This is a genomic window from Streptomyces sp. NPDC093111 (assembly GCF_040683955.1).
GTDB lineage: Bacteria > Actinomycetota > Actinomycetes > Streptomycetales > Streptomycetaceae > Streptomyces.
In genome coordinates this window covers 1-55,002 of sequence record NZ_JBFBNW010000032.1, presented here as the reverse complement: position 1 = coordinate 55,002, position 55,002 = coordinate 1, and the positions used below count along the sequence as shown (strand labels likewise).

Annotated in this window: 54 protein-coding genes and 13 pseudogenes (1 of these 67 only partly in view); 33 read left to right on the top strand and 34 right to left on the bottom strand. The window is 68.8% G+C overall.

Annotation, left to right across the window (positions count from 1 at the left end; translation table 11 throughout):
- Both AB0Q96_RS36670 and AB0Q96_RS36665 read right to left on the bottom strand, forming a co-directional pair.
- On the bottom strand, positions 1–199 hold the start of the coding sequence (locus tag AB0Q96_RS36670; RefSeq protein ID WP_365333244.1) for a GNAT family N-acetyltransferase. Its footprint begins 473 nt before the window's first position; the window shows 199 of its 672 coding nt (coding positions 1–199); its start codon is at positions 197–199; the stop codon falls past the left edge of the window.
- A 270-nt stretch (positions 200–469) separates the two neighbouring features.
- Positions 470–613 carry an HNH endonuclease gene (locus tag AB0Q96_RS36665; protein WP_365333238.1) on the bottom strand — a complete coding sequence of 48 codons (144 nt, stop codon included), beginning with the start codon at positions 611–613 and terminating at the stop codon, positions 470–472.
- Positions 614–835: 222 nt separating this feature from the next.
- On the opposite strand from AB0Q96_RS36665, the pseudogene AB0Q96_RS36660 reads away from it, so the two are divergent.
- Positions 836–955 (top strand): annotated as a pseudogene (locus AB0Q96_RS36660) (IS110 family transposase); the annotation flags it as partial.
- A gap of 194 nt (positions 956–1,149) precedes the next feature.
- Here AB0Q96_RS36660 and AB0Q96_RS36655 read toward each other — a convergent pair.
- A complete protein-coding gene (locus tag AB0Q96_RS36655; RefSeq protein ID WP_365333236.1) occupies positions 1,150–2,079 on the bottom strand; it encodes an AraC family transcriptional regulator in 930 nt (309 codons plus the stop codon).
- Between the two features lie 168 nt (positions 2,080–2,247).
- On the opposite strand from AB0Q96_RS36655, the gene AB0Q96_RS36650 reads away from it, so the two are divergent.
- From AB0Q96_RS36650 to AB0Q96_RS36640, 3 genes are all read left to right on the top strand, one after another.
- Complete coding sequence (locus AB0Q96_RS36650) at positions 2,248–2,826, top strand: non-oxidative hydroxyarylic acid decarboxylases subunit B (RefSeq protein ID WP_365333242.1); 579 nt, start codon at positions 2,248–2,250, stop codon at positions 2,824–2,826.
- A 68-nt stretch (positions 2,827–2,894) separates the two neighbouring features.
- The gene (locus AB0Q96_RS36645; protein WP_365333233.1) at positions 2,895–4,379 is read left to right on the top strand and encodes a UbiD family decarboxylase; all 1,485 of its coding nucleotides are present in this window, start codon (positions 2,895–2,897) and stop codon (positions 4,377–4,379) included.
- Positions 4,380–4,392: 13 nt separating this feature from the next.
- Complete coding sequence (locus AB0Q96_RS36640; RefSeq protein WP_365333231.1) at positions 4,393–5,070, top strand: SAM-dependent methyltransferase; 678 nt, start codon at positions 4,393–4,395, stop codon at positions 5,068–5,070.
- Here AB0Q96_RS36640 and AB0Q96_RS36635 read toward each other — a convergent pair.
- Together AB0Q96_RS36635 and AB0Q96_RS36630 are read right to left on the bottom strand one after the other, a co-directional pair.
- Positions 4,958–5,329 (bottom strand): annotated as a pseudogene (locus AB0Q96_RS36635) (TrmO family methyltransferase); the annotation flags it as partial. The gene AB0Q96_RS36640 and the pseudogene AB0Q96_RS36635 overlap by 113 nt on opposite strands.
- Positions 5,330–5,429: 100 nt before the next feature.
- Complete coding sequence (locus AB0Q96_RS36630; protein ID WP_365333229.1) at positions 5,430–5,915, bottom strand: hypothetical protein; 486 nt, start codon at positions 5,913–5,915, stop codon at positions 5,430–5,432.
- Positions 5,916–6,077: 162 nt separating this feature from the next.
- Here AB0Q96_RS36630 and AB0Q96_RS36625 point away from each other — a divergent pair, with 162 nt between their 5' ends.
- The 7 genes and pseudogenes from AB0Q96_RS36625 to AB0Q96_RS36595 all read left to right on the top strand — a co-directional run.
- Positions 6,078–7,229, top strand: coding sequence for a HEAT repeat domain-containing protein (locus AB0Q96_RS36625; protein ID WP_365333228.1), 1,152 nt, complete (start codon positions 6,078–6,080; stop codon positions 7,227–7,229).
- 251 nt (positions 7,230–7,480) lie between these two features.
- A complete protein-coding gene (locus AB0Q96_RS36620; protein WP_365333227.1) occupies positions 7,481–7,948 on the top strand; it encodes an SUKH-3 domain-containing protein in 468 nt (155 codons plus the stop codon).
- Between the two features lie 159 nt (positions 7,949–8,107).
- Positions 8,108–8,980, top strand: a complete 873-nt coding sequence (locus tag AB0Q96_RS36615) for a barstar family protein (RefSeq protein ID WP_365333225.1) — start codon at positions 8,108–8,110, stop codon at positions 8,978–8,980.
- A gap of 465 nt (positions 8,981–9,445) precedes the next feature.
- A complete protein-coding gene (locus tag AB0Q96_RS36610) occupies positions 9,446–9,979 on the top strand; it encodes a DUF4240 domain-containing protein (RefSeq protein ID WP_365333223.1) in 534 nt (177 codons plus the stop codon).
- A gap of 89 nt (positions 9,980–10,068) precedes the next feature.
- Positions 10,069–10,473: a hypothetical protein gene (locus tag AB0Q96_RS36605; RefSeq protein ID WP_365333222.1), complete on the top strand. Its 405-nt coding sequence runs from the start codon at positions 10,069–10,071 to the stop codon at positions 10,471–10,473.
- 202 nt (positions 10,474–10,675) lie between these two features.
- Complete coding sequence (locus AB0Q96_RS36600) at positions 10,676–11,215, top strand: hypothetical protein (RefSeq protein ID WP_365333220.1); 540 nt, start codon at positions 10,676–10,678, stop codon at positions 11,213–11,215.
- 118 nt (positions 11,216–11,333) lie between these two features.
- Positions 11,334–12,084, top strand: a pseudogene (locus AB0Q96_RS36595) (IS30 family transposase); the annotation flags it as partial.
- Here the strand turns inward: AB0Q96_RS36595 and AB0Q96_RS36590 are convergent.
- The 4 genes from AB0Q96_RS36590 to AB0Q96_RS36575 all read right to left on the bottom strand — a co-directional run bounded on the left by AB0Q96_RS36590 (position 12,059) and on the right by AB0Q96_RS36575 (position 15,443).
- On the bottom strand, positions 12,059–12,646 hold the full coding sequence (locus tag AB0Q96_RS36590; protein WP_365333218.1) for a hypothetical protein: 588 nt from the start codon (positions 12,644–12,646) through the stop codon (positions 12,059–12,061). The pseudogene AB0Q96_RS36595 and the gene AB0Q96_RS36590 overlap by 26 nt on opposite strands.
- Before the next feature lie 96 nt (positions 12,647–12,742).
- A complete protein-coding gene (locus AB0Q96_RS36585; RefSeq protein ID WP_365333216.1) occupies positions 12,743–13,879 on the bottom strand; it encodes a barstar family protein in 1,137 nt (378 codons plus the stop codon).
- Between the two features lie 175 nt (positions 13,880–14,054).
- Positions 14,055–14,450: a tyrosine protein phosphatase gene (locus AB0Q96_RS36580; protein ID WP_365333214.1), complete on the bottom strand. Its 396-nt coding sequence runs from the start codon at positions 14,448–14,450 to the stop codon at positions 14,055–14,057.
- A gap of 285 nt (positions 14,451–14,735) precedes the next feature.
- The gene (locus AB0Q96_RS36575; protein WP_365333212.1) at positions 14,736–15,443 is read right to left on the bottom strand and encodes a hypothetical protein; all 708 of its coding nucleotides are present in this window, start codon (positions 15,441–15,443) and stop codon (positions 14,736–14,738) included.
- A gap of 849 nt (positions 15,444–16,292) precedes the next feature.
- On the opposite strand from AB0Q96_RS36575, the gene AB0Q96_RS36570 reads away from it, so the two are divergent.
- On the top strand, positions 16,293–16,478 hold the full coding sequence (locus tag AB0Q96_RS36570) for a hypothetical protein (protein WP_365333210.1): 186 nt from the start codon (positions 16,293–16,295) through the stop codon (positions 16,476–16,478).
- Positions 16,478–17,473: an MvdC/MvdD family ATP grasp protein gene (locus AB0Q96_RS36565; protein ID WP_365333208.1), complete on the top strand. Its 996-nt coding sequence runs from the start codon at positions 16,478–16,480 to the stop codon at positions 17,471–17,473. Before AB0Q96_RS36570 ends, AB0Q96_RS36565 begins: the two co-directional genes overlap by 1 nt.
- Here the strand turns inward: AB0Q96_RS36565 and AB0Q96_RS36560 are convergent.
- The 4 genes and pseudogenes from AB0Q96_RS36560 to AB0Q96_RS36545 all read right to left on the bottom strand — a co-directional run bounded on the left by AB0Q96_RS36560 (position 17,454) and on the right by AB0Q96_RS36545 (position 20,605).
- Positions 17,454–17,834, bottom strand: coding sequence for an ATP-binding cassette domain-containing protein (locus AB0Q96_RS36560; protein WP_365333206.1), 381 nt, complete (start codon positions 17,832–17,834; stop codon positions 17,454–17,456). The two genes, AB0Q96_RS36565 and AB0Q96_RS36560, sit on opposite strands and share 20 nt — an antisense overlap.
- Before the next feature lie 89 nt (positions 17,835–17,923).
- A pseudogene (locus tag AB0Q96_RS36555) lies at positions 17,924–18,313 on the bottom strand (ATP-binding cassette domain-containing protein); the annotation flags it as partial.
- Between the two features lie 1,233 nt (positions 18,314–19,546).
- Positions 19,547–19,648, bottom strand: a pseudogene (locus AB0Q96_RS36550) (IS5/IS1182 family transposase); the annotation flags it as partial.
- 159 nt (positions 19,649–19,807) lie between these two features.
- Entirely contained in the window at positions 19,808–20,605 is a 798-nt protein-coding gene (locus AB0Q96_RS36545; protein ID WP_365333204.1) for a hypothetical protein, read from the bottom strand.
- A gap of 1,516 nt (positions 20,606–22,121) precedes the next feature.
- On the opposite strand from AB0Q96_RS36545, the gene AB0Q96_RS36540 reads away from it, so the two are divergent.
- Positions 22,122–23,267: a hypothetical protein gene (locus AB0Q96_RS36540; RefSeq protein WP_365333202.1), complete on the top strand. Its 1,146-nt coding sequence runs from the start codon at positions 22,122–22,124 to the stop codon at positions 23,265–23,267.
- Between the two features lie 178 nt (positions 23,268–23,445).
- Here AB0Q96_RS36540 and AB0Q96_RS36535 read toward each other — a convergent pair.
- From AB0Q96_RS36535 to AB0Q96_RS36525, 3 genes and pseudogenes are all read right to left on the bottom strand, one after another.
- Positions 23,446–23,703 (bottom strand): annotated as a pseudogene (locus AB0Q96_RS36535) (peptide-binding protein); the annotation flags it as partial.
- 185 nt (positions 23,704–23,888) lie between these two features.
- Positions 23,889–24,107 (bottom strand): hypothetical protein, encoded by a 219-nt coding sequence (locus tag AB0Q96_RS36530; RefSeq protein WP_365333200.1) that lies wholly within the window; start codon positions 24,105–24,107, stop codon positions 23,889–23,891.
- Between the two features lie 111 nt (positions 24,108–24,218).
- Positions 24,219–24,389 (bottom strand): annotated as a pseudogene (locus tag AB0Q96_RS36525) (ATP-binding protein); the annotation flags it as partial.
- A gap of 510 nt (positions 24,390–24,899) precedes the next feature.
- Here AB0Q96_RS36525 and AB0Q96_RS36520 point away from each other — a divergent pair.
- A pseudogene (locus tag AB0Q96_RS36520) lies at positions 24,900–26,687 on the top strand (reverse transcriptase domain-containing protein).
- A gap of 315 nt (positions 26,688–27,002) precedes the next feature.
- Here AB0Q96_RS36520 and AB0Q96_RS36515 read toward each other — a convergent pair.
- Positions 27,003–27,248, bottom strand: coding sequence for a hypothetical protein (locus AB0Q96_RS36515; RefSeq protein WP_365333199.1), 246 nt, complete (start codon positions 27,246–27,248; stop codon positions 27,003–27,005).
- A gap of 62 nt (positions 27,249–27,310) precedes the next feature.
- Here AB0Q96_RS36515 and AB0Q96_RS36510 point away from each other — a divergent pair, with 62 nt between their 5' ends.
- The 7 genes from AB0Q96_RS36510 (at position 27,311) to AB0Q96_RS36480 (ending at position 33,794) form a co-directional block, all read left to right on the top strand.
- The gene (locus tag AB0Q96_RS36510; protein WP_365333197.1) at positions 27,311–27,556 is read left to right on the top strand and encodes a hypothetical protein; all 246 of its coding nucleotides are present in this window, start codon (positions 27,311–27,313) and stop codon (positions 27,554–27,556) included.
- The gene (locus AB0Q96_RS36505; RefSeq protein ID WP_365333195.1) at positions 27,553–28,524 is read left to right on the top strand and encodes a class I SAM-dependent methyltransferase; all 972 of its coding nucleotides are present in this window, start codon (positions 27,553–27,555) and stop codon (positions 28,522–28,524) included. Before AB0Q96_RS36510 ends, AB0Q96_RS36505 begins: the two co-directional genes overlap by 4 nt.
- A 56-nt stretch (positions 28,525–28,580) precedes the next feature.
- Positions 28,581–29,498 (top strand): UTP--glucose-1-phosphate uridylyltransferase, encoded by a 918-nt coding sequence (locus tag AB0Q96_RS36500; protein ID WP_365333193.1) that lies wholly within the window; start codon positions 28,581–28,583, stop codon positions 29,496–29,498.
- A gap of 219 nt (positions 29,499–29,717) precedes the next feature.
- Complete coding sequence (locus AB0Q96_RS36495; protein ID WP_365333190.1) at positions 29,718–30,692, top strand: hypothetical protein; 975 nt, start codon at positions 29,718–29,720, stop codon at positions 30,690–30,692.
- 43 nt (positions 30,693–30,735) lie between these two features.
- Positions 30,736–32,319: a glycosyltransferase gene (locus AB0Q96_RS36490; RefSeq protein WP_365333188.1), complete on the top strand. Its 1,584-nt coding sequence runs from the start codon at positions 30,736–30,738 to the stop codon at positions 32,317–32,319.
- A gap of 28 nt (positions 32,320–32,347) precedes the next feature.
- Positions 32,348–32,965 (top strand): HAD-IA family hydrolase, encoded by a 618-nt coding sequence (locus AB0Q96_RS36485; RefSeq protein ID WP_365333186.1) that lies wholly within the window; start codon positions 32,348–32,350, stop codon positions 32,963–32,965.
- A 655-nt stretch (positions 32,966–33,620) separates the two neighbouring features.
- The gene (locus tag AB0Q96_RS36480; RefSeq protein WP_365333184.1) at positions 33,621–33,794 is read left to right on the top strand and encodes a hypothetical protein; all 174 of its coding nucleotides are present in this window, start codon (positions 33,621–33,623) and stop codon (positions 33,792–33,794) included.
- A gap of 829 nt (positions 33,795–34,623) precedes the next feature.
- Here AB0Q96_RS36480 and AB0Q96_RS36475 read toward each other — a convergent pair.
- Entirely contained in the window at positions 34,624–34,935 is a 312-nt protein-coding gene (locus AB0Q96_RS36475) for a hypothetical protein (RefSeq protein WP_365333182.1), read from the bottom strand.
- 50 nt (positions 34,936–34,985) lie between these two features.
- Here AB0Q96_RS36475 and AB0Q96_RS36470 point away from each other — a divergent pair, with 50 nt between their 5' ends.
- Together AB0Q96_RS36470 and AB0Q96_RS36465 are read left to right on the top strand one after the other, a co-directional pair.
- Complete coding sequence (locus AB0Q96_RS36470; RefSeq protein WP_365333179.1) at positions 34,986–35,597, top strand: hypothetical protein; 612 nt, start codon at positions 34,986–34,988, stop codon at positions 35,595–35,597.
- 181 nt (positions 35,598–35,778) lie between these two features.
- Positions 35,779–35,988 (top strand): hypothetical protein, encoded by a 210-nt coding sequence (locus AB0Q96_RS36465; protein ID WP_365333177.1) that lies wholly within the window; start codon positions 35,779–35,781, stop codon positions 35,986–35,988.
- Between the two features lie 74 nt (positions 35,989–36,062).
- Here AB0Q96_RS36465 and AB0Q96_RS36460 read toward each other — a convergent pair whose 3' ends face one another.
- Positions 36,063–36,353 (bottom strand): hypothetical protein, encoded by a 291-nt coding sequence (locus AB0Q96_RS36460; RefSeq protein ID WP_365333175.1) that lies wholly within the window; start codon positions 36,351–36,353, stop codon positions 36,063–36,065.
- 229 nt (positions 36,354–36,582) lie between these two features.
- On the opposite strand from AB0Q96_RS36460, the gene AB0Q96_RS36455 reads away from it, so the two are divergent.
- A complete protein-coding gene (locus AB0Q96_RS36455; protein ID WP_365333173.1) occupies positions 36,583–37,083 on the top strand; it encodes an SMI1/KNR4 family protein in 501 nt (166 codons plus the stop codon).
- Between the two features lie 12 nt (positions 37,084–37,095).
- On the opposite strand, the gene AB0Q96_RS36450 is transcribed toward AB0Q96_RS36455, so the two are convergent.
- Positions 37,096–37,404, bottom strand: a complete 309-nt coding sequence (locus tag AB0Q96_RS36450; RefSeq protein ID WP_365333171.1) for a hypothetical protein — start codon at positions 37,402–37,404, stop codon at positions 37,096–37,098.
- Between the two features lie 349 nt (positions 37,405–37,753).
- Here AB0Q96_RS36450 and AB0Q96_RS36445 point away from each other — a divergent pair, with 349 nt between their 5' ends.
- Complete coding sequence (locus tag AB0Q96_RS36445; protein ID WP_365333169.1) at positions 37,754–38,377, top strand: XRE family transcriptional regulator; 624 nt, start codon at positions 37,754–37,756, stop codon at positions 38,375–38,377.
- Positions 38,378–38,417: 40 nt separating this feature from the next.
- On the opposite strand, the pseudogene AB0Q96_RS36440 reads toward AB0Q96_RS36445, so the two are convergent.
- Positions 38,418–38,761 (bottom strand): annotated as a pseudogene (locus tag AB0Q96_RS36440) (transposase); the annotation flags it as partial.
- A gap of 505 nt (positions 38,762–39,266) precedes the next feature.
- Here AB0Q96_RS36440 and AB0Q96_RS36435 point away from each other — a divergent pair.
- Positions 39,267–39,896: a hypothetical protein gene (locus tag AB0Q96_RS36435; protein ID WP_365333166.1), complete on the top strand. Its 630-nt coding sequence runs from the start codon at positions 39,267–39,269 to the stop codon at positions 39,894–39,896.
- A 483-nt stretch (positions 39,897–40,379) separates the two neighbouring features.
- Here the strand turns inward: AB0Q96_RS36435 and AB0Q96_RS36430 are convergent, their stop codons facing one another.
- A complete protein-coding gene (locus AB0Q96_RS36430; protein WP_365333164.1) occupies positions 40,380–40,604 on the bottom strand; it encodes a hypothetical protein in 225 nt (74 codons plus the stop codon).
- Between the two features lie 426 nt (positions 40,605–41,030).
- Here AB0Q96_RS36430 and AB0Q96_RS36425 point away from each other — a divergent pair, with 426 nt between their 5' ends.
- The 4 genes from AB0Q96_RS36425 to AB0Q96_RS36410 all read left to right on the top strand — a co-directional run bounded on the left by AB0Q96_RS36425 (position 41,031) and on the right by AB0Q96_RS36410 (position 44,539).
- Positions 41,031–41,525, top strand: a complete 495-nt coding sequence (locus AB0Q96_RS36425; protein WP_365333162.1) for a hypothetical protein — start codon at positions 41,031–41,033, stop codon at positions 41,523–41,525.
- A 663-nt stretch (positions 41,526–42,188) separates the two neighbouring features.
- Positions 42,189–42,536 (top strand): hypothetical protein, encoded by a 348-nt coding sequence (locus AB0Q96_RS36420; RefSeq protein WP_365333246.1) that lies wholly within the window; start codon positions 42,189–42,191, stop codon positions 42,534–42,536.
- On the top strand, positions 42,443–43,231 hold the full coding sequence (locus AB0Q96_RS36415; RefSeq protein ID WP_365333161.1) for an IS5 family transposase: 789 nt from the start codon (positions 42,443–42,445) through the stop codon (positions 43,229–43,231). Before AB0Q96_RS36420 ends, AB0Q96_RS36415 begins: the two co-directional genes overlap by 94 nt.
- Before the next feature lie 459 nt (positions 43,232–43,690).
- The gene (locus AB0Q96_RS36410; RefSeq protein WP_365333159.1) at positions 43,691–44,539 is read left to right on the top strand and encodes a hypothetical protein; all 849 of its coding nucleotides are present in this window, start codon (positions 43,691–43,693) and stop codon (positions 44,537–44,539) included.
- 48 nt (positions 44,540–44,587) lie between these two features.
- On the opposite strand, the gene AB0Q96_RS36405 is transcribed toward AB0Q96_RS36410, so the two are convergent.
- The 8 genes and pseudogenes from AB0Q96_RS36405 to AB0Q96_RS36370 all read right to left on the bottom strand — a co-directional run bounded on the left by AB0Q96_RS36405 (position 44,588) and on the right by AB0Q96_RS36370 (position 50,872).
- Entirely contained in the window at positions 44,588–44,800 is a 213-nt protein-coding gene (locus tag AB0Q96_RS36405) for a hypothetical protein (protein ID WP_365333157.1), read from the bottom strand.
- Between the two features lie 155 nt (positions 44,801–44,955).
- On the bottom strand, positions 44,956–45,342 hold the full coding sequence (locus AB0Q96_RS36400; protein ID WP_365333155.1) for a hypothetical protein: 387 nt from the start codon (positions 45,340–45,342) through the stop codon (positions 44,956–44,958).
- A 58-nt stretch (positions 45,343–45,400) separates the two neighbouring features.
- Positions 45,401–46,174 (bottom strand): IS21-like element helper ATPase IstB, encoded by a 774-nt coding sequence (gene istB / locus AB0Q96_RS36395; RefSeq protein WP_365333153.1) that lies wholly within the window; start codon positions 46,172–46,174, stop codon positions 45,401–45,403.
- Positions 46,171–47,589, bottom strand: a pseudogene (gene istA / locus AB0Q96_RS36390) (IS21 family transposase). The gene istB and the pseudogene istA overlap by 4 nt, the downstream one beginning before the upstream one ends.
- Positions 47,590–47,824: 235 nt before the next feature.
- A complete protein-coding gene (locus AB0Q96_RS36385; RefSeq protein WP_365333151.1) occupies positions 47,825–48,808 on the bottom strand; it encodes a hypothetical protein in 984 nt (327 codons plus the stop codon).
- 583 nt (positions 48,809–49,391) lie between these two features.
- Positions 49,392–49,775, bottom strand: a pseudogene (locus AB0Q96_RS36380) (transposase family protein); the annotation flags it as partial.
- An 18-nt stretch (positions 49,776–49,793) separates the two neighbouring features.
- Positions 49,794–50,318: a hypothetical protein gene (locus AB0Q96_RS36375; RefSeq protein WP_365333149.1), complete on the bottom strand. Its 525-nt coding sequence runs from the start codon at positions 50,316–50,318 to the stop codon at positions 49,794–49,796.
- Complete coding sequence (locus tag AB0Q96_RS36370; RefSeq protein ID WP_365333147.1) at positions 50,318–50,872, bottom strand: matrixin family metalloprotease; 555 nt, start codon at positions 50,870–50,872, stop codon at positions 50,318–50,320. The genes AB0Q96_RS36375 and AB0Q96_RS36370 overlap by 1 nt, the downstream gene beginning before the upstream one ends.
- A 532-nt stretch (positions 50,873–51,404) precedes the next feature.
- On the opposite strand from AB0Q96_RS36370, the gene AB0Q96_RS36365 reads away from it, so the two are divergent.
- Together AB0Q96_RS36365 and AB0Q96_RS36360 are read left to right on the top strand one after the other, a co-directional pair.
- Positions 51,405–52,190, top strand: a complete 786-nt coding sequence (locus tag AB0Q96_RS36365) for a thioredoxin domain-containing protein (RefSeq protein WP_365333145.1) — start codon at positions 51,405–51,407, stop codon at positions 52,188–52,190.
- Positions 52,191–52,253: 63 nt separating this feature from the next.
- The gene (locus AB0Q96_RS36360) at positions 52,254–52,775 is read left to right on the top strand and encodes a hypothetical protein (protein WP_365333143.1); all 522 of its coding nucleotides are present in this window, start codon (positions 52,254–52,256) and stop codon (positions 52,773–52,775) included.
- A gap of 110 nt (positions 52,776–52,885) precedes the next feature.
- On the opposite strand, the pseudogene AB0Q96_RS36355 reads toward AB0Q96_RS36360, so the two are convergent.
- The 4 genes and pseudogenes from AB0Q96_RS36355 to AB0Q96_RS36340 form a co-directional block, all read right to left on the bottom strand.
- Positions 52,886–53,005 (bottom strand): annotated as a pseudogene (locus tag AB0Q96_RS36355) (hypothetical protein); the annotation flags it as partial.
- 156 nt (positions 53,006–53,161) lie between these two features.
- Positions 53,162–53,935 (bottom strand): glycosyltransferase family A protein, encoded by a 774-nt coding sequence (locus tag AB0Q96_RS36350; RefSeq protein ID WP_365333141.1) that lies wholly within the window; start codon positions 53,933–53,935, stop codon positions 53,162–53,164.
- 193 nt (positions 53,936–54,128) lie between these two features.
- Positions 54,129–54,764 (bottom strand): hypothetical protein, encoded by a 636-nt coding sequence (locus AB0Q96_RS36345; protein WP_365333139.1) that lies wholly within the window; start codon positions 54,762–54,764, stop codon positions 54,129–54,131.
- Positions 54,764–55,002 (bottom strand): annotated as a pseudogene (locus AB0Q96_RS36340) (hypothetical protein); the annotation flags it as partial. The pseudogene AB0Q96_RS36340 and the gene AB0Q96_RS36345, both read right to left, overlap by 1 nt.

The window sequence follows — 55,002 nt, the reverse complement described above, 5'->3', positions numbered from 1 at the left end:
CGTGAACGAACTCGGCTCTCCATCCAAGCCACCGCTGCGCCTCCGCGTCCGATGAGACCGCCAGGCCTATGTTCATGTCCAGCACATCCCGTGGCGTGCGCAGGAGCAGGCGCCCGGTACGCAGGACATGGTGGCCGCCGCCGCACGCGTCAGGCACGGCAGGCGGGCCACTCGCGCCACTGCGCCACAGCGTCCCCATCCCCATGACCAGGGACTCTACTGCCCTCCCCCGTGCGGGGCAGATTCAGGGGAGCGCCTGCGGTCGTGAGCTGCCTGTGCTTCAGCGGGCGGACCAGAGGAAAATGCCCGCGATGAGGAGACCGGCACGGTAGACCGTGGCGGTCTTCTCGTAGCGGGTGGCCAGACCGCGCCATTGGTCGGGTAGCCGGGTCATGTTGCCATGACCCGGCCCCCTCAGAACCGGGCATGCCTGTCTCCAGGCACCACGGCTCAAGCAAGCCCAAAGGCTTCACAGAATCTGCTTTTTGTTGATGCCATCTCGTGCATGAAGCTGCTGATGGCATTCGGAGTGAACGAGTCGAAGGTTCTTGACTTCATCAGATCCGCCGTCTCGTCGGTAGGCGAAGTGGTGTTTGTGCAACCGCTTCTTCATCGCGTCGAACCAGTCGATCTACTCGCGTGGGCTTTCCGGCTCGTATTCTGCCCCAACGATGAGCGCCTGACCGCAGAGAGGACAGAGCCCTTTCTGGCGGGCTGCCAGAGTAAGGCTGATCTTGTCCATTGGCGGAGGTGTGCGCTTCGTGCGCCGTGTTCTGCACGAGCAAGGAGGAAGCTGAGACGGTCAAGTCGCGGATTGGCGATTGGCTTGAACGCCTACTCCGACAAGAGGATCGCCCAGGGCAAGCACCACGCCCAAGCACTGCTCTGCCTCGCCAGAGGCGGGGCCGGCGTCTTGTTCGCCATGCTCCGCAACGGAACCTCCCACGAACCCCAACCCGTCGCCGCTCGATCAGTACTCCGGCCGCAGCCTCTGACGGGCGGCTTCAGACCGCTGGTCAGAGTCAGGCGCGAACAGCTCAGGAAGCGCCTTGTCGAGCGTTCCGGCGATCCGATGCCTCGGCGTCCAGACCGCCGGATCGTCGACAACTCGACTGAGATCGAGGGCTTCGCGTCCCAACCGGGCGGCGTTCAGAGCGCTCCCGTCCCGGTGCCAGTGCGCAGGGCCCTGGCCCGGCTGCGGAAGCCTGCGGGCGTCTCGTCGGTCCGTTGGCGGAAGAAGCGGGAGAACACCGTCGCGGAGGGGAAGCCGAGCCGCTCGCCGATGGCTGCGGTGAGCAGTTCGGTATGCAGGAGAAGCCGTTTGGCCTCCAGTACGAGGCGGTCGTCGATGAAGGCCTTCGCTCCGCGTCCGACCGCCGCGTTGCTGGCCCGGGTCAGCGTCCGCACGCTGTAGCCGAGTTCGGCGGCGTACTGCTCGACCTGGTGCAGGCGCGTGAAGTCGCTCTCCACGGCCTGCTGGAAGCGACGGAAGGTGTCGTCCCCCGCCGTGTGTCGGCGGTGGCCGCCCGGAAGGTGGCTGAGACGGAGCACGAGGACGGCCAGCAGGTGACGGACCACCTCGATGTGCGCGTCGAGGGGCAGGTTCCGCAGGTCCTGGTACTCGTTCTCCAGGAGTTCCAGCGTCCGGGTCACGGGCTCACGCAGGCCGGATGGGGGCGTGAGTGGCAGCCGCCATGCCCTCCGGTCCAGTCGGGCCGAGGCGACGGTGGCGCTGTCCAGGAAGCTCGGCTGAAAGAGGATCACCGACGCGCATGCGGCGTCGACGTCCTCACCACAGCCGTCGCCCCGGAGCCGCAGGACCTGCCCCGGACGCACCCACAGCCAGGAACCGGCGTCCATGAGGCACTCGGTCAGGTCCACCTCGCAGTCGAGGACACCGGAACGCACCGTGATCAACAGATGGAACCCGGGCCGGACCGCCGCCCCGGCCGGCCGGCCCAGCCGTTCGACCCGCCTCCGCCACCCCGCGAGGTCGGTGACCTCGACACCCGGCGGGCCGCCCGGCGTCACGGGAAAGGGAAAGTTCGCGATGTCGCCGTCTTGTCCGATTCTGCGCATGGTCTGCCCGAGAGTACCCCTGACGGACGTGTGGCCGTACCTAGTGTGACCAGTGCAGCATCCCCGAAACCGACGGGGATCGACCGGACCGGCAGGACCCTCGTCATGACCGAAAAGCACCATGCCTCTGAGCAGGCGGCCCACGCCGCTCACCTTGGGACGCCGCGCCTGCGCATCGTCGTGGGCATGACCGGTGCGACAGGCGCCGTCCTCGGCCTGCGGCTGCTGGAACGCCTGTCGGAAGACTCCGGCGTCGAGACGCACCTGGTCCTCAGCCGTTGGGCGCGCGCCACCATCGAGCTGGAGACCGGCCGGTCGGCACGGGATGTGGCCGAACTCGCCGACGTCGTGCACCACTCCGAGGACCAGGGCGCTCCGATCTCCTCCGGCTCATTCCGTACCGACGCCATGGTGATCGTTCCCTGCAGCATGAAGACCTTGGCAGGCATCCGCGCCGGCTACGCCGAGGGACTCGTGCAACGCGCGGCCGACGTCGTGCTGAAGGAGAACCGGACGCTGGTGCTGGTGCCCAGGGAGACCCCGCTCAGCGAGATCCACCTGGAGAACATGCTCACCCTCGCGCGCATGGGGGTCCGGATCGTTCCGCCGATGCCGGCCTTCTACAACCACCCGCGCGACGTCGACGACATCGTCGAGCACATCGTCGCGCGGATCCTCGACCAACTCGGTCTCCAGGCGCCCTTCGCGCGCCGCTGGAGCGGTATGCGGGCTGCACGCACCGCCTGACCGACCCCACCGCCCTCCGCACACGAACCTCGCCGCCCGTGAGCGGCGGAAGAAAGCGACCCGGCACCATGAATCAGTCCGATCCCGCCCTGGACTTTCGCGCCTTCCTCACCCGGCTCCTCGCAGACGAGGACGCCGTGGCCATCGCCCAGACCGTCGACCCGCACCTGGAGGTCGGCGCGATCACCCGCCGCGCCTACGAGACACAGGCCCCCGCCCCCCTCTTCACCGCCCTCAGCGGAACCGCCCCGGGCTTCCGTATCCTCGGGGCACCCGCCGGACTGAACCGCGACCCCCGCACCCGGTACGGCCGACTCGCCACACACCTGGGCCTGCCCCGTACCGCGGACCCGCGCACGATCCTGGAACACCTGGTCGCTGCCATGAGCGCCCCGCCCCTGGCACCGGTCGTCGTCCCCGACGGACCCTGCCAGCAGAACGTCCGCACCGGAGACGCCGTCGACCTGGAGACGCTCCCGGTGCCCCTCCTGCACCAGGAGGACGGCGGACGCTACCTCGGCACCTACGGCTTTCATGTCGTACGGAGCCCGGATGGCACCTGGACCAGCTGGTCGGTCGCCCGCACGATGCTGCACGACCGTCAGACCCTTGTCGGCCCGGCCATGCCCCAGCAGCACATCGGCATGATCCGCGAGATGTGGCGGCGGCGCGGCGAGCGCACCCCCTGGGCCATGGTGCTGGGCGCCCCGCCCGCCGCCCTGGCCGCGGCCGGGATGCCGCTGCCGGACGGTGTCAGCGAGGACGGCTACGTCGGAGCCCTCACCGGTAGCCCCGTCGAGGTCGTGCGCGCCCGCACCAACGACCTGCTCGTCCCAGCCCACTCCGAGATCGTCCTGGAGGGATACATCGACGACGACGCGACGGCGCTCGAGGGCCCGATGGGTGAGTACCACGGGTACGCGTTCCCGGAAGGGAAGCAGCAGCCAGTCTTCCGCGTGGAGGCGGTCACCTGGCGCGACGAACCGGTCCTGCCCGTCTGCGTCGCCGGACTCCCTCCCGAGGAGAACCACACCATCTGGGGCACGATGATCTCCGCGGCGGCGCTCGACCTGCTCCGCACCGCCGGCCTGCCGATCGACCTGACCTGGTGCTCCTACGAAGCCGCCACCTGCTGGATCGTCGTCAGCGTCGACCGGGAACGGTGGAGGCGGCTCGCGCTTACGCGCCGAGAGCTGATCGACCGGGTGGCGGAGGTGCTGTTCGCCTCCCACGTCGGCTGGCTGGTCCCCAAGGTGATCCTGGTCGACGACGACATCGACATCACCGACATCGACCAAGTGGTGTGGGCGATGGCCACCCGCTGCCACCCGGAAGCAGGCCACCACTCCTTCCCCGACGCGCCGGGCATCCCGATGGTCCCGTACCTCACCCCGGACGAGGTCCGCGCGGGGAAGGGCGGCAAGTCCCTCACCGACTGCCTCCTCCCCCACGACTTCCGCGGCACCACCGCGTCCTTCCGCGGCTCCTACCCGCCGGCGCTCCAGCAGCACGTCCTCGACAACTGGACCCGCTACGGCTATCGCCACGACTGAGAGTCCGGTACGGATGGCGGTGGCCGCGGCCCTTCTGCTCGCGGACCTGCGCCCGCCCGCTGTTCGCCGACGTCCGCGACACAGCCGCCCTGCGACCGGCGCCTACGGTCACCTCGACCGCACCGAGGCTTTCGGTGTGCTCGCCCACGGGCTCCTGGAGTGGATGGACGATGCCACGGCCACCACGGTCATGAACACCCTGCGCGAACGCTTCCCCGCCTGCAGCGCCCTGTCCCTCACCCACGCCGCCACCGAAACGGCCCCCGAGGTCATGGAGCAGTTCGCCAGCCTGTACGCCGAGACGGACATCCTCTACCGGCCCCGCACCCTCGAACAGATCGTGACCCTCCTCTGCCCCTGGGAACTGCTGCCTCCGTGCATCGTGACAACCGCTGCAGGGCGCCGACAAGACGCACTGCCCCAGGCGCTCGCCGCGGGCAGGAGGCGGCCGCGGTCCATGCCGCCCGCCAACCACTCCCATGACTACGCCGCCGTCATCACCGCCCCGACGAGCAGTGCGGGCCCGTCAGCGAACGGCGCCATGCAGAACGGCGACGATGCGCCGCCGGCGGGCAGGCGCGTTCGTCGGCGGGAGCCCAGTAGTGGCCGCCGAGCATCTCCCGGAGCCACGCCGGCTCACGAACGGGCCCGCGGGGGCCCATCTCCTGGAAGTAGGGGGCCAGGTCGATGACCGGGGTCCCGTCGACCGCGTCGAGATCGGTGACGACCAGGTCCCGGCCGCGGACCTCCAGGAGCCGCGGGAAGCTGATGGCGAGCTGGTTGGGGCGCCGTGGGTTACGGTGCACTAACGCGCCCTGTTGTACAGGTAGCCGAGCAGTTGCTCGTCGTCGCCGATGCCGAGGTGCTCGCGGGCCTGCGGCACCTCCGGGTAGGGGCCGCCGAACCAGGCAGCGGCCCAGCCGCGCGCGTAGAAAGGACCGCTCCGCCACTGCGAGTAGGAATCGGTTGAAGCTGGGAGAGTCAGGTGGCTGCCCGACTGAGACGGATCTCGCGAACAAAGCAAGGCGGGTTGTCGCACATGAACGGTGATCAGCGGGGCGGGAAGGAAGCCAGAGCGAGGTCCCACTGGTCAGCCGCGTGAACCAGCGCCGCAGCGTCCACACTTACCTCCACGACGTACTGGTAGATGTCAGCTCCGCCATCACCCTGTTGCCACGGCGGTGCCGCCTCCAAAGACAGATGAATGCGAATCACCGCGGTCCCGCCCTCGCTTCGATTGGCGAGGCTGAAAGCCACGACCGGCTCGATGAACCAGGTGTCCGGCAACAGCTCACCTTCGGCATCAGGTTCGGTGACGCCCACCGTCCCCGCGGCCACCGCGCGCAGCCACGTGGACACCTGGCGGGCCTCATCGGTGAGCAGACACGGATCGGCGAAGGACCAGCTGCCTTCGGGAGTCATCACCGTGCCGTCAATGACCAGCCAGTTGTCGTCGTACGAGTCGCCCCGGACGGTGGCGAACTGATAGCGCACTGGTAGGAGGGCGACACTGCTGGAGAGATCGTTCAGGAGCACTGGGTCAGGATGTCATGCGCTGGCCAGCCGGACGGACTACGCCGTCCAGCCCATGATGGTGCTCGTAACAACTGCCGGAGTAATGCCGAGATGATCTGGCACCCGACTGGCCGCGAGGAAAATCCGTTGGCTGTCGGTGTTCCCTGCTGGAACGATCCTGGGGTGACCGACCACCGTGACGCCGTCCTCCGCCTGTGGGGTCGCCAGCTCTACGAGCGTCAGGGCGAGCCACTCGCCTGGGCGGAGGCGGTCCTGGAGGCCACCGGTCGCCCGCCGACCGCCGTCACCGCGGCGATGTCCGGCCGACTCGACGCCGTCGCTGATTCCCCATCGGACCGCGCATGGCTGCTGTTCCGTACGGTCGCCAAGCTGGCCGCGAACCTGCGGGGCGACGGCCGCTACGACGCGGACGTCGGCACCCGAATCGGCCCACTGGCCCTGTCGTTGGGCGAGCTCGAACCATCGCTCGCCGGCCCGCTCGGGGACGCACTCGGCCACCCGCCGGACGGGCCGACATCCCTCGTCACCGTCCACGCCGCCGAGCTGAGCAGGAACCGCACGACCGGGATGCGGGCGATCGACGCCCTGCTGGAGTGGGCCGAGCTCGGCCATCCGCAAGCCCTGGCGGCCCTGTCCGAGATCGCCTCCGACCACCGGACGCAGGATGTCACCGTCTGGACCAAGGCACTCAACCGGATAGCCCTGTTCGGAGACGCGACCGTCGAACCGGGCCTCCTGCGCGCGCTCGCCGACACCGGGCACCGTGGGGTGCGGTGGTCGGCGCTCGCCTGTGCCGAACTCGGCTTGCGACGGGCCGTTCCGCTGATCACCGCCCTGCTGGACCATCCCGATCCGATGGTCCGCGAGGGTGCCTGCGAGGCGCTCGGCCTCTTTGAGGAACCGGCTGCCGTGCCCGCCCTGACAGCCCGGCTGAACGACGAGACCGACTGGGTACGCAGCAGGGCTGCTCTGGCGCTCGGCCAGATCGGCGGCGATCGGGCGCTCGCTGTGCTCTGGCAGGCCATGATGGAACGCCGGAATCCGAAGGCCAATTATCTCGCCTCAGCGATCGCTGCCTCCGGCCCGCCGGTGGTGGACGACCTGATCGCCCTCACCACCGATCCGGACCCGGACCTCAGGGCACTGGCCTGCCGCGCGCTCGGCTCCACCGCCGACGACCGGGCTCTGCCGGCACTGGAACGCCTCGCCGCCCACGACCTCGCCAGAACCACCCTCGGTGGCCTCGTGGCAACCGCCGCCAAGCAGGGACTGCGGACCGCGCACCGCATTCGCGCGCGCACCGCATCGACCTGAGCTCGACGCTCGTCTCGACTGACGTTCATCCTGAACCCCGGGCCACGTGGCACGAGGAGACCAAGGCGTGTTCTCACTGCTCGGCAACGTTTGCCGGGCTGCTGACCCTCGCGCGTTCTTTGAACACTTCGACAACCGTTCCTGGTTTCCAGGTTCTGGCTCGCTTTCCGTGAAGCGGTCACACACTGTTCAGCGACTTCGGCCACTGAGATGATCACTACTCACCCATAACTGAGGAGTCGGGGCCCCAGATGAGTAGCTGGTCGCCAGAGGTAGATGAGGTGTTGGAGGCCTCGGGATGGACGCCTGGACGGAAGGTAGACACGGCTCGTTGGCGATCCATGTTCGAAGCGGTCGGCCTCGCCATGCACGACGCTGCGGACGCCTTCCTGCAAGAGTTCGGCGGTTTGGCTGTGAACGTCAGCGGGCCAGGGATCAGCTGTGCACGCACGCCGTTCGAGCTGGACCCCGAGCTGGCCTGGGGCGAGGATGACCGATTCACGGAGTGGGGCGAAGCGATCGGGCGCCATCTTTACCCGCTCGGCGAGCTGGACCACGGCCGGTTCTTCCTTGGCATCGATGAAGCGGGCGTGATTTATCTCGTCGAGACCTGGGTTGCCAGCTTCGGACAGATGCCTCACGCCATGGAGAGCTTGGTTCTCGGGGTGGCTCCTCGCCGAATCGATGAGGGGTACGAGCCAGCGGGACAGCCGTCCTGACGCGTCGGTCACCTGTAGAGCAGTACTCGCTTTCGCAGGAGTAGGAATCCGGCTCGGCCGAACATCTGCTGGCTTTGTAGGTGAGAGTTTCGGCCCTTGACTACCCCGCGTGGCCGCACCACAAGAAGTGGGCCAGAGTTCGCATCGTAGGGTCGGAACATGTCGACCGAAGACCTCCCGGCCTCCACGGCCAAGCACTGGCAGGACTGCACGGACGTGTACGACTTCCTGGAGCAGATCCGTCTCCGGCCCAGTGCGTGGCTGTCCGGCGGCTCACTTCGCGATCTGCAGTCCATGCTGATGGGCTACCAGGTAGCCCTCGGCGTGCACTCCATCAATGAGCTCTGCGACTTCTGGCACGGAGGAGCCTTCAGTCAGTGGCTCGGAACACGCCTCGGCGGCACCAGCCCGCTCGGTTGGGCAGCAGACATCGAGCGCAACACCCCTGGGGACTCAACTCCCGTCGACGAATTCTTCCGTCTCCTCGACGCCTACCGAAGCGACGCGTCACACGCTTCGGCACAGGCCACCGCGACTCGGCTCCCCGGTATCGAGTACATGATCAACAGCTTCGTCACCCTCTTCTGGCGCAAGCGTCTCCTCACACAGGCGACCGAACGTCTCGAAGATTGCGGCTTCCACGTGATCCGCCTGGAAGCCGGCCAATGGAGCACGGAGCGAGACATGCACCGCGCAATGGCTGCGGCTCTGGACTTTCCCGACTACTACGGGCACAACCTGGACGCGCTCAACGACTGCCTCGGCGACGTGGCCTGCTACGGCGGCTACGACGACGCTCCCGACGGCGCCGGACTGGCCCTCGCCTTCAGCGACTACGACCGGTTTACGACGACCTGCCCCAGGGCGGCGCAGGTCGTCCTGGACATCATCGCCGACCAGGCCCGGCAGGCGACCGTACTGCGCCGCCGTCTGATCTGCCTGGTCCAGAGCAACGACCCGCAGATCCGATTCGAGCCCGTCGGCGCCATGCCCGTCATGTGGAACAGCGAAGAATGGGCGGACAGCAAGTGAGGCTGAGCGCATGGCATCCGAGGGAGATGATTATTGTGAACGCGGTGGTCAGCGGTGGCCGTGGATCGCCAAGCGGCGGTGACGCATCCTTCCTCCCAGCACCACCATCCCTCAGCCTCGCCTTGCTCCAAGAGCTTCCGAAACCCGTGGCAGGTCCGCATCGGGCGGGACATCGCGAGCCACCATCCTGAATTGCTCGATCCCCTCGGCCGGTGGTGCCGAGGCGGTGGTGGGTCTCCAGCACGGTCTGACAGGCGGCAGCTGAACCACCGTCCTTCAGCACGATCAACCTGAGTGTGCAGTGCTCCCCGGACCGTCTCTCCGGCCCACGCTTGCAAGCTCTCGGCACAAGCCGTTGGTCCACAACGTCGTATAGGAGTTCGCGACGTCGGCACGGTAGCCGCGTCCCCTGACCGTCACTGTCCCTGGAGGTCGATGTCAGTACGTGATGGCATGCTCGCGGCCATGGACAGGGAGCAGTTCTGGATATTGATCGAGGAAGCCCGCGAGCCGGCGCTCGACACCAAGGACGCCTCCGGCATCGCCGACTGCGCCTCCGACCTGCTTGCCAGCCGCTCGTCACCAGAGATCACCGCAGCACAGCAGATCCTCTGGGATCTCATGGCCGACTCCTACCAAAATCCGCTGTGGGCCGCCGCCTACGTTCTCAACGGCGGGTGCTCGGACGATGGCTTCGACTACTTCGGCGGCTGGCTGATCGCGCAAGGCCGCACGGTATTCGAGCGAGCCGTTGCTGACCCGGACACGCTTGCCGTACTCCCTGACGTCCGCGCTGCCGCGCCTGAAGGAATCTTCGGCTGTGAAGAGATGCTGAGCATCGCCTGGAACGCCCACCAGAAGGCCACCGGCCAGGAACTTCCCGCCGACGCCTTCACCATCCGGCACCCGGACCTGGACCCTGCCTGGGACTTCGATTTTGACGATCTTGAAGAGATGGCTCGCAGGCTCCCCGCCTTGACCGCGCTGTATTCGTACTGACAGCAGTCGGCAACATCCCGTGCTCCCGACAGAGCCAGCCTGAGCTGACCCACCGCAACCGCTACTCAAGTCCTACCCGGAAGGCCATCATGAGCTGGGACGTGATCCTCCTACGCCTGCCCGACGACGTCACCTCGGTGCAAGAGATCCCCGCCGACTACACCCCGGACCCGCTCGGCCGGCGAGACGACGTTCTCGCGGCTGTCACCCAGGCCGTTCCCGATGTTGATCTCTCGGACCCCGCGTGGGGTGAAATTTCCAGCCCCACGTGGTCCATCGAGCTCAACATCGGCTCGGAAGACCCGGTGGACTCCGTCATGCTCCACATTCGGGGCTCCGGAGACGACGTGCTGACGCCCGTCCTCCGTCTTGCCGATGCTCTGCGGTGCAAGGCGCTCGACTGCGCCGAAGGGGACCTGATCAATCCAGGGCAGACATCGGGCTGGCACGCTTTCCAGCAGTTCCGCGATCGAGTGGTTGGGACCTCTCAGTGAGGCAGCGGGCCGTACACGCTGCCCACGCACGCCGAGCAGATCACCAGCGCTACCACTAGGACTTCTGTTTTCAAGCAGTCCACGTGCCCGGCGACACCAGATGGACACCCGAAGTCTCTGGGCGCGGGGAGATCGATAACCTGTGCAGCCTTGCAGGCAGCTGAAAGATCAAGGTGAGGCGGTGTGGAGGGTGGGCGTCTGGGTGGTTGTCGACGAAGCTGACCGAGTTCAGTGGGAGATGTTCCCCGGCGAGGGTGTCGGGCCGCTACGGTTCGGCCTTTCGCACGACGAAGTGGCAAAAGAAGTCGCAGACGTGTTGAGCCCTCTCTCCACTCGTGGCGGCTACGGCAGCCCCGTGGTGAGCTCGGAATTCGCTCTCGTCGGTGCACACGTCGCGCCGGCTGTGACGGCCTATTACGACGCCGGCCGCCTGGCTTGCGTGGCCGTGAACGCACTTCGCGGCCCACAGGTCACATTGGATGGGCTTCGGCTCGTCGGTCGCGTCCCGTCCAGACTTGAGGAAGCCTTCGCCGAGTACACGTCCAAGAACGGCCACGACCTGCGGTACTCCCAGCATGCGGATCCAGGCTCCGAGACGCTCGGCCTTGTCCTCCGCGCCCAGCGTGCCGGGGACGTCGTCCTGAGCCGGCCGGTGTTGGTCGCCTCCATCTGGGCCGAGCGCTGCTGTGATGTCACCGAAGGCTGCATCCCCGCTGAAGAGTGGCGAGACCGCGTGTGGTGATGGGGACGTGGGCAGCTGGTGGGTGTCTGGTGCTGGGAAACGATCTACGGCCAAGTGGGAAGCGATCTTCAACCGGTGTCCTCGGCCCCTGATCAGGCACACTCGTGAACAGCCCGACTTCATCCAGCACCACCTCGAACGCCGTTGGAGTCCCGAGCAGATCTGCCAGGTTCTGAAGGCACGCCCCGGTCAGCCGGAGATGCACGTGACCCACGAGACCATCTACCAGGCTCTCTACGTCCAAGGCCGCGGAGACCTCCGCCGGGAACTGACCCGGGGCCTGCGGACCGGACGCTCCCGCCGGCCCCCCCACCGCAACTCCGCCAAGCGTCAGCCCTGCAGGTCGCCCAACATGGTGATGATCAGCGAACGTCCGGCAGAAGTCGCCGACCGAGCGGTCCCCGGCCATTGGGAGGGCGACCTGATCATCGGCAAGGGGCACAAGTCCGCGATCGGGACCCTGGTCGAACGCTCCAGCCGCTTCGTTGCCCTGGTCCACCTGCCCGACGGCCGCATGCCCGCCCAGATGCGAGACGCGCTCATACGCACCGTCTCGCCACTGCCCACCCCCGCTCAGGCGCTCGCTCACCTGGGACCAGGGCTCCGAGATGCGTCTCCACAAGCAGTTCAGCACCGCGACGGACATGCCCGTCTACTTCTGCGACCCCCGCAGTCCCTGGCAGCGCGGCTCGAACGAGAACACCAACGGCCTTCTGCGGCAACACTGCCCCAAGGTCACCAACCTGGCCGCTCACACCCCCGAGGACCTGGCGGCCGTCGCCGCCGAGCTGAACAGCCGGCCACGCAAAGCGCTCGGCTGGGAAACCCCAGCCGAGCGTCTCGCTAAGCTCCTGGCCACAGCCAGTTGATCACTGTGTTGCTACGACCCCTGGAATCCGCCCGTTGGGGCGGGCCATCGTGCTTACAGGGCGTCGGCGAGTTCTTCGATCCGGTCGGCGAGGTCCTGGGCGGGGCGCAGGACGCGGCTGTGGCCGGTTTCTTCGGCGGCGTCGACTTCGAGTCGGCGGACGGCCGCCCGCAGGGCCTCGTGGCGCAGGGGGCGTCCTGTGGCCGCGCGGGGGGACGGTGGGGACGTCCGCGGGTCTCGGCTTCCAGGGCCCAGTGGTCGGCGTCGCGGAGTTCGCCTCGGGACAGGTGGTAGAGGTGGAGACACTTGGCGGCGACGCCGTTGCCGGCGCCGGCCGCGAAGCCCCACCAGAACCTGGCTCCTTCGAGTTCGTCGGCGAGGAAGAGCAGGGAGGCGAAGAGCATCGCTCCGTCGTCGTCGGTGCCTTCGTGGACGAGCTGGGCGACGTGTTCGGCGGCGTCGCCCTGCCGCAGGAGGTGCGCGGAGAGGGGGAACAGGCGGCGGTCGGCCTGTTCGTGGACGGTGGGGAAGATGCCGACGGGGGCGGGGCGGGCGCCGAACATCTTGGTCGAGGTGACGTCGCGGACGATGTCGCGTTTGAGGTCAGCGAGGTCCTCGTCGTGAACGGGTCCGGCGGGTATCCGGCCCCCGCCTGCGGCTCACCGGAGCACGACCGTGACGCCGCACCGTTCAAGCAGCCGTACGATGTCCTCGAAGTAGGAGAGACCATCCTCCAGATCCTCCACGACGTCCGCCAGCGCGCGGCGTGCGACCTCGGAGTCGTGCCAGGTCAAGGTGAAGGGAGGGGCCACTCCGAATCCACCGCTCAGACAGTCCTTGAAGGCGTCCCACTCCCGCCCGTAGTAGCGGCCGGGCCCGAGCAGGGCCTCGGCAATCGCGCAGTGCAGCCCGGGAACGTCCGTGACGAACCGGCCGTCGAGATGGTGCTCACCGCCGGACCGATCCGGCCGGGGCGCGGGCACCCGCCAGGCACGGGTGGCGAGGTCCAACCACGCGGCCCTGCCCTGCGAGTCGTACGGAGCCCACATGTTGGGCTGTGCCGGCGGGCCCTGATACCACTCCGCCCAGATCGGGCGGGCCGCCAACGATGGCCGATCGTCTCCACCATCGGTGAGGGTGATATCGACGAGCGTGCCTCCGAGCACGGACGGTCGCGCTCCAGTGACGGCCAGGCCCACGGCGCGGGAGGCCATCACGACACCATGGCGATCCAGCACCAGGAGGTAAGCCCAGTCCCGCTCCGACCGACGAGGGCGCCGCAGCGCCGCGAGTAGGGGCTCCGCAGGCTCGCAGCCGATCAGCTCCATCGGTACGGGCGCCGGATCCACTCGCGCCTTGAACAGGCCGTCCACGCCAGAGCAGCGGCCTGCGCTTGCCGCAGCGGTCGTCGTTCCGGCGAAAAGATCGAAGCGCGGAGCCGTAGGCAGTTCGAAGAAGCTCTCCTCGCTCCTGACGCCGGCGCCGAGCACGATGTCGTGCCGTGCTGGGTCGTCCGGGTGGGGCTGATGAGCCACCACCACCGCATCGACGAGAGTCCACCACTGCACGGGCTTCTCGTCGTCCCAGACCTCGACGCACACGTCGCCCAGACCTCGGAGCGAGACGTCAGGCTCGGCCAGGACTTCGCTCAGGAGACCGTCGGAGCGGCATCCACGGAGGGTGAGAACCTCCCGTGACGGCGGGAGGGGGTCGACGAACAACCCTTCAACACCCGCGCACCTCCCCCAGAGCTGTTCCACGCCGTCTTCGTCCTCCTGAACCAGGAGGTACTTCACCGGAAAGCCCCGGTCCCACCTGGCGTGATCTGCGATACGCACCCAACCCCCGAACATGCGAGCAACCTTCGCGCCCACGATACGGACCCGCCTGGCCCGCGGAAGACGGAGGACAGTTCCTCGCCCTCGGTCAGTTCTCGGCGGGTCCTGTGTCGATCATCATCCGCCGACAAGATCATGGAGCTTTGCGCAGTTGCATCGTCCACTCGCGCTGCTCAGCGGTGTCGGGGACGGCGAGCCCGCGAGCGCGTTCGATCAGGTTCCAGGAGATGTCAGGACCGATGCCGCCGAGAATGAGGAGTGCGGCGGCAAGGAGGGACGAGCGTCCGATGCCGGCTCGGCAGTGCGTGACGATGTGTGCGCCTTCGCGGAGTTGTTCGGTGAGCGTGTCCAGGGTGGGAAGGACCGTGGCGAGCTCGGGGACGGTGCGGTCGGTGATGGGGACGGCCACGAACCGCAGCCCGGCCGCGGCAGCTGCCTGCGACTCCTCGGTAAGGCCGAGGTCGTGGAGTTCGGGCCTGGTGAGTGCGCAGACCAAGATGTCGACGCCAGAGCGTCTCAGCGCGGTCATCTCGTCTTCGAGCCAGTCGCCGCCACGGGTTCGGCGCGGAGTTCGCTCGGTGTCTGGCCGGCCGGCGCGGCCACTTCGGCGAGGCGCTCGCGGAGGCGATCAAGTGCACTCTGGCCGTCGTCGACGGCGGCGCGTTCCTGGTCGGTGAATGCGGCGTCGAGTTCGGCACGGAACTCGCCTTCGAGGCCGCCTCGTACGCCGTCGATGGATGCTGAGATCTTCGCGGGCGCGGTCCGGCGCCGCCGTGGCAGCCGTCCTTCAGGGGGTGTGCTGCGCGTATTCCGGTCAGTCCACGCCGCTTCGTGCGGCCAGGCCGCGGAGGTCCGCAGAGGTGGGTCCGGAGCCCAGGAGGCTGACGATCAATGACCTGGTGGCGGGTCGGGCGTGCGTCTCCTGCGGGGCGAGGCGCTCTGCGGTCAGAAGGGCGTTCAGGCAGTCGGTGCGGCGGCCGAGACGGTCGCAGGTGAGGGCGATGTCGCCGAGGGCGCGGGAGCGGCGTTCGAGGCTGGGGAGTGCTTCCAGCGGGATCGCGGAGGCGGCGGCGAGCGCGGTGAGGGGGTCTCCGGCGTGGTTCTCGGCGCTGATCCGGTGGAGCTGGACGGTGACGGGGGTGAAGGCGCCGCCGGGGTCGCCGTGCACAGGGGTGTCGCCGAGCTCGCTGGCGATGGCGGCGGCTTCGTCGGTCAGTGCGCGCATACCGTCCCGGTCGCCCCGGCGCGCGAGGGTGTACGACGCATTCTGGATCAGGCGGCCGCGGGCGGCGGTTCCGGCGCGTCCCGCTGTGCGGAGACTGGGGAGGTCGGCGGCGGCCAGGGCGATCGAGAGGGCATCGTGATGCCAGCCGCTCTTCCTGGCGAGGACGGCCGACTGACCGGCCGCTTCGGCAATGGTGAGGGCGTTGCCTCCGGTCTCCGCGAAGTGGCGGGCGCGGTCGGCGGCCAGCCACCCCAGCTGGATCGCGTCCAGCTTCACGAGCGTGCGGGTGACCAGCACGTATGCCCTGGCGAGGAGCGTGCAGTGGTCGGTGGCGGTGGTGAGAGCGCGGGCGGTGTGGATGAGGCGGGGCAGCCGAATGGCGAGGGCGGTGTAGCGGCAGGCGTCGAAGTCGGCGCGTGCGTGGGTGAGGTGCGCGGCGAGGGCGCCGGTGCAGGCGGGCTCGTGGGGGCGGGGACGGGGCCGAGTAGGGCGGCCCGGACGCGGGTGACGATCAGTTCCCCGAGCAACGCCTCGCTGGGTGGTGCTGCTCCGGCTGCGGTGAGCCGGGACGGGGCGGCCGTGACGGCCAGGCCCGCGAGCAGCAGCTTCCGTGGCCGCAAAGGGTCGTCACCGTCCTCTCGTTCGATGGCTCTCAGCCTAGGGGCTGGTATCAGCGCCTGGGCGGGAAACGCTCCGCCCATCTGGGGAAGTTGAGGGTCCGGGGCGGCTACGGACGGGGTGCGGGTGGCGCGGCGTGGGCTGAAGCCGAGGGCGGTGTCCGTGTCGGCGCCGAAGACGGCGCGCAGGGCTGCGCGGATGTCGGCGCGGGGCCAGCGGATGACGCCGCGTTCGAGGCGGGAGACGGTCTGGGCGTCGAATCCGGGGGCGGCAGGCCGGCCGTGGCCGGTGAGCCAGGTGCGGACCTTCTCGGCGGTCTGGTCCTGGGTCCAGTCGTGGCTGGCGCGGGCGTGGCGTAAGGCGTCGTTGGCGTTCAACTCGTCCCTCTGATCGGTCATCGGACGGGGGCTGATCCAGTGGGGCGGGGTGCGTAATCTGCCTACCTAGTCTGCCGTTCTCCCCCGGGCCGGGGCGTTGGATTCTGGAGGCGTCGGCAACCGCCGCGACCGGCTCCGGAGGAGGACCACCATGTTCGCGCTCAGGCGCTCCGCGCCCTACCCGTTCGAGGACGGGCCGCTACTCAGTGGCGTCAGCCTCAACCCGCAGACACAGATGTCCGAGCTGGGCGGGGTTCCGCTCCTGGACACCAACGCCCAGGCCCTGGCGGCCACCGCGCACACGACCACCGCGATCAACACGGAGGACACCGACTGATGATCCTGCTCCTCACCCGTTCCCTCGACCCGACCGCCGACATGGTGATCCGGGCCCTGGGTGAGGCGGGAACCCCCGTGGTCCGGCTGGACCCGGGGGACCTCCCGCATTCCGTCGAGATGAGCGGACGGTTCGAGCAGGGGAAGTGGCGCGGCCGGCTGAAGACCGGGCACCGAGAGGTGGACCTGGCCGAGGTGACGGCCGTCTACAACCGGCGCCCGAACCCCCCGCAGGCCGGCGCGCCGGGGATGCGGCCCGAGGATGCCCAGTGGGCGTCGAACGAGTGCTACGAGGGCTTCTACGGCGTGCTCTACTCCCTGGACGCACTGTGGCTCAACCGGCCCGACCTCAACCGGACCGCGAGCCTCAAACCCCTCCAGCTCACCGTCGCCCACTCCAGCGGCCTGCGCGTTCCCACCACCCTCATCACGAACTCCCCCGATGACGCCCGCGAGTTCGTCACAGAAGAGCGGTCCGTGGTCAAAACGTTGCGGGGCGTGCCGCAGCGGGACGCGGACGGCGCTCCGGGCCGTCCCCTGATCGTCTACACCTGGGAGGTCCCGCCAGGCGAGGTGGACGACACGGTCGCGCAGGCGGTGTGCCAGTTCCAGCGGCTGATCGTGCCGCGGTTCGAGGTACGGATCATCGTGGTCGGTGAGCAGGTGTTCGGCGCGCGGATCAACTCCCCGTCGGGCCGGGAGGGCGAGGTCACGGACTGGCGGGCCTACCAGCACACCGACCGGATCTCCTACACCCGGATCGACGTACCGGACACCATCCACGACGGCGTCCTCGCCTACCTGGCCTCCTTCGGGCTGCTGTACGGGGACTTCGACTTCATGGTCGACGCGGACGGGCAGTGGTGGTTCCTGGAGTCGAACCCGAACGGTCAGTTCGCGTTCGTCGAGTACGGGACCGGCTACCCGATCGCGCGCGCGGTCGCCGACCTGCTCACCAAGGGCACCGCCGGGCACGTCACGAACCGTTCCCGGTGACCGGCAGCGGCCGGGGCGCCGCCGCCCCGGCCGCCGGCCGGTCGGTGCGCAGCATCAGCATTTCCCGGAACGCCCCCTCGGTCTCGGGGAGTTCGTCCCAGGTGCCGTGCTGGATCACCTGGCCGCGGTCCAGGACGTAGATCCGGTCCGCGATGCGGGTGTTCTCCAGGTTGTGGGTCACCAGCACCACGGCGGCGCCGTCGGCGGCGTCCCGCAGGCGCTGGAAGACGGCGTGCTCGCCGCGCGGGTCCATGTCGGACGTCGGCTCGTCCAGGACCAGCAGGCCGGAGCCGCGGTGCAGGGCCCGGGCGAGCGCGATCCGCTGCCACTGTCCCGACGACAGTGCCTGGCCTCCCCACATCTCCTTCGCCAGCAGCGTGTCCAGACCGGACCGCAGCCGGGTGATGACTTCGCCGCCCGCCACACCGCCGCGTCCCCGTCCCTGTCGGGCTGTCCCAGCGTGATGTTCTCCCGCACCGGCATAGGCCACCGCGCGAACTCCTGCGGAACGACCCCGCACAGCCGCCACAGCGCCTCGGCGTCGTACTCGTCCACCGGCACGCCGTCCCAGCATGCGTTGCCGCCGGTCGGCAGGTTCAGCCCGCACAGGAGCTTCATCAGGGTGGACTTCCCCGACCCGTTCTCGCCGACCACCGCGACCACCTCCCCGGCGCGCACCTCGAAGTCGACCCCGCGCAGGGTGTCCTCGAGGGCCCCCGGATACCGGTACACCACCTCCTCCAGGCTGATCCGTCCCGGCCGCCGCGGTTCGCGCCGGCCCCGGGTCCGGTCCACCCGCTGCTCGTCCGCGGCCTTCACGAAGCGGTCCCAGTCGTCCATGAAGAAGCCGGACAGCATCAGGGCGCTGCCCTGGGTGACCAGGCTCTGCACCGCGAACCCGGCCTCCCGCAACGCGAGGACCGCCGTCCCTGCCACCGCCGTGCTGACCCGGCCGGTGACCACCAGGCCCAGCAGCGCCGCCCACAGCACCCCGGTCCCTGCCCCCGACACCAGCGCGCCGACCACACCGACCCGCAGCCGCGCCGCCACCGCCCGGTCCGTCGTGGCCCGCACCCGCAGCCCGGCCCGCCGGTACTGCTCCAGCAGCACCGGTGCCACCGTGTCCGTGCGGACCTGGTCCGCCTGGTCCCGACCTACCAGCCACCACCGCAGCACGTACAGCACCCGCCGATCCCGCGACATGTCCGCCATCGACACGTAGGTGATCCGCTCCGCCCGCAGCGCCGTCCATACCCTGGGCACCGCGCTCGCCGCCAGCAGCACCAGCAGCAGCGGATACAGCGTCGCCACCACGGCCGCGGCCGCCGCCAGCCCCGCCACCGCCGATACCACGTGCTGCGCCTGCCCGAGCGCGGCCTGCGCCTCCTCCACCCCGCGCTCGGCCTGCTCGTACCGGTCCGCGAAGCCCGGATCGTCGTAGACCGCCATCTCCGTCCGCGAACCGGCGCGCATCAGCCGCAGCCCGGCTTCCTGGTAGACCCGCGGCTCCAGGCGCTGCACCAGCCCCTGGGCCGCCAAGGACAGCAGTGCCCGCGCGCCGGCCGCACCGGCGAGCACCAGGACTGCGGGCACCGCCCTCGACACCTGGGACGGGTCCGACGCCGCCGCCACCACGGTGGTGAGCGCGGACGCGGTCGCCAGCAGCCCCAGCGCGGCCAGCAGCCCGGAAGCCGCCTGGCACACCAGCAGCGCCACGGTGCCGCGCCGGTCCACGCCCCACGCCAGGACGAACACCCGCACCACCAGAGCCGGCAGCCGGCGCCGCATCCGCCGCGGCGTCATCACCTCGACCGCGTCCGCCCGGTCGGCCGTCGGATGAACGAAATGCATCTCCTCCCGGCCCGCCGCGTCCACTCCGGCTCGCGCGCCGTGTTCTGCGTCCACAACGACTCCTCCTCCAGCACGGCCCTGACAGCCGGTGCCGACCTTTGGAGGCTACGACTCCTCGCACGGACCGGTGTGCGGAACGTGATGATCGTGATGCGCGCCCTTGTTCGAGGTGCCGGCGTGGTGCGTGGCTTCGGGTACCGCACTGCGGGACGCATCATGGTTCCCCGAGACGAACGCGCGCCGTCCTGGTCTGTTCGCCCTGGGGCGGCGCACCCGGACCTCGGTACTGTCCGATCTCGGTCGCACGCCTTCGTCCGCAGCGTAGACGGGGGTGAACCGGTGCCGCCCGGGCCCGACGCACTCGTCTCCGCTCGCGCGGAGATGGCGCCTGACGACCGCCCCGCGCCGCCCGGGCCCGCCCTATCCTCGCAGCGGGCCCTTCGCGTGCGCGCCCCAGAACCTCGACGCCGGTGGCCTGTCGGGCTATACGCCGGCGGTCTTGGTGGGGTCGAGGAGCTGGCCGGGTCGGGGCGGGGTGGCGTCGACGGGCTGGTCGAAGTCGCTGAAGTACAGGTCGCCGTCGTCAATGCCGCCGGTGGTGATGACGCGCAGGGGGTAGGGCTTGCCCTTCTTGGCGACGTGGATGGTGGTGACCTCGTCGCTGCCGGCCTCGCGCTCGTAGACGACGGCGACGGGCTGGCCGTTCTCGGTGATGTCGGCGCCGCGCTTGACGTCGGGGTTGAGGCCGCCGTCGCCGTCGAGGATGTCCGTGAGGCGCGACAGGTCGCAGACGTTGGTGCCCATGGCCTTCGCCATCGCCGGGGTCGCCTTGATCCACTTGCCCTGGAACTTCGCGATCAGGGCGTCGCTTTGGGCGCGGGGCATGGAGTTGCGCTTGGCGCTCGCCAGCGAGTTGCGCCAGAAGCGCTCGTCGCCCTGGAGGTAGACGGTGGGCCCGTTCTTGATGATGTCGAGGGTGCCGAGCTCGCCGGGGGCGAGCTTGCCGACGCAGTTGCCCTTGGTGTCGAGGGCAAGGTTGACGTCGATGCTCTGCCCGTCGGCGTAGATGGTGCCGTTCATCCGCAGGGAGCTGGCCGCCGCGGTGGCGGTGCGGGCCTCGAGCTCGATCTGGGCGGCGGTGAGCCCGGTGAACGGGTCCGTCTGCTTGGACGGGGTGGCGGCGGGCTTGGTGCCGGCGTCGGTGGTGGTGCCACAGCCGGTGGCGGCCGTGATGACGGCGGCGGCCAGAAGAACGGCGGCGGTGGTGCGGTGGTGCTTCACTTGCGGGTTCCCTCCCCAGTTGAACGTGTTCACTCTATGTGGTGCTGGTGGGGCTCTGGCCAGCGGGTTTCCCGTGGCGGGGGAGCGGCATTTCTTGTCGTCGTCGAGCGGAGCACGTCCTTGTGGTGTGCGTGCGGTCTGCTGACTGGCGAATGGCCAGGGACCATCGGAACAACCGGGCAGGCGGCAACCGGCCGAGAGCAAGGTGTTGGTCGAGGCCGCCCTGCCGAACCACGCGCCGAGGGCACCGATCTGTCGTCGGTCACCTGGTACGCGGAGGTCCAGGCCCGGCACGGTCTGGGCGAGCCCGATGCCCCTCGTACGCCGGGCGCCGCCTGATAGCACCGAAGCGCGGCCCGTGGCGCGCTCACGTCGTCCTGCACGAGGTCGCGGAGCGGCAGATCGACGCAATGAGCGACGCCGAGCGCGAGATCCTCGACCAGGTGATCGTCCGGCTCTCCCTCGACCACCGCATCGGCACGCGGGTGGAGGGCAAGCTCGAACGGGAGTACCGCGACGACCGGGTGCGGGTCGTGTACATCCCGACGGCGCTGGGTGTCGTTCGTCGCGACCGCTGGTCAAGCGCTGGAGGCGAAGCAGGCCGCATACGGGGACGCGCGGTTCCTGGATCAGCTCCCGGTGCTTCAGCAGTTGGATGTCACCGAGATCCGCGCCTCCTGGAGCGGAATTTGGGCACACACAGAGTCGTAATACTCCAGCAGCACTCTGCCGCCCGACCTGGGACGCTGCCAGGCGGCTGCAGTACTCGCCTCCCCCATGGCCCGCTAGTAGGCCATGGGGGCGACCTTGAACGGATTCTGCTGGAGTTCGTACCGAGTGGAGCCACGTGTCTTGACATCGTGGCAGATCGGCCCCAACGCCATCATCTGCTCAGGGTTGTCTCGGCCCCCTCGGCGCTCGACCGGGCGTGGTCGAGTTCGAGAAGCCGGCACCTCAGCTGGCGAGTGCTGACCGTCATGACACTTCATCCCCGGCCCCGCACTCTCCCGAGAATTACCCGCGCACCCTCGAAGGTGAGAGTTGGCTCCCGGCTCACGAGAAAATCGGCGCCTTACTGAGCTTTCTCACGGCGGCCTCATGCTGACAGTCACCGAATCACGGAATTCGCGCCGAAGCCCTTCTTTGGCCCCACCAGAGCGGGGTGATTTCTAGAACTCACCCCGTTCTGGTGGGGCCAACCACACCGTCGGAAACAGCCCCCTGACGGCCCCTTTGGGCGTCCCGCGTCCAGCGCGGGCAGGCTGGAGGCCGGATCCGGCAAGATTCGGGGCGGTTCGTTGCCGAATATTCGCAGTGCCCCGGCACCCCGCTCCATGAAAGAGTCCGGGCAGGGGCGGCCTCGCCGCTCCGACCGGAGCTCACCTCGCCGGGGCTCCCCGCACCCGCTCCCGAAGCCCGGACAGGCCCGCGCCCGTCCGTGTCGGGGACGCGGGCACGGCGCGTCCGATCGGGCCGCCGGAGAGCCTCACCGGACGGACCGCCGTCCGGCGCCGTTGTGACCGACTGTCAGCACCGGCCGCGCGCACACCGCGGCTGCGTCCACGAGGAGTTCATCATCACCGCCATACGCAAGACCCTCTCCGCCACCGCAGTCGTCGGCGCGGTCCTGGCGGGCACCGCCGCCTGTGGCACGGCGGAGCAGGTGTCCGCCGGGCAGAGGATCGACCAGGCCTTCGAGAAGCTGGGCAAGGAGAAGGCGCTCTCCTTCGAGCTGGACCTGGACGCGGACGTCGCCACGCTCAAGGAGCTCGACGCCTCCTCGAAGCCCGCGCCCGGCGAGGAGATCCCCGACGAGGTCGCGAAGCTGATCAGCGGTGCGAAGATCAGCTTCACCGTCGAGTCGAAGAAGCCGCTCGCCGAGTCCGGCGAGAAGGACCTCACCGGCACCGCCATGAAGGTCAGCACCCCGTCCGGCGACCTCTTCGAGTACCGCGCGGTCGGCGACTTCACCTACATCCGCTCCGACCTCAAGGCCCTCACACAGGTCATGGGCACGCCCCTGCCGCCCGCCGACGAGCTGCCCCCGGAGGCAGCCGGCCTGAAGAAGGTCATCGAGGGCCAGTGGGTGAAGTTCCGCACCGACGAACTGGCCAAGGCGGGACAGGAGTTCACGCAGGAGCCCGGCACGGAGCCGTCCGGCGCCCCGTCGGCCGCGCCGACCCTGGACGCCGCCACCCAGCAGAAGCTCCTGGAGTCCGTCCGCAAGGTCATCGCCCGCGAGGTCGAGTTCACCACCGCCGACGGCGCGGACGGAGCGGAGCGGATCACCGCGACCGCCCCCGCCCGCACCCTCCTGAAGGAACTCCTCGCCGGGATCCGCCCGCTGGCCAAGGACCTTCCCGCGGGCATGGCGCTGCCCACCGAGAAGGACCTCAAGGACGTCCCCGACGTCAAGGCCAAGGCCGACTTCACCGTCAAGAACGGCGCCCTGACCGAGGTATACGTGGACCTCGCCGCGCTCACGGAGAACGCGAAGGCCAAGAAGTTCGGCCTCAGCCTCAGGACGAGCACCGGCGTCACGCCCGTCGCCCCGGCCGGAGCCACCGCGCTCGACGTCGACGAGCTCATCGGCGGCCTCTTCGGCAGCATGGTCCCCGGCGGCCCCTTCGAGGAGACCGGCTCCACCGAGGGCACCGCCTGACCCTCGACACCCAGGAGCCCCGCGTCCCCGTCCGTCACACGGCCGGGGACGCGGCGCACACCGCGGGCGGCCCGGTCCACGGGGGTGACCGGGCCGCCCGCGCATCCGCCGCCCGACCCCGGTCAAGGCGCGGGATCCGGCCCCTGGTCCCGGCCGGAATCCCGCCCCCCATCCGGCCCTAGATCCAGCTCAGTTCCCACAGCCGCCAGATGCCGCTGCCGTCGGTCAGGTACTTCGAGCCGGCGACCGAGTCCGTGGACAGGACGTGGTCCTTCGTCTGCCGCAGCGGCACCAGCGGCACGTCGGTCGCCACCTCGCTCTGGATCGCTTTGAAGTCGGCAGTCGCCCGCGCGCGGTCCCAGTACTGCTGCGTCGAGGCGATCAGGCTGTCGATGCGCTGGCTGGAGAACCCGCTGTGCAGGATGTTCTCGGTGCCTCTGGCTTCGTTCATCTCTAGCAACAGCGATTGTCGACGCGTTCGGGAGTCGGTTGGTGATCAACAGAGTCGCGAATGTCGACGAGAAGTGACGGCACTGCCTGGGCGGCTGGCCGGCAAGGCGCGCTCTGAGCATGTAGCTGTGTGGTTCGCCCGGTGCTACTGAGACCTGTGAGGCTAGGGGGTCATCGTGATGGCTTCTGCGATCCGAGGAGGATGCCGATCAGTCCGCCAACAGCGGCGCCGAGCCATGGCCCGACATAGGCGAGAGAGGTGACATCGGCGTTCCAAGCGCGGCCGATCATGATGATCAGCCCGAGCAGAATCGACTGCGCGATCAGGTAGAGCAAGATCTTTCGTCGCGCGGTCCAGCCTCGCATGTGCTCTACGAGTTTCTGCCTCATCAAGCCCCCCTGACCATCGGAACGACGTGGACGATGGTAGAGCTCGCAGAGCACAAGCGACGCGTTCCTGCCCTGATCCGCCGGACCCGCAGCCGGTCAGTCGGCCGTATGTCAGCTGGCCTTGACTGGTCCCTCGGCTCGGGCTCGGGTGCTGGCGAGTCGGTAGGAGTCGGTGCCGGTCTCGATGATGGTGCCGTTGAACGTGAGCCGGTCGACGATGGCCGCGCAGAGCCTGGGGTCGGTGAAGGTCTTGGTCCAGCGTGCGCCGTGCGGCGCTTCGTTGTATCCCCGACGCAGTCGGGATGAACTTGGAGGGAGGTTCTTGGGTCGCCGGGCTTACTTGAGCGCGAAAGCGTGAGGGGACAGCAGCATGCTCGGAAAGCGGTGCCCGTCTGGAGGCGTCCAGGGCGGGGTGCCGCAAGACCCGCGCGATATGGCCAAGGCTTGATTGCTTGAAGTTCAATTCCCAGTGGTGCGAGAGACACCCGTCGAAACGACGCCTGAAATTCGACGTCCTGCTATGCCTTGGTCACGGTTGGAGGCCGGGGCAACCTCCATGGTAGGGAACGCCTCTCAGCGAGAGAGGCCAAGGGAATGAGTGGGCGGCCTAAGTCGTGCTCGATACGTACAACGAAGACGTACCACGGGATCGCCTAAGGGGCGCGAGCCCTAAGGCGACGGAGTGCCCGTAGTAGTCGCATGAGTGACGACCTGCCAGGGAGACCGGGAAAGCCGGTCGCAGGGCGAAGGGGCATAGGTGATTGAGACGTCCGGCGATGGGAGGTATGCGTAATGCAGAGCGCCGCAACGGTGCTGGACGTCCTCCGGGAACGCGGCAGGGAAGGCCTACCGCTGGAAAGATTGTATCGGCAATTGTTCAACCCGCAGTTGTTCCTGATGGCCTACGGTCGCATCTACGCCAACAAGGGTGCGATGACGCCTGGGGTCACCGGGGAAACCGTGGACGGCATGTCTCTGGAAAAGATCGACGCTATTATCGGCAAGTTACGCGCCGAGACGTATCGGTGGACTCCAGTGCGGCGGACCTATACCCCGAAGAAGAATGGGAGAAAGCGTCCGCTCGGACCGCCTACGTGGTCGGACAAGCTGGTCGCCGAGGTTGTACGTCTCCTACTGGAGGCGTACTACGACGTCCAGTTTTCACGTCACTCCCACGGATTCCGTCCCGGCCGGGGCTGCCACACCGCACTCAATGAGGTAGTGGAGGTCTGGAAGGGAACACACTGGTTCATCGAAGGAGACATCTCAGACTGCTTTGGCAGCCTGGATCACGAGGTAATGCTCGCGACTCTGGGAGAGAGAATCCATGATGGACGATTCTTGCGGCTGATCCGCCAAATGCTCAAGGCCGGGTATTTGGAGGACTGGCGGTGGAACGCCACGCTCAGCGGTGCGCCGCAGGGCGGCGTGGCTTCGCCGATCCTGTCCAACATCTACCTGGACCGGCTGGATCAGTTTGTTGAACAGCACCTGTTACCGGATTACAACCGGGGCAGGCTACGCCGGCGGAGCCGGGAGTACTGGCGCGTCGAAGCAAGGATTAAACGGGCAGGTCAACGCGGGGACAAGGCCGCAGTACATGCGCTTCGGCAGCAGCTGCGACGCCTCCCCAGTTCCGATCCCGATGATCCGGACTACCGACGACTGCGGTACATCCGGTATGCCGACGACTGGCTGCTCGGTTTCGCAGGGCCAAAGCGAGAAGCCCAGGAGATCAAAGAACGGATGAAGGAGTTCCTGCGTGACGAACTCAGGCTGGAACTCTCAGAATCCAAGACTCTGATCACGCACGCCGCCAGCCAGGCGGCACGCTTCCTCGGATACGAGCTGCGGACCCAGCTTGCCGACACGAAGATCACTCGCGGGCGTCGAGCGGTCAACGGCTGCATTGGCCTATACGTGCCACGGGATGCGATCCGGAAACGGTGCGCATTGTACATGAAGAAGGGAAAACCGGCGTTCCGCGGGGCTCTGATACACGATCAGGACTACTCGATCGTGGCGAAGTACCAAGCGGAGTACCGGGGAGTCGTCCAGTACTACCTTCTGGCCCAAGACGTTGGGCGTCTGGGCCTTCTGCACTGGGTCATGGAAAGCTCCATGCTCAAGACTCTGGCCAGGAAGCATCAGTCCACCGTCACTCGGATGGCTCGCCGACACAAGGCGACCATCCAAACGCCCGACGGACCACGGACGTGTATGCAGGTCATAGTCAAGCGTAGTGACGGAAGGAAGCCGCTGGTCGCTCGTTTCGGCGGGATTCCGCTGAAGCGACAACGCTTTGCTGACCTGGCCGATAAGGCTCCGTAAACGAGATACACCGGCAGCAATGAGCGGATCCACCGGCTCCTGGCGGGGCAGTGCGATATGTGCGAGTCGCGGAATGGTCTGCAAGTTCACCACATCCGCAAAATGGCAGATCTCAATCGACCCGGTCGGCCCGAACCCTCTCCCTGGGTAAGGCTCATGGCGCAGCGTCGGCGCAAGACCCTTGTGGTCTGCCACGACTGCCATTGGGAAATCCACACAGGACGGGCCACAGTCTCAACCCGGAGATGACGTCACTGGAGAGCGGTATGCGTTGAAAGGCGCCCGTACCGTTCGGGAAGGGGCCGTCGGAAAAGGACACCAGCCGGGGGCACCTCGTCGGCGGCCTACTTCACCGCCGAACGACTCGTTCGAGGCGATCGCGCCGCCACGGTGGTCACGCCGGCTCGCCGCGTACAGCTCGACCTTCGACATCCGCGGCATGACCAGCACCTTTCACCAGGAGCATCCCGATGCTGCCCCGGCAAGAACCCCAGTGCCTCCCAAACTCGTCGACATCACCCATCCGTGGAACAGAGCGCCTCCCAAACCCATCGACAAGCGACTTCACAACTGCTCGATAAAGCCAGTGCCTCCGAGCGGCGCGGTGAAGCTGTCGGAGTCCGGGAAGTCGGGGAGCCAGCCGACGGCGTAGACGTCGTAGGCGCGGTTCACGTACGCCTTGTGGAAGTCGGTCCGCTTCCCCTCGGCGGTCTTCACCTCGAAGAGACCGGTCTCCTCCAGCCGCCGCTTGATCTCCTTGGTCTCGGCGGCGTAGACGGCGTCCTTGCGGAAGTCGAAGGTGAACTTCACTGGGGTCTGGAGCCCGGCGTCCTTCAGGATCTTCCTCGCCGTCCCGGCGCTCGGAGCCCTTGGTGCGGGGCATCCCGCCGATCCGGTCCCGCCGCGGGCCGCGCCGCCATCGACCGGCCAAGCTGCCCCGCATCGTCCCGCCGTGCGGAGTGTGCCGGGAGCTCCTGGCCGACCACCTCACCGGCGGGCGGGCCGTCATCGCCTCCGCCCCGGACACCGCCCTGCTCGTCGCGGTCGACGAGCTGCTGCCCCACAAGTACATCGGCACGAAATGGACCACCGCCAACCACCTGGGAGGAACCTCATGACCACCGGCCCCGACTTCCGCACGGCCGAGCTCGACCGGCTCGCCGCGCAGATCATCCCCGCCGAGCACTTCGAGTTCAGCGCCGAGACCGCGCGCGACCGGTTCTTCAAGGACACGGCGATGCTCGACATCAAGCAGCTGGTCCACAACCGCTTCCGCACCAATCCGCTCTCCATGGTCGACCACATGCGCGACAACCTTCAGCTGACGGGCAGCGAGGACCTCCTCGACCTGGGCTGCGGCAACGCGTTCGTCCTGGAGCACCTGCGGCCCTCGCTCGCCGGCGGCAGCATCACCGGCCTCGACAACGCCCCCGCCGTCCTGGACGCCGCCCGCCAGCGAATGCGGGGCACCGCCACCCCGTGCACCTGGATCGAGGGCAGCGCGGACGATCTGTCGATGCTCCGCGACGACTCCTTCGACCGCGTCATGGCGAACTACATGATCCACTACGTGCCCGACCTCGGCGCCTGCTTCCGCGAGGTCCGACGCGTCATGCGGCCCGGCGGCATCTTCCAGCTCACCACCGACCGGCCCGACAGCATGCTGGAGATGTACGAGGTCCACTTCACCGCCCTGACCGCCATGGGCGCCCCCGCCGACCTGCACCGGGCCACGCCCAAGGGCCGGCTCTCCCTCGACAACGGCCGGCCCCAGCTCGCCGGCCACTTCGACACCGTCGAGACCGTCACCTGGCAGGACCAGCTCCGCTTCACCGAACCCGAACCGTTCATGGAGTTCTACCGCGTCGGCCACAACCACTGCTGCGCCTCCTCGGAACCCGACGAGCGCCTCGACGAGGACTTCTTCACCGAGCTGCGCGCAAAGGTCCGCGCCCAGGTCGTCTCGGCGATCGAGAAGCACGGGACTTCGCCGTCACGAAGTTCACGGGTTCCTTCCTGTGCAGCTGACGAGCTGATAGGCGCCCGCCTTGACTACCGTCCGCTATGGCCCGCTCGCCGTTGGTAGCGTCGAGCCGTGCCGTGCCGGACGGTACGGCGCCCCGTCCAACCGAGAGAGACACGATGCCCTCGACCATCCGCCGCGCGGTGATCCCCGCCGCCGGCCTCGGCTCCCGCCTCCTGCCCCTGACCAAGGCAATCCCCAAGGAGATGCTCCCTGTCGGAGACAAGCCGGTCATCGAGCACACTGTGCGCGAGCTCGTGGCATCCGGCATCACCGACATCACCATCGTCGTGTCGGGCGGCAAGAACCTCATCCAGGAACACTTCCGCCCCAACCCCAGCCTCGTCGAACAGCTTCGCATGGACGGCAAGACCGACTACGCCGACGCCGTCCAGGAGGTCGCTGAACTCGCCCGCCAGGGCCACATCACCTACCTCGACCAACACGGCCCCTACGGCAACGGCACCCCGGTCCTGAACGCGGCCCGCAACGTCGGCGACGAACCGATGCTCGTCCTGTGGCCCGACGACGTCTTCGTCGCCCACGTGCCACGGGCCCAGCAGCTCATCTCCGCCTACGAGAAGACCGGCTGCCCCGTCCTCGCGCTCATGCCCGTGGCCGCCGAGGACTCCCAGCGCTACGGCGTCCCCCTCATCCAGGAGGACCTCGGCCACGGCCTGATGCGGATCAACGGCCTGGTGGAGAAGCCGAAACCCAAGGACGCCCCCAGCCAGTTCGCGGCCATCGGCGGCTACGTCATCACCCCCGGCATCATCGACGAACTGCGCGAGCAGACCGCCCGCTGGCACGAGCACAAGACCGGCGAGGTGTACCTCACCGACGCCATCAACGCCTACGCCGCCCGCCGCGCCGTCTACGGCCAGGTCATCCAAGGCCGTTGGTACGACACCGGAAACCCCGGCGACTACCTCGTCGCCCAGCTCGCCTCCGCCCTCACCCATCCCGAGTACGGACCGCTGCTGCGCAGCTTCGTCACCCAACACGACACCACCGAATCCACCGAATCCACCCGCTGAGCCGGCCGCCCCTGTTTCGGCCCGCCGGCCCCAGCGCGGCAGGCCGAAACAGGGAGCGCCACACTGACTGCCGCCTACCAGCCCGTCGTCGACCAGCACGACACCTGGCTCACCCTCAACCCCGTCCAGGGCTGCCCCGCGGCCTGCTCCTACTGCACCCTGGAAGGCCTCGGACTCACCTCCCGCACCCCCACCACGCTCGCCACCCCGGCCCAGGCCGTGAACCATCTCCTCGGCCACCGGTACTACGCACCGCACCTCACCCTCGCCCTGTACACCAGCACCGACGCCCTCGCTACGCCCGAGACACGGACTCATCTCATCGACCTGCTGCAGGCCCTGGCCGCCGCAGAGGTGCGCAACCCGGTCTGCCTCGTCACCAAGTTCCCCTTCACCGACGACGTCCTGGCCGCCGTCGGCCGCGCACGGGCCCAGGGGCTGACAGTCATCGCGTACGTCAGCTACTCCGGCCTCCGGCCCGACCACGAGCCCGGCATCGACCACACCGCGCTCCTCGAGACCTTCCACCGGCTGCACACCGAGGCCATCCCGACGGTCCATTACCTCAGGCCCGCGCTCCCGGCCAACTCCGACCCCGACCTCCTGTCGCGCCTCCTGGACCACACCTCGCCCTACACCCGGTGCACCGTCGTCGTCGGCACCAAGGTCAAACCTTCCGCGCGCGGGCAGATCACCCGCCTGTGGCCGGCGCTCGCCGACCCACACTTGTCTCCTGAGACCGCCGATTCCGTGTGGCCCCGCTCGACCTGGGCCTGGCTGAGCAACCTGCCCCAGCGCTTCGCCGAGCACCCTGTCTTCCAGACCAACAGCTGCGCCCTCGCGTACATCCTCGGCCGCCCCGAGCACGCGGGTGTCCTGCACACACCCACCTGCGTCAGCAACCAGTGCCCCGCTCCGCAGCGTCAACGCTGCCAGTTCCAGGGGGCCGCCGGACCGCCTCTCACCCATCACGTGATCCGCGCCCACCTCGACCGACTGGGCCACCCGGACACCGCGTTCACCTACCGGCACCGCACCCGCACCGTGATTCTCGCCTCCCCGGCCCCGCTCACCGACCGGCACAACCTCGCTCAGGTCCTCGGCGTCACCGTGCGGGCGCCCGACGCTCCATGCGAAAGGCTCTGGCCCGGACGCCTCTCCGGAGCCCAGCCCCTCGTCGTCGACCCCGCCTGAACCACCAACGCCATCCCACCAGCCCTCTTCCGGGAGGTTCGTCATGCCCACGTCCGTGGAAACCGCCATTCAGTTCTGGCCGCGCGGAGGCAGCGCGCAGGTTGTGCGCTACCTGCACCGCGACTTCGAGACCCGCAGCATCACCACCCGCGTGCACGCCGGATCCCGGGGCACGCCGGGCGACCCGTCGCACGCGCCCACGTTCTACGCCGGCCTCGACCTGCGCTCCTACGACCACCAGGCCGCCCACACCGCGTTCCTGGCTGGCCGCGACCCCCAGGCGGGCGCCCGACCGCACCACCCCTCCTACGAGGACCGCGGGCACTGCCCCGATCCCCTCTACAGCGCCGTGCCGCCCGCCGCGGCCCGCCGGCTCACCAGCGCCTGGAAGGCGCACCTCACCGCTCAGCGCAGCACCTCCCCCGCCGTCCTCCACCTCCACCACCTCAGCCACCTCCAGCTCGCCGCCCACGCCGCCTTCCCCAGCGTCCCGCGCGTCACCACTCTCCACGGCACCGAGCTCAAGCACCTCCAGGCCATAGAGCAGCGCGTCTCCCTCGCCGAACAGGCCGGACTGCCCTTGGCCGAACTCGCCCGTCGCCTGCACTCCAAGGGCCACGACCGGCAGACGCACGCCGACCGGATCGCCCAGAGCGCCGGGCTCGACGAGACCGCCCACGAGCTCCTGCTCACCACACACTGGGAGAAGTGGACCCATGCCGAGCACTGGGCCGCCCTCTTCCGCCAGGCCGCCGCGCTGGCGGGGCCGATCGTCACCGTCTCCCACCACGACCAGGCCCTCGCACGCCAGCTTCTTCACCTGCCCGAGGACCCGTCCGTCATTGGCAACGGCGTCGACACCCGGCTGTTCGCTCCCCGCCCCCTGACCGACGCCCAGCGGGCGAGCTACCTGCGGCGCTGGCTCGTCACCGACGCCCAGGGCTGGGGCCCCGGCGGCGCAGCGGGCAGCATCCGCTACACCGACACAGACCTGCACCACCTGCACAACGCCGACGGCACCCTGCGTCCCCTCCTGCTGTGGGTGGGCCGGTTCCTCGACTTCAAGCGGGTGCCGGTCCTCCTGGAGGCGTTCGCTCTCCTGCGCGCCCGCAGCAAGCAGGCGCCCGTGCTGCTGATGTGGGGCGGCTACCCCGGCGAGTGCGAGGGCGAGCACCCCGCCGACATCGCCCGTCGGCTCGGAATCGACGATGACGTGCACTTCATCGGCTGGCGCGGCCACGACGAACTCCCCCTCGGCCTCAACACCGCCGACCTCATGGTCGCCCCCGCCGTCGACGAACCGTTCGGCATGGTCTACCTCGAGGCCATGGCCTGCGGAACGCCCCCCATCGCCACCCGCACCGGCGGCCCCGCCCGCACCATCCTCGCCGGCGGCCCCGCCCGCACCATCCTCGCCGACGGCCCGCAGGCCACCGGCTGGCTCGCCGCCCCGGACGACCCCGCCGACCTCGCTCACGTACTGCAGACCGCCCTGCGGACGACAAGGTCCCCGGCCGCCCACGCCCGAATCGCCGACCGCGCGCGCAACCACATCACCTCCACCTACTCCTGGTCCCGCACCGCCGACGCCTACCTCGACACCTACGACCTCACCACCACCCGCTGAACGCCAAACACCCCAAGGAGCCCACCCCATGGCCCTCATCACCGCCCTGCTCGTCGACATGAACGGCCTTTTCCGCCACTGGCACAACTCCGGGGCTCGCAAGACCGAGAACCTCGCCGGGCTGCCCGACGGCACCATCGCCCGCTACGCCTACGACCACCCCACCTACCGCCTCGCCCGCGTCGGCCTCCTCACCGACCAGCAATGGGCCGACGATGTCGCCAACCGCCTGGCCAAGGACTTCGGCCCGCATGTCCGCGAACACCTGCCCCACTGGCGCAACGACCGCGGTACCCCCTCCCTCGACATGGTCACGCTCCTCGCCGAGATCCGCACCCACATCCCCATAGGCGTCCTGTCCAACAGCACCGATGCCCTCCACGACGACCTCCGCCACCACGGCATCACGTTCGACCACGTCTTCCCCTCCGCCGACCTCGGCGTCGACAAGCCCTCCCCCCACGCCTTCAAGCTCGCCGTGCAACAAATGGGCCACACCCCCGACACGATGGTCTACTTCGACGACGAGCCCACCTTCGTCACCGCAGCCTCCAGCATCGGACTCACCGCCCACCCGTTCACCAACCCGGACCAGTTCGCCTCCACCCTGATCCAGGCCGGACTGCCCCTCACCGCATCACACTGACCAACGGACGACGCACGGTGTAGAGCCCCGCCCTGTTCCGAGCGCACGGCGCGGGGCTCTGCCCCGGCGGCACCGCATTAGTTGGCGTTGCAAAGTTACGAGAGACCGTCGGCACGAGCGCCAACGAAGCCAGGCCAACCAACATCACGCCCCGGCTGTATCGGTGGCGCACCCGGAGGTCCCGCCGGACCCGCCGGCGCCCTCAGGCCCGCTGCGCCCCAGGAGCGGCACCATGCACTTCGTGAGCACCCCAGCCGAGCAGTCCGCAGATGAGGTCCGGTGGAGAGCGAGCGCCCGCCGGGAGTCAGCCAGCGCAACTGACTCAAGGACGAGAGAGCGCAACGGGAGGTGGCGACGCCGCAAGCCAGGCGTTCCTCCCCTACCTGGTCCTCTTCGCCCGCCAGCGGATCGGAGTTCGCGGCATGGAGGACGGGGACTGATCACGAGGCGGCTCGGCGTCAACGGGAGCGCAGCAGTCGCCGGCCCGACTCGGTCCGGCGGGGGGGGGGGAAAGGCCCAGCCCCGGCGGGACAGCGTCCGGGGCGGGAACTGCAGGTAGGGGGTCGAGGCCTGGCCTGAGCGACGAAGAGAGGCCGGGCCTGCGCGGCCGATACCGGACAGTCGCACAACCGACCCGCAGAACACTGCAACAGCATTGGCACCACGCCCCTCGCATTGCCGGCGCCGAGTCCTCGACCCCGTCGACGGCGAGCTGCCCGCCGCCGGCACTCCGGCCGCCGACGCCCGCGCCGAGGTCCTCGCGCTCCTGGACGAGCTGCTCGCCGCCCGCCACGGAACCGACGTCCCGGCCGCGGACCGGACCCATTGACCCCAACAGGTCCAACCGGCGCCGACCTGCATCCTCACTGTGTCCGTGATTCGCGGACACAGTGAGGGGGCGCGGCCGGCTCAGCCTCCGCCAGGCAGGTCGTCATCGAGGCGCGGTCTGCTGGGACAGCCTGACCGAGTTCTGGAGCGCGGTGGCTAACTGGCGAGCCGGTAGCGGGGTACCGCTCCAACCCGTAGCTCCGCTGCTCGGTATCAAGAACGAGCAGTTGAGAGTGCTCCTCCTGACGTCGAACCGGACTCTGCCGACCGGCGAGAAACTCGGACTGGCGGACGCGGTCCGCTACGAGAAGGCAGTCGGATCACCGATTCCCGGGTACAACCACATCGCAATCGCACTGCGCAGTACCGAACAGAACTGACCCGCCCAACCACCACGGAGTCACAGGACAGAACCGTGCTCCGTCTTCAGGGCGAGCCTGCATCGACGGGGCAGCGGGCCATCGCACTTCATGGCTACCGGCCGAGGTACAGCGGCCAGGACGACCGCGTGCGACACAGGTCACCTACCCTGACCACCGACATCGCGAGTTCAACCTGAGTAACCGCGCTCTGCCTGGCCTTCCTGCGCTCGGCTTGCGGCTGGCCTGCGCAGCGCCCCCAGTGCGGGAACGAACCGCTGGCTCGCCGGGCTGGCCACCGCCCCCGTCGCCGGGTTCCGGTGGGACTCCGGCCTCGCCGTCCGGTTCAAGACGCTGCCGCAGAACCCTCGACCACGCCGACGAAGAGGTGCCTGTCGCCGGCGCCGTGACCGTCTTCATGCTCCTGGCCGAACTGCTCGCCGCCCGGCTGTACGCCTCCCACGGGCGTGTTCAGGCGATGACGAAAGGGATGAACGCCACCTCGGCGCGGGGAGCCCTGCCCGGGTCCCCACTGCCCCGGACGACGAACCCCCACTGCCGGTCTTCGTCAGCGTGACTGGAGTCGAAGGACTCGCAGTGCGGGTGGGCCCGGATCGCAGCGATGGTGTCGACGATCCGGGCGTCCGGGTCCTTCTCCCGGTAGAAGATCAGCAGAGACGTCCGGCGGCCGCCGTTGTCCGTGTACCCGAGCAGCTGGTCCAGCGCCTTGGTGACCGACTTCGGCCCGTCGTAGAAGTACATCGCGCCCGAGGAAGCCCGCATCGCCGAGGAGGAACGCCGGCGGCTCCTACGAGGCACAGGCCGCGATCACAATGCGCCGGCTCGACGCCTGCAAGGCCGTGGCCCGCGAGGGCAATGCGGCCTGCCGTGCCCAGGCCCTGCGCAAGGCGGTCAAGGCCGAGGAAGCCACCGCGGACACTCCGGCGACCGAGAAACTGCGGGAGAAGGCAGGGCGGGAGCGCGGCGTGCGGCGGGCCATCGCCTACCTGAGCCGGGAACACGGGCTGAACGCGACGGTGGGCTGGCGCGTGGCCGATCCCTGCTGGGCTGGCGGCATCCCGCTGGTCGACGGCGAAGGCGTGCCCGTCGCCGTGTTCAACCCGGCGCGGCGTCTGCTGCGGGGGCATGCCTACCTGCTGCTGGCCAGCATGTTGCTGCTCTTCGGCGACGAGCTCGCCCTCAAGCACTTCAGCCGGTACGCCTACGGAGCGCCGAAGCGTCCCAAGGACCAGCGGACAGAGGTGGTCCGGCTGGACTTCTGCGCCTGCCAGGCGCCGGATCTGGTCGCCAGGATCGAAGGCCGGGAGTTCCCGGCCCGCCCCAGCAGCACCCTCGGGGCGGGCGCCGCCCTGTGCTTCGCGCAGTGCCGGACCTGCGGCGGCGCGTACAAACTGCCCTGGCGCCGGGTGATTTCGCTCGGGTGAGTGGCTCGGGTGTGCCGGCCGTGCAGGCGCGCAGCACCAGCCAGTGGCCGGTGGCCAGGGAGGGCATGGCGGCGCGCAGGTTGCCCCGGCAGGGAACGGTCATCATCGTTGCCGGCCTTCGGCATCGCCCATGGGCATCGCCGGGAGGCAGGATGACGTTCCTGAATGAGAGGGGTCGGGGATGGAGATGCTCGGACCGGTTGTGTTCCTGCTGGTCGCGGCGGTTGGCGTGGCCTTTCTCGTCGACTTCAAGGGCATTCGGCGACACATGGTCTCCAGGCCAGGAGAGAGCGACGAGGACATCGAACGCTTCCAGCCGATCGCGATGATCGTCGGCGTCCTGTTCACCGCCATTCCGCTGGCTGCAGTCGCGCACTCGATCATCTCTTGAGCCCCGGCGCCCACAGCAGACACGTGGCACCGCCGGGATGCCGCGCAGCTTCGAGAACGCGCAGGGCCGCAACCCTAAGCACCCCACAGCCCCGTGATCCAAGCGGACACCCCGCGGCGCGTCGGGGCCGCTGTCTCCTTCGCGGGGGCCTTCTTCGGCTTCGGCGTCTCGTGCACCGTGCCAGGCCCGGCGTCCTCGCCGCGGGACTCCCGCGCCTTCGCGACGGACGCCTCCAGCGCCGCCATCAGGTCCACCACCGCGCCACCGGCGCCTCCTCGGCGGCGGGGGCGGCGGGCGCCCGCGGCTCCGCCTTCGCGGAGATGCTTCTCGCTTGCGTCGGCGCAGGACATAGTCGCTGAAGACACCTGATGCAGTTAAGACGTCAAGCCGAGGGTGGCATCAGCGCCAGTGCCGTTCTCGGAAACGGGGCCGGATCGGAGCACACGTAAGCTCTCGATCACAGAGAGGGCGGGGTGCCAGATGTGGTGGAAGCGACGCCGAGACGAGAACCCAGCGGTTCCATCATCGACAGAGCAGTGGCCAGCGTCATCAAGCGAGCCTGGCCTGCTGACGCCGAAGCAGCGGGTCCAGGCTGTGGTCGACGCGATCACCGACGGCACCACAGCCCGGCCCGAGCAGCTTCAGGGCCTGCCGGCCGAGGTCGTCCTGGCTGTTGAGCGCGATCAACAGGCTCCGATGGCGGAGGCCTACCGAGAGTTCCTTTCCCTGATCGGCGGTGGCGCCGGGCGCTTCATGCAGGGGGAAGACGTCTACCACCCCCGCGTTCTTGGCCTGGGGACTGCTGCCCGCGAGCTCCTCGAAGAGAACGAATCGCCCTTCCACTTCGAGCCCACCGACCGCGTCTTCTCCATGCACCAGGGCTATCAGTTCGAGTTCATGCGAGGCACCGGACCTGATCCCGAGGTCTGGTCATACTCCGAAGGCGTGCACGCAAACGTTCCCCTCCGCAGTTACGCGTCCTTCACCGACTGGCTCCGCGCGACTGCCGAAGCAGAGATACCTGCGTGGAAGCATCACGTCGAGACGGTGCGCGAGGAGATCAACGCCGACGGCAGTGTCATGTTGCACTGGTAGGCAGTCCCAGGGTCAGCTGCTCGTCACTTCCTTGCCCGACGTGACGGGAAAGACGATGGATTCCTCGAAGGAGACCCGGGCCTGAAGGTAGTGGTTCAGCCGGTACCCCCCGCCGCTCACACGAAGGAGCGTGAGCACCACACCCACCAGACGCACTTCGCCACCCGCGACCTGCCTCACCGACCGGCTCGGCCTCTGCGCCTCCTGCCGCCACCCCATCCGGCTCGCCGAGCAGCAGCGCGATGGCCGCGACGAGGTAGCGGCGCCGGCCATCCAGGCCGGCGGACGCGCCGCGGGTCGTTGCTCGGCGGTGGGGCTCACCGTACCGTCCGCCTCGCGCCAGCCGCGACGCCGAACGCGACGGGCACGGCGCCGGCGCCCTAACGAGCTCGTGCGTGGTAGGCAACGGTCCGGCAAGGTTGAGCGTCTGTGGGGATGGGGGCCTGGTCCGGGCCCGTACGAGGGGGACTTATGGCGCTAGGTTCGCAGGAGCAGGACGGTGAGGGGCGAGAACTGAATGCGTACGAGCGGGTCCTCGCGGAAGGCCGTCGTGTCAGGTGCGAGATGCTGCGTACGAGTACCGGCGGCGCCCATTTAGGACTAGTGCCGCATCAGACAACGTTTGCCTGGTCATGGGAGACTGCTCCGTCGACTGGGGGAGAGTGTGGTCGTGGAGACTGCCAACCGCGCGCTGACGGCGGACCTGATCGCGGCACTGAGGTACTGGCCCGGTGTCATATGGGTAGGCCAGAAGAATCCTCCGGACCCAGTGGACATGAGCGTCCTGCCGCCCTTCTTCAACGAGGTGCTGCAGGACCTTCCGTGGTGGAACCGCGACTGGAAAGTCGACCGCGTCCAGCCGGGACTTCCCGCAGAGACCGGGGATCACCGCTGCGATCCCGCCGTAAGGTTCACCGAGGTGTCCATCCCGGGAGCGGTCGCCTCCGGCAGCGGTGAGAGCCTGCCGTTCGTCGCGAAAGTCGGGTTCACGGGCGACCGGCTGATCCGCTTCCAGGTCAAGATCGGTGACGTTGTCATCGGCCCGGCCGTTGCCCCTGCCGGGCGGTCGGAGCCGCATCCGTTCGGACGGATGCTCACCGGCTTGATGGACCTGCGCGGGATTCCGGTCAGGGAGATGGCCAGGGCCGCCGGACTGTCGATGTCCACCATCCACATGCTCCGCTGCGGGGACAACCCGAATCTGCTGCAGGTTCGTCTGATCGCAGGGATCCTGGACATGTCCGAAGCGGACGTCAGAGTCATCGCCGGACTCGACGACGGCAGTACGCAGTAGCTGAAAGGTGGCGGCGTCACGATGCGGCCTTGACGCTGCGTCAAGCTACGTTCGCTCTGGTAACCACCTCGCGTAGGCGCTCGTCCGCGGCGTGTTTGTTCCGCCAGATGATGTAGTGGGGATCCTGCTGCCCTGGGCCTTGTGACTGGCATGGTCGGTGCCGTCGAGGGCGAAGTAGCGCAGAGCTGTGAACTGGGCCTCGATCCGGTTGAGCCATGAACTGTTGGTCGCGGTGCAGGCAATCTCGACGTTTTTGTTCGCCGCCGCCCACGTGCCGACCCGCTGGCAGCGCTTGGTCGTCAGGTGCGGCAAGTAGTTGTCGCGGACGATCGCGATGCGCACGTCCGCCGGGTGCAGCAAGCGCAGGTAGCGGCAGAACTCCAGGAGCGATGCCCTCGGGGCAGACCGCCGGCTACCTGAAGATCGCGCTCTCCCGCCGCCTGGGACGCACGTTGACTCCGGAGGATCTGGGGCTGCCGGTTCCGGCAGGCTGGGAGACCGATCTGGAGGGATGACTTGGACCGTCGACGTTTCCTGTCCGGGGCCGCGTACTCGGTGGCCGCAGCCGTCCTTCCGCTGGAGCACGTCACCGATATCGCCTCTCGCGCGGCCAAGGCCCGCACCGGCGCAATCGTCGGGCCTGCGGACGTCGCCGCGGTGCGCGACATGGTGGCGATGTTCGCGGTGATGGACGAGCGCCACGGCGGCCAGCACGGCCGCTCCGCGCTGGTGCAGTACCTGATGTCGGACGTCGCGGCCCTGTGTCGGGGCCGGTTCAGCTCCGAGGACGACCCACCGGCACATGCTGTCCGCCGCCGCCGTCGGTGTTCACCAGGCCGGTTGGCGGGCGTACGACGGCGGGGAACAGGGACTGGCCCAAAGGTACTATTTGCAGTCGTTTGCGCTGGCCAGCGAGTCGGGGATCACCGGGCACGACGCGTTCGTCATGAGGACGATGTCCCAGCAGGGCATGAAGCTGCACCGGCCCGAGCACTGCCTGAGCCTGGCCGCGAGCGCGGTCGACAAGATCCGCGGGCGGGTCGACACGCAGACCGAGGCGTTGTTCGCCGTCACCCACGCGCACGCCCTCGCCAAAGCGGGCAGGCGCACCGCGGCCGTACGGGAGGTCGAGCGCGCCCGCACCGCCCTGAGCTCGACCAAGGGCGAGGCCGTGCCGTTCTGGGCCCTGTCGTGGGGGCCGCCCGCCGCCACCATTCACAGCCGGACGGCGAAGGTCTTCGAGACGCTCGGGGACCGGCGCCGAGCCGCCGCGATGTACGGGACCGCAGCGACGAGCCGGCCACCGGGCACCCACGCGCGGATCATCGCCCTCGACCTGATCGCCCAGGCCGAGATGCAGGCCGCCGAAGGCAGCATCGAGCAGGCGTGCGCCACCTGGGGCCGGGCCATCGGCCACATGAACGGGGTGCAGTCCGCGAGCCCGGACGCCGTCCGGTGGGCGGCCGGAGGCCAGTCGTCCCGGGACAGAAGGCGTGGAGAGCGGCCGGAGTTGGGCTGACCGCCCCCGGCCTCAGAATGGGAGCATGGCTCGCCCTTCCATCAACCCGCGCCCGTTGAACTCCGACGAACGCACGGTGCTTAAACACATCCTGCCGGTGGGCTTCGCCGGCGCATCACAGCTTCGGAGCCAGGTGGACCGTACGGAGGTGATCGCCACCTGGACAACCGGCTCCGTGAGCGTCGACCTCCAGGTCCGGGCATCACGCGAGCACGCCGCACTGCCGCAAGCGCTCGCGCCTGTACACGCTCACGTCCCCTCCGGCGCCTACGTCGGCGAGATCCTCGCGTGGACGGAGCAACGCACCACCCTCGCAGCCCTCGCTCAAGTCCGACTCGGTCGCGCCTCGCCAGTTCTTCTGGTGCCGGCTGGCATCGTGGGTCATCGAGCCCGCCTGGGCGCCCTTCGCACGTCGTCCTGGGCGGGCTCACCCGACCGGGCCCCAACGCGCCGGGACCCGTCGTGACCGCTCGCGCTGAGGGGTCAGATGGTCGGGCCCGCTTCGGCCCTTCGCCTCGTGGCGGCGCCGGTGACCAGACGGTACAGGAAGCGCAGGGTGGCGCCGGCAATGACCAGGGTGAGGATCCCGAAAAGGACCAACGAGATCGTGTCGCCGAGATTCCTGTTGTGCCGATCATCCATGGTCATGAGCCCCATCAAGAGCCAGAAGCCCCACTGCTTGGCGAGATCCTTCGCTTCGTCCTTCACGAACCCCTACCCTTACCCTTCCGGCTTTGTCCACGAAGCATAAGACCAGGGGAAAACGAGCAGGTCAGCAGGCATCGGCTGTGGACAATGCCGCCAACGCATAGGCCGTCAAGCCAGTTCACCGACAGCCAGCTCCAGGTCGAACGGCGCAGCCTGCGCACGGACCCGAACCTAGCGGACACTCAGGAGCGATGGGCGACGGCAAGGCATGCGTGGATTGCCTGGTCGGGTCACTCGCCCGGCCCGAACGGCGCCTCGCCGCAGGCCGCCCGACCCGCTGCGTCGTACCGTCGGCGTACGGCATCCGACAGGACGGGCCCGCGGGACCGGCCGTCCGTGTCCCCTCCACAAGGGCCGTCCCGTCATCCATCCCACGGGCGTTGCGTGCTGAGCGTCGTGGGCGAGCGATCTGGGCAGGACTCGCACATGAACGCCCGCCTGGTCACGAGGAGCCTTCACACCTTGGCCGCCCGGCACCGAGGAGCGTCCTGGCAGCAGGTCGCCGACCACCTCGACCTGGCCTCCCGGTCCAGCGCCGAGAGCCGGTTCGTTCGCCTGGAGCGCGACGCCGCCACCTACCACGGCGACCGCTACCCCGAGCGTGCCCGCGACAGGGCTGGTGCCGCCTGGAGCCGGGCCAATGAGGCACGGCTGCGCGCCGCCGTGTGGTCCTTGGCCTGCCTTGAGGACACGTGGGCACAGCTCGCCCGCACCGCCCCCGCCGAGACACTGATCGCCTGGCACCGCGAGCTCGACGGCCCCGGCCTCGCCGCCCGGCTGAACACGCTGCGCCTGGTCCTCGACGGCTACGGCACCGAGTTGCCCGCCGGCCCAGCGGCCGCCGCCCGCGACGAGGTCCTGGCGCTCCTGGCCGAACTGCGCGCCGCCCGCCATGGCGTCGGTCCCCAGGTAGAGGAATGAACCCATGGACCCCAACGGGTCTAACCGGCGCGGAGCTGGGAGTTGAGGAACATCCATGCCAGGTCGTGCGCTACGCCCGGATCGCTGCTGGGTTCTTGAGGGCCGCCGGGCGGCGGAGGTGAACGCTCTGAAGTTACGCAACTCGTCCGTGCGCATCGGTCGCAGTGGGCATTGTCGGAGGCATGACTCCCTCCGAGTGCGTGCCGGTAGCCACTGTCATTGCGGGGCTGACCACGTCCATCTTCGCGCTGGTGACCGGGGCACGCACCAGCCGTACGGCGTGGCACGCGGGATTCACCGGCCCGCGCTTGGAGGCCGTCGCGGCCTACCTCGACGCCGTGGACGCCTTGGCGAAGGACCCGCAGAACACCGAACCGGCGACGGTCGTCACGGCCTGCCAGAAGGTCCGGCTTGTCCGTCCGGCTCCTGCTGCAGGACGAAGTCCGCCGACGCCGCCTTGGAGGAGGCGGGGCGACCGCCCTCGCCCGACTAGCCCGCGGCTTGCGGACGGGGCGGGCGGCTCATGCGCCTGGTCCTCCCTGGCGCCGCCACGGCGGCGCCAGCCGGCGTACGACGGTCCCTGGAGCGAGGGCGGCCGCGCGCCGGGCCCCGACCACGGCGGCGCAGGGCGCGCGCCCTCCCCTGCCGGTCGACGCGGGCCGGGTGGTACCTGAACGTTTTGGGCCGTGGAAGACCGTCTACGAGAGCCACCGCCTATGTTCGGCCGACGGTACCTGGGAACGTCTGCTTCAGCAGGTCCAGGCCGCGGCCGACGCGGCAGGCGAGATCGACTGGGACATCTCGGTCGATTCCACGATCGTCCGCGCGCATCAGCATGCTGCCGGCGCCCGCACCGATCCGCCTCTGGCGCCGGGATCAAAGGGGGCCGCAGGGATGGAACACCAGGCCGAGACGCCGTGGCAGAGTCTCGTTGCCCGCCTGGTGGAGGTGGTGCTGGAGGTGAGGGCCTGGGCCGCTCGCGGGGCGGGTTCACCAGCAAGCTCCACCTGAGCGCAGACGGCTGGTGCCGCCCATTGTCCCTGCTTGTCACTCCTGGTCAGCGGGCAGACTGCACCCAGTTCAAGCCGGTCCTGGAGAAGATTCGAGTGCCCAGAGCTGGCCTGGGACGGCCGCGCAAGAAGCCAGACAGCCTTGCGGCCGACAAGGCTTACAGCAACGGCCTCATTCGCGAGTACCTGCGACGGCGGGGAATCCGACACACCATCCCGGAGAAGACCGACAGCCAGGCCGCCCACCTGCGCCAAGGCGCACGTGGCGGACGGCCGCCCGGCTTCGATGAGGACCGCTACAAGAAGCGCAACACCGTCGAGCGGGCGATCAACCGCCTGAAGCAGTCCCGGGCGGTCGGGCAGTCGCAGGCCTTGGTCCTCGGTGATGACCCCGCCTCGACGTCCTTCCTTCCGGAACGTGGCCTGTTCGTGCGGTGGTGCGCCGCCGAATCGGAGGAGGAGCTTCTCGGCAGCGTTGATGCCGCGCTCGCTAATGCCGCCTGGGAGCCTGAGCAACTTTGGGACGTGCCGGGGCCAGTGGTCCTGTTCGACTCGGCTTGGCCTGGTGACGAGTCGGAGCCAGAGCACCATCTGCGGGTGGATCTGGAGCCAGGGCGCTATTCGGTTCGTGCCACGTATGTGGAACCGAATCCGGAGACCTGGCTCAACCTGGTTCAGCTTCGACGTCTTCCGTAGCGATCGGCCAAGGCTGTCCGGCACCCAGTCTCCGAATCTGGTGACAAACAAGCCTGTCTCGGCGACTACAAACGGGCAGGTCCGTTGTGGTGGATCAGTGATTCCTAACGCGTCTCGCCAAGGTCCGCCGCTGCTTCGAGTTGGTACCAGTCCTGGGTGGTCACCCAGGACTGGTACCAACTCGAAGCAGCAGAACCTGCCCACGGCGACTGAAGTTCCTGGGCGACTGTCCTTGGCTACCGAAGTTGACCGGTGGCTCGTGACTCACTCTTCCAGCGACGACGGCCAGATATACCCGAAGGCTTCGGCGCACTCTCGATAGCCCGCGCAGACCACCGCGCCGTTCAGGGGGTGCGGGCGCCGGACAGCGGCGACGATACGTTCGGCCTGGAGCTTCGGGCTTTCCCTGTCCGAGGGCCGGAGTCGCGGCGGATGGGACTGACCTGCTTGGATTCCGGCATGACGGATTGGGCGCAACTCAGCCATGCCTACGGCTCGGCGGAAGACATACCGGTGCTGCTGGATCAGATCGCTTCGGAGCCGAGCCCCGAGCGTTGGAACGATCTGTGGTCGGCGCTCTGTCACCAAGGCCGCGTCTACTCGGCCAGCTTCGCGGCCTTGCCGTGGCTGGCCAACGTAGCCGGCCGCGATGACCGGGAGCAGGCGGTCAGCGCCTTGAACCTGGCGGGTGCGATCTTGGCGGGCTATGACCAGCCGCACGGGGCTGGCGACGTCCGCGCCCAGCACGCTGCGGAGGTCGAAACTCTACTGGTAGTGGTGAACGAACACCTCCGGACATCGTCCGATCGGAACGAGTACGCCTATCTCCTGGAATCCATGCTGAGCTTCGAAGGCGTCGTGGGCTGGGGCGAAGACCTCGCCTGGGGCCTCGTGAACGAGGAGTACGAGGTCTCCTGTCCTGGCTGCGAAGCCAACCTGTTCATCGTCATCGGCGAGCGCGGACTCTTCTCCACGAACGGTGACTACGCGCTGTCGGAAGATGACGTCGAGACGACGCCCCTGCGTCCCGCCAGCCCCGCGGCCATGGATGGCATCGGCCGCCGGCTCCACGACATCGCCTTCGCCGACGGGCACCAAGACATCGCCAGCGCGATGACCTACGTCTTCGGCAATGCGACGTGCCCGGACTGCGAAACCGGCTTCCCCGTAGCGGATCAGGTGAGTGCCAACTGGTCCGCAACACCCTCGCCCGCCGACACGTCAACGTCCTCTGGGCCTTCCTCCGCGACGGACGGACCTACGAGCTCACGCCGCCGCCGGCTCTCGCGGCTTGACAGACGGCATTAGGAATCGATGCGACAGGTCACCTGCAGCATTGGCCCGGGCCGACCATGGTCACCTGATCCCGTTGTAGGAAGGGCCGGGCAGCTGCGCAAAGTGCTGCTCCTCGGCGGGAGGCACCGCGGCCTGATGCGCCTCGTCCTGGGCTTGACGTTCCTGCTGCTGCAGCCGCAGATCCGCCGCGATGTTCCTCGATCGGCGTTCTTCATCCTGCTGCTCGCGTAGCCTCGCCAACCGCCGGAGTTCCTCGAGCCGTGCTTCGTCCATTCGGTGGGTCCTCTCGTGGATGGTTCGGTCAGCGCACGCCCACGTCGGCGGACTGCTGGGCCTGCTGAACGTTGCGCTGTGTCGGCGTACGGACCTTCCTCCCCAGCTGCGTACGGATGAACGTCCCCAGTTCCGTGGCGGTGAGGCAGGGATGATCATTCGTTCGTCCAGCCGTGCTCCTTGTGGGCGGCGCCGGCCTCCTCTTCGCCAAGCCAGGCGAGGCTGAACTGCTGGCCCCGCAGTCGAAAGATCCCCTCTGACCAGTCGGTAAGCTCCTCGTCGAGCGCGTCAGCTGAGATGATCCCGTCGTCGAAGTCGGGCAGCTGCTGGGTTGGGGCGACGCAGGACAACGCCCACTCGGGAAGCTCTTGCGGATTGCCCCACCGCCTTCGCCAGAAGGGCCCTTCTCTCCACCACCAGGTCGTGACTCGGATCACGAGCACGCCGATCTGTTCGTCTCCGTCCATGAGACGTGCGGCAGCTCGGCGGTACGGATCAAGCCGGGCATCGGTCGGTGGCTCCGGCCACTCGCGTCTGAACACACTCTCATTCTGACTGTCGCGCTCCAGGCCAGGTCGGCCTGGAGCGCGAAATGCCTGATCAGGCCACGTCTGTGTCCTGCTCGATGGCCTTGATTCGGTTCTTCAGCCGGTAGCTGGGGCCGTTGATGGTCACTTCGCAGTGATGGAGGAGGCGGTCGAGGATGGCGGTGGCGAGGACGTCGTCGCCGAAGACCTGGCCCCATTCGCTGAAGGTCTTGTTCGAGGTCAGGATGATCGAGCCCTTCTCGTAGCGCTTGGAGATGACCTGGAAGACCAGGTTCGCCTCGGCTCGTTCGAGGGGCTGGTAGCCGACCTCGTCAACCACGAGGACGCCGGGCCGCAGGTAGGTGCCGAGTTTGTTCGTCAGACGTCCGGCGGCCTCGGCGGCTTTGAGGTTGCGGACCATGTCGTCGAGGCTGGTGAAGTAGATCGAGTAGCCGACCCGGCAGGCCGCGAGCGCGAGGGCGACGGCGATGTGGGTCTTGCCGACCCCGGGCGGCCCGAGCAGAGCGGCGTTGGCCTTGGCCTTGGCCTCGACGAACGAGAGGGTGGCAAGGTCCTTGACCTTGCGCGGGTCGAGGTCGGGCTGGAAAGAGAAGTCGTACTCATCAAGCGTCTTGTGGTGCGGCAGCCGGGACAGTCGCGGGCCCTGGCGGAAACGGCGGTCGTCGCGGACGGCCAGTTCCTCGGAAAGGACCAGGTCGAGGAAGTCGAGGTAGCCCATCTTCCCCTCGTCGGCCCGCCGGGTGTATTCCCTGATGGTTTCCGCGAGGTGCTGCAGGCCGAGCTTGCCGGCCGTGTTGCGGATGCGGGTGGAGACCAGCTCGCTCAAGACGTTTCCCTCGTGATCGGGTGGGTGGTGAAGGGGCGGGGTCCTTTCAGCTCGTCATAGACCGACAGCGGACGGCGGCCGACCTCGATATGGGTGGCCGCGGCCCGGTTCAACAGAGCCTGCAAAGGCCCTGCCTCCTCGCCCCGAGGACGCTAACGACGGGGCCGTGGCAGGACATCGCCGGTGGTGGTCCGGCGGCCCTTGCCCGTGGGCAGGCCGTCCCAGTGGACCTCTTCGACGACGCGGACTCCGCGGCCGATCGCCCGAGGATGGGTGGCCAGCAGCGTCTCACCGCTGGAGCCGCAAACGGTGGAATGCAGCATGTTCTGCGACTTCGTGGCTCGGATCTCCACCAGCTGCCGGGGGCGGACCCTGCGGGCGGGCACCGAGTAGAGGTTGCCGCCGAAGGCGACCAGGCAGTCCTTGCCGACCGGCCGCAGATGCCGCTCGGTCACCAGATACGGGGCCGGCGGCCGAGGCTTGAGAGCCACATGATCACGGGCCGCCCGTTCCCCGATGATCTGCTGGTGAGTCCTGTGGGCCTGAGCCCGTCGCTGCGGGACCCAAGTGGCGAAGGCGGCGTCCATCTCCTCGACGGAGGAGAAGGACCTGCCGGACAGGACGTGGTCGCGGACGATGAGGACCTGCCGCTCGACACGTCCCTTGCCGGTGGGCCGGTAGGCGGCCAGGACGTCGATGTCGAAGTCGTAGTGGCCGGCGAACCCGACCGCTTCCGGGTGCAGCGGGACCGCCTCACCCGGGGCGACATGGCGTCGGACGACGGTCTTGGTCCGGTCGTAGACGATCGTCATCGGCACCCCGCCGAAGTGGGCGAACGCCCGGCGGTGGCAGTTGAAGAACGTCTGGAGATCCTGGCTGGTGGTGAAGCAGCAGAACGGGTCCCGCGAGTACGAAAGCGTCATGTGGAAGGAATAGACCTTCGGGATGCCCATGTGGGCGAGGATCTTGCCCTCGTAGCCCCAGTCCACCTGGGCCTGGGCGCCGGGGATGACCTCAAACCGGCGGTGCATGCCCGCCAGCTCCTTCGGCGTGATGCCGATTTCCTCGGCGATCCGGGGCCGGGCTTCCTGGACGTAGAGCTTGGTCCGCTGGCAATTGGCGGTGAACCCCTACTGCGCGGTCAGCCGCTCGTGGATCACCGCGGCCTTCATCAGGATCTCGGCCCGCAGCATCGAGTCGATCAGCGGCGCGAACTCGTCGATCACCCTCGCCTTCGACCGCCCGTTCGCCGACCGACGCGGCGGGGTCGCCGGCCCCGGCGCCGATAGATACTTACGGACCGTCTTCCGGTCCAGCCCGGTCTCCCGAGCCACCTCCGACAGACTGATCGCCCCGAATTCCAACAGACTCCGAAAACGCCGCAGTTCCAACCAACGTTGCGGATCCAAGACCACCGTCGACCGCCCTCCGCCGCCTCTCACCGACAGGCAGCAGAGTGCCGAGCAGCACGTCTCAAACGCATCAACAACTGTCCCTTATCACCCGTACGCGGGTGGGGACGTTCACGTGTACGCCGACACCGACCATCGCCGAGCGGCTCTTCTGCCATGTCAACGGGCGTGCGAAGAGCACATCTGAGGCCGGGAGCCCCGTTGCGGGGCCACGCAGACGGTAGCGGGGGGGGGATCGTCACCGGCGTGGGTAACCTCGCCACCCCCGGCGGGGAGACGCTGACCGCGAAGAGCCCGAGGGCGCGGGTCGCGTCAGCTGCGCCAACAGGCGGGAGTACGCGGTGGGGTCCCCTGCAAAGTCGGTCTCGGCCGCGAGGGCAGCCCGGTCGGCGTCCTGCCCCCGAAGCAGGTCGACCGAGGTCTGCGCGAACCGCTCGGGGAGACCCTTCCTCTCAGAGTCGGCCAGCAGCAGGCGCAGCTCGGTAACGGCCTGGGCGGCGTTCAACCGGGCCATCGGGCCGGCCTTCAGCATGCTCCGCAGCCCGGCGGCGGGGGCCGCATCGTCCAAGAGCCCGTGCATCTGTTTCGCGAGCTTCCCGCCGAGAACCGCTGTCTGGCGTGCCTGTGGGCCCGCCTCCCGCAGTACCCAAAGCGCCGTAACGAGCCGGGCGTCCGGTGCAACCTCGGAAGCCTGAGACGGGAGAACGTGGCACCCCGCTTCGCGAACCGCCGCGACGGCCCGTTCGTAGTCCTCGGCCGCCCACTCAGCAGCCTCGGACAGCCGGGCCGCACGGCGGACGAGCCGCGTCTCCACTCCCATGACACGCGGGACGGCGCGGAGGTTCCCGCCGATCAACCCGAGGCCGATGAGCGGCATCCCCAGCAGCAGGAAGACGTCCGAGTACCTGAAGTCCGGCTCAGCAGTAAGGTCCTCCAAGTCCCCCCGGTCCGGGCCCTCGGTGAGCATGAACCCGCTCTCCCAGCCGTAGCCGCGGCTGTCAGAGTACTGGGGCGCCTTGAGGAGGGCGGACCGGCCGGGGTCGCAGTGGTAAGACGCTTCCCTCACCCGTTTCTGATACGGGTCGGCCCACCGCACCCTGCACGAACCGTCGGGCTTCTCGTCGAGCACCGCCAGGTCGATCTGGCGCGCTTCGGGCAGGTCCGACCTGACAGCGTCGAACCCCACCGAGCACGCGAAGAACACGAAACCCAACGTCAGCACCCAACGGAAGAATGGCACATGCCTCATCCCGCTCCCCTCCCACTGTGGCTCCATCGTTTCGCACACCGGAGAGCGGCACGAGAGGGCGACTCCGGCAGCGCATGAACGAGCGACCTGCCGGGGTCCAGCAAAGATGCTTCGTTCCGGTCACGTCTTTTCCCGGCTGAGCCACCACCATCCGGCCCGCCGCACCGCCGCGCAGACCGCGTCCGCCTCCGAAGCGGTCGCGGCGCCCGGCCCTGCAGCCTGGCCCCAGCCGTGCGGCGCGCACACGCGAGTGGGCGTCATGCCGCCGCCCGGCCGGCACGCGTCCGCTCCCACCAGGCGGTGCGGCTCAGCGGCAACAGCACCAACCCACAGCTCGGCCACCACAAGGCCGTGCAGCGTCGCCACCGGAGCCGTGTGCCCGCGCGAGCCCGCGTCGAGCACACCCCTCACCGGCCGTCGAGGAGCCCGGCCTGCACGAGGACGGACCCGGCCAGGATCCGGCGGACCCGCCGGGACGTTCGCCCGCAGCCCGTCATACAGGTTTCGAGGCCCGCATCGAGCGGAAGAACAGGAAACCACTGAGCCTTTTCCAACCTCACGTTGTCGCGTGATGGAGGACGAGGACGGCCTTGACGATCGCGGTGATGCGGTTGGTGTTGCAGCGGAGCTTCCGCAGGAGGCGCCAGCTCTTCAGAGCGGCCATGGCCTGCTCTCCGAGGCATCGGATCTTGGCGTGCGTGCTGTTGTGCCGGCGCTGCCACCGCTTGAGGCGACGGCCGCGCAACGGGACGCGGACGGGGTGGCCGGCTCCCTGGTACGCCTTGTCCGCCCAGCACTTCAGCTCGGCCGCGGCGAGCGCGTCGATGATCCCGTGGGTCCGTGTGGCGGTCAGGTCGTGGACGGACCCGGGCAGGGCGGGGGACGCCCACAGCAGCCGACCGAACGGATCGGTGAGGACCTGGACGTTCGTGCCGTGGCGCGCCCGCACCGGGGGCATCTACGGCACGGTGACGATGTCGTGGCATCCGGGGGCGGCGCGCTTGGGGTTCTGGTGGGCGACGGCGTCGGTCCAGCGGGTGCGTTCGGCCTTGAGCTGGTCGCCGTCGGCGCTGGTGGCGAAGAAGGCGTTGCGTCCGATGCCGGTGTCCCAGTCGTGCACGCCGATGACGTACCGGTGGCCGGGCACGAGCGGCTGCTGCTCGAACTCGGGGCGGGCGGCCTGGGCGACGTCCTGGTCGAGGGGCATCGTGGCGGGCGGTTTCCCCTTGAGGATCTCGTCGACCTTGACCTGCACCGTGACGTGCTGGACGCCGTCGGGGCTTCGAAGGGGCCTGGACTGCTCTTCGGCGGTGACCACGGCGACGTGGTCGACGAGGCCGGCCATGTCCCGGTCGGTGTCCATGACCGGTGCGCAGGAGGCACTGACCGTGACGTCGTCGTCGAGCAGCATCATCGTGGCGGTGGTCGCTGACCCTGCGAGCACGAGGGCTCCGGCCAGGGACAGGAGTACGGCGTGCTTCATCAGCCCCAGATCTTTCCGATGTTGGCGACGTCTACGGCGGTCGGAACGGTCTTCGGACTCGCGGCCTTCCGCATGACGGATTCGACGGTGTCCGCCTTGTGGCAGAGGCCAAGGGCGTGCCCGAGCTCATGGACCACGATGTTCTTCTGAAAGGCCGGCTCGTTCTTGTAGGCGCCGTCGAGCCAGTGCTTGTTCAGGTAGATGTAGTCGGTCTGCGCGATCCCGCCGTGCCGTTCGTAGTACGCGGCGGTGTTGTTGTTCTTCGTGTAGTCGCGGAACTCGAGGTCGTTGACCGTATTCACGGCGTCGGGCGCGATATTGATCTTCCGCAGCTTGTTCCACTCGGTGATCGCGTGGGTGCGCTGGCCGTCATACTTCGATTCCTCGGTCCAGCGGATCTCACCCTCGTCGACGGCCGAGTTACTGCGGGACTCCGACTCTCCCCGTACGCAGGGCGCCGCGGCCGCGCGGGGCGCCGCGTAGGGGGCGTTCACGGTCGTGAGTGCGAGAACCGTTGCTGCGGCCACCGCGGTGGCGGCCTGTGGTAACGCCACGACATCCCCCTGAGGTGTGCAAAGGCGGGACGTTGACGGTAGCGGCTTGTACGCCCACCTCGCCCGTGACAGCTGGGAGGATCACCCGAACGAGCAGAGGGCGCCCGAGATCGCGGAACGGGTACGCCCTCCCGGTGCTGGGCGCTCTGCCAGACTGCCGACACGAGCCTCTCGGCACAACGCCCCGCCGAGCACGGAGAGCTGCGTACCGACGGCGTCCATCAGGCCGCCATCGTCTTCAGCGACGCCGAGTTCGGCGATGCCGGGTACTGCGGCGCCGAAGGCAGCCAGGCCCGCCCCGTGCTCCCCTGCCCTTGGTGCGGGAGCACAGAGCAGCACACCTCATCGTGGGGAGACCCCGGATAGTCCCCGCCCTACCAGCTCAGCGCCGTACCGGCCGGCGCCGGCGAGTAGACCTCTCGGCCCCGGCTCTGTGGGCTGGCCCGAGGGCGGCGCCGTCGCCGAAATGGTGCTGCGGCTGTCAGACCGGACGCGTAAAGTCCGCCCTCCAATGGGGAGGAACGCGGGTTCGATGAAGATCAGCAGAACAGCCAGCACCGTCGTCGCGGCAGGGCTCATAGGCGCGGTCGCGGGATGCGCTCCGGGCGGGTCTGGCGCAGGGGGCGCCCAGTCGGCGGGCATCACCTACACGACCGCGGAGCGGCTGCCGGAGCGGGCGGCGCTGGACGGTACGACGATCGTGGTCGGGAACCCCGCGGCCCGCTCGACGGTGCAGGTGCTGGAGGACCCGCGCTGCCCCGTCGTCGAGGAGTACGAGCGCACGGGCGCGGCGGCACTCAACCGGCTGCTCCTCGACGGGGAGATCAAGGCCGAGTACACCTTCGCGTCCTTCAAGGACGAGCGGCTCGGTGGCGACGGCTCGGTGCGGGCCGTGAACGCGCTGCGGGCGGCCCTGGACCGGGGCAAGTTCGTCGAGTTCCACGCGGTGCTGTTCGAGAATCAGGTCGAGGTCGAAGAGAACGGCGGGTTCACTACCCAGCGGCTCCTGGAGCTCGCGGAGCAGGTGCCGGGACTCCGCGACAGGGCCTTCGACCAGGCCGTGAAGACGCTGAAGTACCGTGCCTTCGTCACCGCGTCCGAGCGGGCGTACGAGCACACCGGCGACGACCCGAAGGGTCCTGGCACACCGACGGTCATCGTCAACGACCACCCGATCGACGGTGGCCTGTACGGCGCCAACTTCGATACCCGCTATTTCTACCGGATGGTGAAGGACCTGCACGACTTCCCCTACACCTGGGACGCGGTCTACAAGCCGCTGGCAAAGACGCCGGCGACCGAGGCCGCCGAATCCTGACCGGCCGTGCCGGGTCCCGGCGACCGGCTGCCTAGCGGGGCCGCCGGCGGGTACCGTTTTGGCATGACCGAGCAGATGGAGCTGGGCAGGGGCACGGTGCCCGACTACCCGCCGAAGACTCCCCCGCCGCCGAAGAAGCCGGTCGAGCTGCCCCGACCGGACCCGAAGGACCCGCAGAACCCGCGCCCCGACCGGCGGGCCGCGGTCATGCGTAACCGGCGGGGGGTGAACTGGCCGTTCGAGTCCGCTCCCTGGGTGGCGGGGCGGGCGTCTTCCCGCGTCTTGGACCAGCTCACGGCCTGGCGTTTCAGGCTCGACGACAGCCAGAGGGCACAGGTCGACCAGGTGGTGCGGACGCTGGTCGCGGCGGCCGTGCAGGACGGCGGCAAGCGCATCAGCGTCCACCTCGCCGACAAGGCCGGCGCCGCTGCGGCCATCGCCGTGTACAGCCACGACGCCACGCCGGGTCCGCCTTCCGCCCCGCTCGCGCTCGCGGACCTGCGCGCCGCCGGCGTATCGGACTGCGGGGCCGAGACGGACCTCGAAGGCCGCTACCACTGGGCCGTCTACGAGGTCGTCGTCTAGCTTCGCTTCAGGGCTGGTGCGCTCGATCCCGCCCGATGGGTGCACCCGTACGAGAACGGCCCGTCTCCCCTCATCCGTCGTGGGCGAAACGAGCCGTCCTGCTACGGAGGTCAGGCCGAGAAGCCGTGCGTGGCGGCGCCAGACACGAACCCAGCGAACGCCGCCTGGGACACGACGACGACGGCGGCGCCGTTCGTCTCCTTGGAGTCGCGGAGGCCGACAGACGGTCCGAGGTCTGCGACGGCTCGGCCGTGTAGGAAACCGCTGGTGCCGGTGCTCCGCCGAGTCCCGCCCTCGGGTCCTCACTCACGCGGCACGGCGACAGGGCGGGGCCCGGCCGGACACCCCTGGCCGCGATCTTAGGGCCGCCGGGCCCGTGCGCGGATTCAGATGCGTGCGTTGCGCAGCGACTGCCACACGGCGCCCGTCAGCGCGCGCGTCGCCCGCGGAACCGACAGCCGCTCGTGCTCGCGGTACAGGGCCCAGTTGTACTGCACGAGCGACAGCTTGTTGGAGGACAGTGATCCCGCCTGATGGGCCCGGTACACGGCGAGCGGCTCCGTCAGGCCCCGGGCGTCGGCGCCGTCGCGCATGATCGACAGCCACAGAGCGTAGTCCTGGCGCTTGCGCATGTCCGGCATCAGCCTCGTGCCCAGGACGTTGCGGTCGTACATGGCCGTAAGGGCGCCGATGTAGTCCCGGACCAGCATCGCGCGGTAGTCCACGTGCTCCCGCGCGTGGATGAGCCGCCCGTTCGGGACCCAGTCGGTGCTCTCACCGGCGTGGTCGGGGTCCATCTTGAAGTACGAGGTGAACGTGAGCGGCGCGCTGCCCTGGGCGGCGAAGGCGAGCTGCTTCTCGGTCTTCTCCGGGAGCCACATGTCGTCGCTGTCGAGGAAGGCGATGTAGTCCCCACGGGCCCGCTCGATCGCCAGGTTACGGGCCCGGCCCGCGCCTCCCTGCTCGGGCGCCGTCTCCGGCAGGACACGCTCATCCCGCGCGGCGAACTCGCGGAGCAGGTCCATGGAGCTGTCGGTGGACCGGTCGTCGGTGATCAGCAGCTCCAGGTCGGTATGGGTCTGCGTCAGCACCGAGCGGACGGCTGCACCGAGGGTGGCTGCCGAGTTGTAGACGGGCATCACGACCGACACCAGGGGCACAGCGCTTCTCCTTGCCAGACCAGGAACGACGGTCCATTCAAGCACCGCGACGAATGGGACAGACCTGCGGGATGGCTGTCGCGGAACAGGGCTGGCAGGGGCTTCGCTGCGCGTGCGCCGCGCCGAGGTGGGTCACCGAGTGTCGGCTGCGAGCTGGACCCATACGCGTCCAGCAGCTCAGCGCCGGCCAGCACTACGTCCAGGGCATGGCCTCTTGGCGGCTAAGCGTGGTGGGACACCGCAGCCCTACCGCGCAAGTCCCGGCGCCGCCGTGCCGGCCCGCCTGGATGCCTGCGCCCGGACTTGGCGAGCACGTCGATCCGGAGCGACCGCGGTCCTGGAGTGCACGGCCTTCCTGGCACCCTGGAAGACAGGTTGCTGCCCCGTCTCCGCCGGGAAACGGAACGTCCGCCCCGATCTGGCCGTCGTACCCGGGCCAGTCCTGGACACCGATCACGTACCGGTGGCCGGGGAGCAGCGGCTGTTGGTGTGGTGCGGCTGCCTGGTAGGCGTCGGTGGGGGTCACGTTGACGGCCCCTTCGACCGTCGCGGCTGTGGGCACGGTCCCTTTGAGGGTTTCCTCGACGTGGACTCGGGAGGTCAGGTAGGCGGCGGACGAGGGGGCTTCCTGCTTCACCTTGAGGTTCTGGTCCACGGTGACGACTGCGACGTGGTCGACGAGGCCGGCCTTGTCGCGGTCGGTCTCGTCCTGCTCGACGCACATCGCGTCGATCGTGCTGGGCCCGTCCTGGAGGACGGCAATGGCGCCGCAGACCGAGGCAGCGGCGACCACCAGCCCAGCGGCGAGCAGGATGACGGTTCGCTTCATCAGCCCCACAGCCCGCGGTAGTTGGCCTGGTCGATGCCAGTCGGCGAGTTCTTCACGTCGTTGTGCTCTTCCCACATGATCGAGCCGTACCGGCCCGGCTTGTGGCACAGGCCGAGCGCGTGGCCCAGTTCGTGCGATGTGATGCTGCGGATGTACGCGAGCGGCTTGCCTTCGAGGTACCGATTGTTGAGGAAGATGTAGTCCGTCTCCGCGATACCGTAGCGACGCTGCCAGTAGC

Excerpts from the sequence above, each read along its gene's own strand:
- AB0Q96_RS36665 (WP_365333238.1), bottom strand. The coding sequence starts at position 613 with ATGAAGAAGCGGTTGCACAAACACCACTTCGCCTACCGACGAGACGGC.
- AB0Q96_RS36655 (WP_365333236.1), bottom strand. The coding sequence starts at position 2,079 with ATGCGCAGAATCGGACAAGACGGCGACATCGCGAACTTTCCCTTTCCC.
- AB0Q96_RS36645 (WP_365333233.1), top strand. The coding sequence starts at position 2,895 with ATGAATCAGTCCGATCCCGCCCTGGACTTTCGCGCCTTCCTCACCCGG.
- AB0Q96_RS36640 (WP_365333231.1), top strand. The coding sequence starts at position 4,393 with ATGGCGGTGGCCGCGGCCCTTCTGCTCGCGGACCTGCGCCCGCCCGCT.
- AB0Q96_RS36620 (WP_365333227.1), top strand. The coding sequence starts at position 7,481 with ATGAGTAGCTGGTCGCCAGAGGTAGATGAGGTGTTGGAGGCCTCGGGA.
- AB0Q96_RS36615 (WP_365333225.1), top strand. The coding sequence starts at position 8,108 with ATGTCGACCGAAGACCTCCCGGCCTCCACGGCCAAGCACTGGCAGGAC.
- AB0Q96_RS36610 (WP_365333223.1), top strand. The coding sequence starts at position 9,446 with ATGGACAGGGAGCAGTTCTGGATATTGATCGAGGAAGCCCGCGAGCCG.
- AB0Q96_RS36605 (WP_365333222.1), top strand. The coding sequence starts at position 10,069 with ATGAGCTGGGACGTGATCCTCCTACGCCTGCCCGACGACGTCACCTCG.
- AB0Q96_RS36590 (WP_365333218.1), bottom strand. The coding sequence starts at position 12,646 with ATGTTCGGCGCCCGCCCCGCCCCCGTCGGCATCTTCCCCACCGTCCAC.
- AB0Q96_RS36580 (WP_365333214.1), bottom strand. The coding sequence starts at position 14,450 with ATGACCGCGCTGAGACGCTCTGGCGTCGACATCTTGGTCTGCGCACTC.
- AB0Q96_RS36570 (WP_365333210.1), top strand. The coding sequence starts at position 16,293 with ATGTTCGCGCTCAGGCGCTCCGCGCCCTACCCGTTCGAGGACGGGCCG.
- AB0Q96_RS36565 (WP_365333208.1), top strand. The coding sequence starts at position 16,478 with ATGATCCTGCTCCTCACCCGTTCCCTCGACCCGACCGCCGACATGGTG.
- AB0Q96_RS36560 (WP_365333206.1), bottom strand. The coding sequence starts at position 17,834 with ATGTGGGGAGGCCAGGCACTGTCGTCGGGACAGTGGCAGCGGATCGCG.
- AB0Q96_RS36530 (WP_365333200.1), bottom strand. The coding sequence starts at position 24,107 with ATGAGGCAGAAACTCGTAGAGCACATGCGAGGCTGGACCGCGCGACGA.
- AB0Q96_RS36505 (WP_365333195.1), top strand. The coding sequence starts at position 27,553 with ATGACCACCGGCCCCGACTTCCGCACGGCCGAGCTCGACCGGCTCGCC.
- AB0Q96_RS36500 (WP_365333193.1), top strand. The coding sequence starts at position 28,581 with ATGCCCTCGACCATCCGCCGCGCGGTGATCCCCGCCGCCGGCCTCGGC.
- AB0Q96_RS36490 (WP_365333188.1), top strand. The coding sequence starts at position 30,736 with ATGCCCACGTCCGTGGAAACCGCCATTCAGTTCTGGCCGCGCGGAGGC.
- AB0Q96_RS36485 (WP_365333186.1), top strand. The coding sequence starts at position 32,348 with ATGGCCCTCATCACCGCCCTGCTCGTCGACATGAACGGCCTTTTCCGC.
- AB0Q96_RS36475 (WP_365333182.1), bottom strand. The coding sequence starts at position 34,935 with ATGCGGGCTTCCTCGGGCGCGATGTACTTCTACGACGGGCCGAAGTCG.
- AB0Q96_RS36470 (WP_365333179.1), top strand. The coding sequence starts at position 34,986 with ATGCGCCGGCTCGACGCCTGCAAGGCCGTGGCCCGCGAGGGCAATGCG.
- AB0Q96_RS36465 (WP_365333177.1), top strand. The coding sequence starts at position 35,779 with ATGGAGATGCTCGGACCGGTTGTGTTCCTGCTGGTCGCGGCGGTTGGC.
- AB0Q96_RS36425 (WP_365333162.1), top strand. The coding sequence starts at position 41,031 with ATGAACGCCCGCCTGGTCACGAGGAGCCTTCACACCTTGGCCGCCCGG.
- AB0Q96_RS36410 (WP_365333159.1), top strand. The coding sequence starts at position 43,691 with ATGACGGATTGGGCGCAACTCAGCCATGCCTACGGCTCGGCGGAAGAC.
- AB0Q96_RS36405 (WP_365333157.1), bottom strand. The coding sequence starts at position 44,800 with ATGGACGAAGCACGGCTCGAGGAACTCCGGCGGTTGGCGAGGCTACGC.
- AB0Q96_RS36375 (WP_365333149.1), bottom strand. The coding sequence starts at position 50,318 with ATGAAGCACGCCGTACTCCTGTCCCTGGCCGGAGCCCTCGTGCTCGCA.
- AB0Q96_RS36365 (WP_365333145.1), top strand. The coding sequence starts at position 51,405 with ATGAAGATCAGCAGAACAGCCAGCACCGTCGTCGCGGCAGGGCTCATA.
- AB0Q96_RS36360 (WP_365333143.1), top strand. The coding sequence starts at position 52,254 with ATGACCGAGCAGATGGAGCTGGGCAGGGGCACGGTGCCCGACTACCCG.
- AB0Q96_RS36345 (WP_365333139.1), bottom strand. The coding sequence starts at position 54,764 with ATGAAGCGAACCGTCATCCTGCTCGCCGCTGGGCTGGTGGTCGCCGCT.